This window comes from Virgibacillus dakarensis (genome assembly GCF_900155625.1).
Lineage (GTDB): Bacteria > Bacillota > Bacilli > Bacillales > Amphibacillaceae > Lentibacillus_C > Lentibacillus_C populi.
The window spans coordinates 1-57671 of record NZ_LT732553.1 but is presented as its reverse complement, the minus strand read 5'-3'; the positions used below and the strand labels follow the sequence as shown (position 1 = coordinate 57671).

General features: G+C 37.3%; 47 protein-coding genes and 5 pseudogenes. 17 read left to right on the top strand and 35 right to left on the bottom strand.

Features of this window, described 5'->3' with window-relative positions; genetic code table 11:
• Nucleotides 1-324 precede the first annotated feature (324 nt).
• From preA to CZ382_RS00435, 4 genes are all read right to left on the bottom strand, one after another.
• The gene (preA, locus tag CZ382_RS00450) at nt 325-1596 is read right to left on the bottom strand and encodes an NAD-dependent dihydropyrimidine dehydrogenase subunit PreA (protein ID WP_088049302.1); all 1272 of its coding nucleotides are present in this window, start codon (nt 1594-1596) and stop codon (nt 325-327) included.
• 26 nt (nt 1597-1622) lie between these two features.
• Nucleotides 1623-2954, bottom strand: a complete 1332-nt coding sequence (locus tag CZ382_RS00445; protein WP_188724985.1) for an NAD(P)-dependent oxidoreductase — start codon at nt 2952-2954, stop codon at nt 1623-1625.
• Nucleotides 2955-3263: 309 nt separating this feature from the next.
• Nucleotides 3264-3749 (bottom strand): hypothetical protein, encoded by a 486-nt coding sequence (locus CZ382_RS00440; RefSeq protein ID WP_088049301.1) that lies wholly within the window; start codon nt 3747-3749, stop codon nt 3264-3266.
• Between the two features lie 7 nt (nt 3750-3756).
• Nucleotides 3757-4872 (bottom strand): sodium:solute symporter family transporter, encoded by a 1116-nt coding sequence (locus CZ382_RS00435; RefSeq protein ID WP_235000360.1) that lies wholly within the window; start codon nt 4870-4872, stop codon nt 3757-3759.
• A 151-nt stretch (nt 4873-5023) separates the two neighbouring features.
• On the opposite strand from CZ382_RS00435, the gene CZ382_RS00430 reads away from it, so the two are divergent.
• On the top strand, nt 5024-6463 hold the full coding sequence (locus CZ382_RS00430; protein WP_088049299.1) for a DDE-type integrase/transposase/recombinase: 1440 nt from the start codon (nt 5024-5026) through the stop codon (nt 6461-6463).
• 245 nt (nt 6464-6708) lie between these two features.
• Here the strand turns inward: CZ382_RS00430 and CZ382_RS00425 are convergent, their stop codons facing one another.
• On the bottom strand, nt 6709-7161 hold the full coding sequence (locus CZ382_RS00425; protein ID WP_140392706.1) for a sodium:solute symporter family transporter: 453 nt from the start codon (nt 7159-7161) through the stop codon (nt 6709-6711).
• Nucleotides 7162-7163: 2 nt separating this feature from the next.
• Complete coding sequence (locus tag CZ382_RS23880) at nt 7164-7301, bottom strand: hypothetical protein (RefSeq protein WP_188724966.1); 138 nt, start codon at nt 7299-7301, stop codon at nt 7164-7166.
• Nucleotides 7302-7555: 254 nt separating this feature from the next.
• On the opposite strand from CZ382_RS23880, the gene CZ382_RS00420 reads away from it, so the two are divergent.
• The 4 genes from CZ382_RS00420 to CZ382_RS00405 all read left to right on the top strand — a co-directional run bounded on the left by CZ382_RS00420 (nt 7556) and on the right by CZ382_RS00405 (nt 10688).
• Nucleotides 7556-8161 carry a TetR/AcrR family transcriptional regulator gene (locus tag CZ382_RS00420; RefSeq protein ID WP_088049297.1) on the top strand — a complete coding sequence of 202 codons (606 nt, stop codon included), beginning with the start codon at nt 7556-7558 and terminating at the stop codon, nt 8159-8161.
• Between the two features lie 5 nt (nt 8162-8166).
• The gene (locus CZ382_RS00415) at nt 8167-9093 is read left to right on the top strand and encodes an ABC transporter ATP-binding protein (RefSeq protein WP_088049296.1); all 927 of its coding nucleotides are present in this window, start codon (nt 8167-8169) and stop codon (nt 9091-9093) included.
• Nucleotides 9090-9869 carry an ABC transporter permease gene (locus CZ382_RS00410; protein WP_088049295.1) on the top strand — a complete coding sequence of 260 codons (780 nt, stop codon included), beginning with the start codon at nt 9090-9092 and terminating at the stop codon, nt 9867-9869. The genes CZ382_RS00415 and CZ382_RS00410 overlap by 4 nt, the downstream gene beginning before the upstream one ends.
• Before the next feature lie 219 nt (nt 9870-10088).
• Nucleotides 10089-10688, top strand: coding sequence for a superoxide dismutase family protein (locus CZ382_RS00405; RefSeq protein ID WP_088049294.1), 600 nt, complete (start codon nt 10089-10091; stop codon nt 10686-10688).
• Between the two features lie 281 nt (nt 10689-10969).
• On the opposite strand, the gene hydA is transcribed toward CZ382_RS00405, so the two are convergent.
• From hydA to CZ382_RS00390, 3 genes are all read right to left on the bottom strand, one after another.
• Complete coding sequence (hydA, locus tag CZ382_RS00400) at nt 10970-12391, bottom strand: dihydropyrimidinase (RefSeq protein ID WP_088049293.1); 1422 nt, start codon at nt 12389-12391, stop codon at nt 10970-10972.
• Nucleotides 12392-12747: 356 nt separating this feature from the next.
• On the bottom strand, nt 12748-13854 hold the full coding sequence (locus CZ382_RS00395; RefSeq protein ID WP_088049292.1) for a DmpA family aminopeptidase: 1107 nt from the start codon (nt 13852-13854) through the stop codon (nt 12748-12750).
• A 46-nt stretch (nt 13855-13900) separates the two neighbouring features.
• Nucleotides 13901-15073, bottom strand: a complete 1173-nt coding sequence (locus CZ382_RS00390; RefSeq protein WP_235000359.1) for an APC family permease — start codon at nt 15071-15073, stop codon at nt 13901-13903.
• A gap of 552 nt (nt 15074-15625) precedes the next feature.
• Between CZ382_RS00390 and CZ382_RS00385 the strand changes: the two are divergent.
• A pseudogene (locus CZ382_RS00385) lies at nt 15626-16210 on the top strand (helix-turn-helix domain-containing protein); the annotation flags it as partial.
• 325 nt (nt 16211-16535) lie between these two features.
• Here the strand turns inward: CZ382_RS00385 and CZ382_RS00380 are convergent.
• Nucleotides 16536-18347 (bottom strand): YhgE/Pip domain-containing protein, encoded by a 1812-nt coding sequence (locus CZ382_RS00380; RefSeq protein ID WP_327365001.1) that lies wholly within the window; start codon nt 18345-18347, stop codon nt 16536-16538.
• Between the two features lie 2 nt (nt 18348-18349).
• The gene (locus tag CZ382_RS00375; RefSeq protein ID WP_230856229.1) at nt 18350-20293 is read right to left on the bottom strand and encodes an efflux RND transporter permease subunit; all 1944 of its coding nucleotides are present in this window, start codon (nt 20291-20293) and stop codon (nt 18350-18352) included.
• A 569-nt stretch (nt 20294-20862) separates the two neighbouring features.
• On the opposite strand from CZ382_RS00375, the gene CZ382_RS00370 reads away from it, so the two are divergent.
• The 3 genes and pseudogenes from CZ382_RS00370 (at nt 20863) to CZ382_RS00360 (ending at nt 22990) form a co-directional block, all read left to right on the top strand.
• On the top strand, nt 20863-21393 hold the full coding sequence (locus CZ382_RS00370; protein ID WP_088050923.1) for a TetR/AcrR family transcriptional regulator: 531 nt from the start codon (nt 20863-20865) through the stop codon (nt 21391-21393).
• A gap of 449 nt (nt 21394-21842) precedes the next feature.
• Nucleotides 21843-22391: a dihydrofolate reductase family protein gene (locus CZ382_RS00365; protein ID WP_088049288.1), complete on the top strand. Its 549-nt coding sequence runs from the start codon at nt 21843-21845 to the stop codon at nt 22389-22391.
• A 236-nt stretch (nt 22392-22627) separates the two neighbouring features.
• A pseudogene (locus CZ382_RS00360) lies at nt 22628-22990 on the top strand (hypothetical protein).
• Nucleotides 22991-23433: 443 nt separating this feature from the next.
• Here the strand turns inward: CZ382_RS00360 and CZ382_RS00355 are convergent.
• The 10 genes and pseudogenes from CZ382_RS00355 to CZ382_RS00310 all read right to left on the bottom strand — a co-directional run bounded on the left by CZ382_RS00355 (nt 23434) and on the right by CZ382_RS00310 (nt 30515).
• Nucleotides 23434-23904, bottom strand: a complete 471-nt coding sequence (locus CZ382_RS00355; RefSeq protein WP_088049287.1) for a GNAT family N-acetyltransferase — start codon at nt 23902-23904, stop codon at nt 23434-23436.
• A gap of 322 nt (nt 23905-24226) precedes the next feature.
• Entirely contained in the window at nt 24227-24793 is a 567-nt protein-coding gene (locus CZ382_RS00350) for an AAA family ATPase (protein ID WP_088049286.1), read from the bottom strand.
• A 385-nt stretch (nt 24794-25178) separates the two neighbouring features.
• A complete protein-coding gene (locus tag CZ382_RS00345) occupies nt 25179-25631 on the bottom strand; it encodes a DinB family protein (protein WP_088050922.1) in 453 nt (150 codons plus the stop codon).
• 90 nt (nt 25632-25721) lie between these two features.
• Nucleotides 25722-26138, bottom strand: a pseudogene (locus tag CZ382_RS00340) (DinB family protein); the annotation flags it as partial.
• A 70-nt stretch (nt 26139-26208) separates the two neighbouring features.
• Nucleotides 26209-26760 (bottom strand): GNAT family N-acetyltransferase, encoded by a 552-nt coding sequence (locus CZ382_RS00335; RefSeq protein WP_088049285.1) that lies wholly within the window; start codon nt 26758-26760, stop codon nt 26209-26211.
• 276 nt (nt 26761-27036) lie between these two features.
• A complete protein-coding gene (locus CZ382_RS00330; protein WP_088049284.1) occupies nt 27037-27432 on the bottom strand; it encodes a VOC family protein in 396 nt (131 codons plus the stop codon).
• Between the two features lie 150 nt (nt 27433-27582).
• Nucleotides 27583-28620 (bottom strand): serine hydrolase domain-containing protein, encoded by a 1038-nt coding sequence (locus CZ382_RS00325; protein ID WP_088049283.1) that lies wholly within the window; start codon nt 28618-28620, stop codon nt 27583-27585.
• A 302-nt stretch (nt 28621-28922) separates the two neighbouring features.
• On the bottom strand, nt 28923-29321 hold the full coding sequence (locus CZ382_RS00320) for a hypothetical protein (RefSeq protein WP_235000358.1): 399 nt from the start codon (nt 29319-29321) through the stop codon (nt 28923-28925).
• A gap of 95 nt (nt 29322-29416) precedes the next feature.
• Nucleotides 29417-29602: pseudogene (locus CZ382_RS24705) on the bottom strand (DinB family protein); the annotation flags it as partial.
• Nucleotides 29603-30113: 511 nt separating this feature from the next.
• Nucleotides 30114-30515, bottom strand: a complete 402-nt coding sequence (locus tag CZ382_RS00310; RefSeq protein ID WP_088050921.1) for a GNAT family N-acetyltransferase — start codon at nt 30513-30515, stop codon at nt 30114-30116.
• Between the two features lie 279 nt (nt 30516-30794).
• Here CZ382_RS00310 and CZ382_RS00305 point away from each other — a divergent pair, with 279 nt between their 5' ends.
• Complete coding sequence (locus CZ382_RS00305; protein ID WP_088049281.1) at nt 30795-31463, top strand: cyclase family protein; 669 nt, start codon at nt 30795-30797, stop codon at nt 31461-31463.
• Nucleotides 31464-31781: 318 nt separating this feature from the next.
• Here CZ382_RS00305 and CZ382_RS00295 read toward each other — a convergent pair whose 3' ends face one another.
• Together CZ382_RS00295 and CZ382_RS00290 are read right to left on the bottom strand one after the other, a co-directional pair.
• Nucleotides 31782-32186 carry an SRPBCC family protein gene (locus CZ382_RS00295; protein ID WP_230856232.1) on the bottom strand — a complete coding sequence of 135 codons (405 nt, stop codon included), beginning with the start codon at nt 32184-32186 and terminating at the stop codon, nt 31782-31784.
• 310 nt (nt 32187-32496) lie between these two features.
• Nucleotides 32497-33411 carry a VOC family protein gene (locus CZ382_RS00290; RefSeq protein ID WP_088049278.1) on the bottom strand — a complete coding sequence of 305 codons (915 nt, stop codon included), beginning with the start codon at nt 33409-33411 and terminating at the stop codon, nt 32497-32499.
• A gap of 513 nt (nt 33412-33924) precedes the next feature.
• Here CZ382_RS00290 and CZ382_RS00285 point away from each other — a divergent pair.
• Entirely contained in the window at nt 33925-35184 is a 1260-nt protein-coding gene (locus CZ382_RS00285) for an IS110 family RNA-guided transposase (RefSeq protein WP_235000355.1), read from the top strand.
• A 1111-nt stretch (nt 35185-36295) separates the two neighbouring features.
• Here the strand turns inward: CZ382_RS00285 and CZ382_RS00280 are convergent.
• From CZ382_RS00280 to CZ382_RS00265, 4 genes are all read right to left on the bottom strand, one after another.
• A complete protein-coding gene (locus tag CZ382_RS00280) occupies nt 36296-38155 on the bottom strand; it encodes an AAA family ATPase (protein ID WP_088049276.1) in 1860 nt (619 codons plus the stop codon).
• Nucleotides 38148-38660 carry an ABC-three component system middle component 2 gene (locus CZ382_RS00275; RefSeq protein WP_088049275.1) on the bottom strand — a complete coding sequence of 171 codons (513 nt, stop codon included), beginning with the start codon at nt 38658-38660 and terminating at the stop codon, nt 38148-38150. The genes CZ382_RS00280 and CZ382_RS00275 overlap by 8 nt, the downstream gene beginning before the upstream one ends.
• Nucleotides 38653-39807, bottom strand: coding sequence for an ABC-three component system protein (locus CZ382_RS00270; RefSeq protein ID WP_088049274.1), 1155 nt, complete (start codon nt 39805-39807; stop codon nt 38653-38655). The genes CZ382_RS00275 and CZ382_RS00270 overlap by 8 nt, the downstream gene beginning before the upstream one ends.
• Nucleotides 39808-39989: 182 nt before the next feature.
• Nucleotides 39990-40598 carry a hypothetical protein gene (locus tag CZ382_RS00265; protein WP_088049273.1) on the bottom strand — a complete coding sequence of 203 codons (609 nt, stop codon included), beginning with the start codon at nt 40596-40598 and terminating at the stop codon, nt 39990-39992.
• An 86-nt stretch (nt 40599-40684) separates the two neighbouring features.
• Here CZ382_RS00265 and CZ382_RS00260 point away from each other — a divergent pair, with 86 nt between their 5' ends.
• Nucleotides 40685-41413 (top strand): M48 family metallopeptidase, encoded by a 729-nt coding sequence (locus CZ382_RS00260; RefSeq protein WP_088049272.1) that lies wholly within the window; start codon nt 40685-40687, stop codon nt 41411-41413.
• On the opposite strand, the gene CZ382_RS00255 is transcribed toward CZ382_RS00260, so the two are convergent.
• From CZ382_RS00255 to tnpA, 5 genes and pseudogenes are all read right to left on the bottom strand, one after another.
• The gene (locus tag CZ382_RS00255; RefSeq protein ID WP_088049271.1) at nt 41396-41668 is read right to left on the bottom strand and encodes a DUF7669 domain-containing protein; all 273 of its coding nucleotides are present in this window, start codon (nt 41666-41668) and stop codon (nt 41396-41398) included. The two genes, CZ382_RS00260 and CZ382_RS00255, sit on opposite strands and share 18 nt — an antisense overlap.
• Nucleotides 41669-41739: 71 nt before the next feature.
• Nucleotides 41740-42015: a type I restriction enzyme endonuclease domain-containing protein gene (locus CZ382_RS00250; RefSeq protein ID WP_268811317.1), complete on the bottom strand. Its 276-nt coding sequence runs from the start codon at nt 42013-42015 to the stop codon at nt 41740-41742.
• Between the two features lie 26 nt (nt 42016-42041).
• A pseudogene (gene tnpC / locus CZ382_RS00245) lies at nt 42042-43617 on the bottom strand (IS66 family transposase).
• A gap of 68 nt (nt 43618-43685) precedes the next feature.
• Nucleotides 43686-44042, bottom strand: a complete 357-nt coding sequence (gene tnpB, locus CZ382_RS24700; RefSeq protein ID WP_088049270.1) for an IS66 family insertion sequence element accessory protein TnpB — start codon at nt 44040-44042, stop codon at nt 43686-43688.
• Nucleotides 44036-44362, bottom strand: coding sequence for an IS66 family insertion sequence element accessory protein TnpA (gene tnpA, locus CZ382_RS00235; RefSeq protein WP_088049269.1), 327 nt, complete (start codon nt 44360-44362; stop codon nt 44036-44038). The genes tnpB and tnpA overlap by 7 nt, the downstream gene beginning before the upstream one ends.
• Before the next feature lie 50 nt (nt 44363-44412).
• On the opposite strand from tnpA, the gene CZ382_RS00230 reads away from it, so the two are divergent.
• Nucleotides 44413-45324, top strand: a complete 912-nt coding sequence (locus CZ382_RS00230; RefSeq protein WP_088049268.1) for an IS1634 family transposase — start codon at nt 44413-44415, stop codon at nt 45322-45324.
• Between the two features lie 96 nt (nt 45325-45420).
• Here CZ382_RS00230 and CZ382_RS00225 read toward each other — a convergent pair whose 3' ends face one another.
• From CZ382_RS00225 to CZ382_RS00215, 3 genes are read right to left on the bottom strand one after another with little or no spacing between them, the layout of a single operon-like run.
• A complete protein-coding gene (locus tag CZ382_RS00225; RefSeq protein ID WP_088049267.1) occupies nt 45421-48372 on the bottom strand; it encodes a type I restriction endonuclease subunit R in 2952 nt (983 codons plus the stop codon).
• Nucleotides 48356-49669 carry a restriction endonuclease subunit S gene (locus tag CZ382_RS00220; RefSeq protein ID WP_088049266.1) on the bottom strand — a complete coding sequence of 438 codons (1314 nt, stop codon included), beginning with the start codon at nt 49667-49669 and terminating at the stop codon, nt 48356-48358. Before CZ382_RS00220 ends, CZ382_RS00225 begins: the two co-directional genes overlap by 17 nt.
• Entirely contained in the window at nt 49666-51678 is a 2013-nt protein-coding gene (locus tag CZ382_RS00215) for a type I restriction-modification system subunit M (protein WP_088049265.1), read from the bottom strand. The genes CZ382_RS00220 and CZ382_RS00215 overlap by 4 nt, the downstream gene beginning before the upstream one ends.
• 167 nt (nt 51679-51845) lie before the next feature.
• On the opposite strand from CZ382_RS00215, the gene CZ382_RS00210 reads away from it, so the two are divergent.
• The 4 genes from CZ382_RS00210 (at nt 51846) to istA (ending at nt 57593) form a co-directional block, all read left to right on the top strand.
• A complete protein-coding gene (locus CZ382_RS00210; protein WP_088049264.1) occupies nt 51846-52601 on the top strand; it encodes a helix-turn-helix domain-containing protein in 756 nt (251 codons plus the stop codon).
• 101 nt (nt 52602-52702) lie between these two features.
• Complete coding sequence (locus CZ382_RS00205; protein WP_088049263.1) at nt 52703-54604, top strand: ATP-dependent nuclease; 1902 nt, start codon at nt 52703-52705, stop codon at nt 54602-54604.
• Nucleotides 54604-56574 (top strand): UvrD-helicase domain-containing protein, encoded by a 1971-nt coding sequence (locus CZ382_RS00200; RefSeq protein WP_088049262.1) that lies wholly within the window; start codon nt 54604-54606, stop codon nt 56572-56574. The genes CZ382_RS00205 and CZ382_RS00200 overlap by 1 nt, the downstream gene beginning before the upstream one ends.
• 230 nt (nt 56575-56804) lie before the next feature.
• Nucleotides 56805-57593 carry an IS21 family transposase gene (gene istA / locus CZ382_RS00195; protein WP_140392705.1) on the top strand — a complete coding sequence of 263 codons (789 nt, stop codon included), beginning with the start codon at nt 56805-56807 and terminating at the stop codon, nt 57591-57593.
• Nucleotides 57594-57671 lie beyond the last annotated feature (78 nt).

The window sequence follows — 57671 nt, the reverse complement described above, 5'->3', positions numbered from 1 at the left end:
GATCGTCAAACAGCTTCCTCCTCAATTACTCAGTTTCATTCACGAAATCCTCCACCTTTTCCGTTTGCTTATTTTCAGAACTAACTTTTAGTAACAAAGGCGTAAGCGCCCGTTTAGAAACGTACAAACTGGAGCACTTCGCAATGAGATAAAGGAAACACGGTGAGCTGGAAGCGAACCGATGTTGACTTATCGTAGTGGAGAAGTGTGAAGTTTGCTAGTTGCTGGACGCTGGAGCCGGACGTGGCTGTCGCAGAAAGTGACATTAACGCAGCCTGAATGTTTATACTTTCCTATAACTTAAAAAATGCTAACAAATGAAAATCAGCTGTTACTATTCATCACTTGCAAAGCTGCCTGCCGGTCATTCCAGGACATTGGCGGTTCGGCTGGCTCAAGATCCACCATATCGATTGCCCCCTCAACTGGACAAACAATTGAACAAAGGTTGCAGCCGACACAGTCGTCTTCCCTGACCTTTAAATAATCATTGCCATTTTCATCGACCAGCATATCGATGCATTGATGGGAAGTATCTTCACAGGCGATATGACACTTATTGCAATTAATGCAAATATCATTATTAATGCGTGCAACTATTCGGTGATTTAAATCCAAATTGCTCCAGTCTGTATATTTTTCAACTGATTTCCCAACTAGTTGACTAACAGATGCAATCCCTTTGTCATCCAAATAATTGCTCAAGCCCTCGGTCAAATCATCGATAATACTAAATCCGTGATGCATGGCTGCTGTACATATTTGCACACCGCCGGCACCCATCAGCATAAACTCAACCGTGTCCTGCCAGGTAGAAATGCCGCCAATCCCCGAAATCGGGATATGGAAGTCCGGTTGCCGTGCGCATTCACCAATCATATTCAGCGCAATCGGTTTAACCGCCGGTCCGCAGTAACCACCATGCGCTCCCTTTCCATTCACATTCGGTATTGGACTCCACGTATCAATGTCTACGCCTATTAAACTATTAATTGTATTGATCATACTGACTGCATCAGCGCCACCACGTTGTGCAGCTTTTGCTGTCGCGGTAATATCGGTAATATTCGGTGTTAATTTCGTAATGACCGGTACTTCTGCGACTTCCTTGGCATATAGCGTTGACTTTTCTACTAGGTCCGGATGCTGGCCTACCGCTGAACCCATTCCTCGTTCAGACATCCCATGCGGACAACCGAGGTTTAACTCAAAACCATCTACCCCGACATCTTGTACCCGTTTCACAATTTCGTGCCATTTAACCCGCTCTGGTTCTACCATTAATGAGGCAATAATGACCCGATCCGGAAAGCGTTTCTTTGTTTCATAGATTTCTTTTAAATTTTCCTCAATCGGCCGGTCGGAAACCAATTCAATATTGTTAAAACCGGCTACCCGCTGACCGTTAAAGTGATACCCGCCAAAACGCGAGGTCACATTCAACACCGGTTCACAAAGTGTTTTCCATACGGCACCGCCCCATCCGGCTGCAAATGCACGCTGTACCTGATAACCTGTATTCGTTGGCGGTGCAGATGCAAGCCAGTAAGGATTTGGAGACTTAATTCCTGCAAAATTGATACTGATATCAGCCATATTCATCCTCCCATCACATTTTTTATTTAAACCTTTTCTTTAGACCCTTTTAACTGCTGATGTACCGCATACGCTGTCTCTTTTCCCTGCTGTGCTGCAGATACGGCCATCGCTTCACCGATACCCTTTGCAAAGACTACATCACCTGCCGCATAGACTTTCGGTTCGGTCGTTTTGAAGGTTACAGGATCTACTTTGACAACCCCACCCTGATGGTCCAGGTCAAATGCTTCAATTAACTGATGATGCCGTGTCTGACCAATTGCTTTAATGACGATATCAACATCCATTAGAAATTCAGATCCCTTTATTTCTATTGGCCGCTTGCGCCCGTCTGATTCCGCTTCCTTTAATTCCATACGAACGCATTCCATCTGTTTGACATGACCACTACCATCACCGATCAAACGCTTCGGGGCAACTAACCACCTGAATTCCACACCATCCTGTTTGGCAAAGTCGTATTCAAACTTATACGCAGACATTTCCACTTCCGTCCGCCGGTAGAGAATTTTAACGCTATCCGCACCGAGTCTCACCGCTGTCGTTGCACCATCGATCGCAGTATTCCCTGCACCGATAACAGCAACGCGCTTCCCAGCAAATTCAGTTGGATAATTTCCGTTCTTTACTTCTTCAACAAGATCAATAGCGTCGTAAATACCTGCTAAATCTTCTCCCTCGATTCCTAACATTGGCACCTTCCCCATTCCTGCAGCAAGGATAACCGCATCATAATTATCCACAAGATCCTCTGCAACAATATCTTTGCCTACTTCGGTATTTGTGCGGATGTCAACACCCAAGCTCTTAACCTGTTCCACTTCCCATAAGGAAATATCCTTTGGAAGCCGAAACGGAACAATACCATGCGTGTCTAATCCGCCAGCTTCGTCTTTAGCTTCAAAAATCGTCACCGTATAGCCGAGCCGACCCAGTTCACGGGCTGCCGATAAGCCTGCTGGACCACTGCCAACAATCGCAATCTGCTTGCCGTTTTTCTCTCCAGCTTTAAACAATACCTGTTCATTTTTAATCGACCAGTCGGTTGCAAAGCGCTGTAGGTCTCCAATCATAATCGGTTTCGTGGAATGATTAAGTACACAAGCCCCCTCACACAATTCCTCTGTCGGACAAACACGTGCACAGCTTGCTCCAATAGGATTCGCTTCCATAATTGTTTTTGCCGAACCCTTTAAATTTCCGGATGCAATCTTTTTAATAAAACCTGGGATATTAATTTCAGTCGGACAGGCCGTAATGCAAGGTGCATCATAACAGTACAGGCAGCGGTTCGCCTCATCTAATGCCTCCTGAGCATTAAAACTAGGCTTAGATTCATCAAAATTCTTTTTCATATCTTCCGCTGACAGTAAATTTTGCAGTAAATGTTCCAATGAAAAGCCTCCTTTTCAGGGTTCATCACTTAAAAATCAATCTAATTATGAACCCTTTTTTATTTTTGTCCGATTACAAATACGAATTGATCTGGAAATCACCCCTTGCATATACAATCTGCATGATGAGACCTTCAATTAACGAACAGTAAAAGTAAGCGTTTGTATCCTATGTTTGCTATTATATTTTTTAAAATTTATAATATATTTTACATTGTGTAACAATTTTGTGGTTATTATTAGCCGCTTTGTAATGATACAGCAGTTCAACTACAACGGGTGAAATTTTCCGCTTACTGCATCAACCGTGATAAAAAAATGATTAGGAAGGTTTAAAATCCCTTCTACTATCCAGTAAGGTCGGTAAAATATTTCCTGTTTGGTTAGGGTTAATTTTGGAATCGTGAGTATTTTCTTTTTGCTTGAAAGAGAATGATATAAAAAATCCTCTGCCCTCTCCTTAGCATCTGCTAGTGTTAAATCTGGTTGAATGAAATCCCGATCAGATACTTCCTGTTTCATAAGCTGCGGAAATGTATCAGCCAAAGCTCCAACTTTATTAACGCCATCAATAGTGCAACCTACATGACCTTTTAGCGGATGGAAAAAGTTCCTTCTATCGATTACATATTCAAAAATCATATAAGGATAAAACACAAGCCTTTGCACCTTATATGTTGTCTCTGGATCTAACTTTTCCAGCCGCTTTTTAACTTCCTCTTGACGAAAGCCCGGTTGTTCTGCGTTAATGATCATCAGCGATTCACCCTTTTACTGGTATATTATTTTGAATGAAGGTTGAAATAATTTTCGCCTCCGGACTAATATCGCGATTGATATGTTTATCAATATTTTTCGGTAGTGGTCGTGGTCCCTTTGCCTCTTCAAATACTTTTTTAATCGGTTCTGAAGGTGGTGTACCAAACGGGTTCCCAATCATCATTGCAATAATGGAGATAATTAAACCGGCAAGGAATGGATGTATACCAGTTACACTTTGCCAGTCAAACGACGTCCATAGTATATTTGTCACCCCACCACTAATCATTGAGCATAGAACCCCAACACTATTTGCCTTTTTCCAATAGACAGCGGCGATATAAGGAACCATAAAACTATTGCCCAGTGTACCAAACGCAAACACAACCAGATCAAAAACCTTTGGCGGCTGAACGATGGCAACTATAATACCGATTACCCCAGCTAAGAGCACACTAAGTCTGGACACGAGTATCATTTTGTTATGGCTTGCTTTTTTATCGATAAATCGTTGATACACATCACGTGACAAAATGGTCCCTGCCTGCATCAAAATAGAATCAGAAGTCGACATGATCGCTGCCATCACCGCCGAAAGTAATAAAGCTGCAAAAATCCCTGGGAAGAACGTATACGCAAGCGTTGGAATAACCATTTCGGGATCACTCAAATTTGGCAAAAGAATGATCCCTATAAAACCTAACAGATATGGCGAATAAGCAAATAATTGGTTATAGATAGCTGTCCAGAGTGTAGCATTCTTCACAGTTTTTGTACTTTTCATGGACATATGTCTGACCACAACATGCGGCAGTCCCATATAGCCAATCATGTAAATTAAACTGGAGCCTAAAATAACACCCCATTGTCCATAAAAGACATAATCCTTCCCCCAAATACTTAAGTATGACGGGTCAATTTCACTAAGAGACTGGTTTAAGCCGGAAAGCCCGCCTACATGGACGAGACCAACAATTAACAGGCATAAAACCCCTAAAAGCATAACCAGTGCCTGAAAGAAGTCTGTCCATACAACAGCCAGATAACCTCCAGCAACTGTATAGATGATAATGATACCAACACCGATAATCACGGCCCACTCATATTTCCACCCCGTCAAAGACTCCCGTATTGTCAAATGTTTCTTAGTAAAAACTATTGTCTTTCCCGATTTCATGCGTTTTTATACAAAAAAACTTGCCACCCCCTTAAATTTAGGGTATTAATGAGGTAACCACACACCCATAAACACCCAAAAAGGAAGTGACAAGTTGTTACCTCAATTTATAGCCTATTTGCTTCAATATATCAAGTACCAAGAAAAGATTATTTTTGGGCTCTTAGGAATTATTTTAGGTAAATCGGTCGCTAAAGCTCAATTTGATGAGCCTGTTAATAAGCCTTACAGAAAATTGGAAGTCGATGAAATGCCTGTCATCGAAACCCTGGAAAAACTCGATTTTCAAGAACTTATCCTGAAATACCAAGCTAAACATGGTAAAGTATTAAAACCTGTCGCTCGCCGTAAAAATAGTGTGGTTAAGGTGCCAGCGACGTTAACATGCCCAAAGTGTTCGGCCCCTGCTTCGTATTTATATGCCAACAACGGTGACAAAGGGCAATACCAATGTAAAGTGTGTGGTTGTCTGTTTAATAAACAGAATCGCTTTTTGAAAGAGGCTATTATCAAATGCCCTCACTGCTTGAAAACACTAGAAAGAATCAAAGAACGTAAGGATTTCTACGTTTTCAAGTGTAAAAACAATAATTGTTCCTTTTACCAAAAGAAGCTGAACCAGATGACCGAAGAAGAAAAAGAACGTTTTAAACAAGATCCACAGGCGTTTAAGGTTCGGTATATCTTTCGTGAATTTTACTTTGATTTCAAACCTTTATCCAAGGAATCACCAGTGAATCCTAAAGTGGATCTTTCACGGATCTATGCTTCACCACATACATTAGGACTTATTTTAACGTATCATGTGAACTATGGTCTCTCTGCCCGAAAAACAGCTGCACTGATGTACGATGTTCATCAAATTAAAATCTCGCACCAGACGATATTGAATTACATGAACAGTGTCGCACTCATCACAAAGCCATATGTTGATCACTATCCGTATGAACTATCTAACAGCTTCTGTGGTGATGAAACCTATATCCGCGTGAAAGGACGTTGGCATTATTTATTCTTTTTCTTTGATGCGGTGAAGAAAATTATCCTGTCTTATCCGGTTTCACCAAATCGTGATACACAATCCGCAATCAAGGCATTGGATGAAGTCCTGCAAAAGTTCAAGACAATTCCTGATGACTTAATGTTTGTCGTTGACGGCAACCCAATCTATATTCTAGCCCAGCATTACTTTGCACAACATGGCATTCACTTCGATATACATAAGGTAATTGGGCTTACCAACGACGACCCTGTTTCCAAGGAATACCGTCCCTTGAAACAAATCATTGAACGGTTGAATCGCTCGTTTAAAGGCAACTACAGGGCTACAACTGGGTTTGGTTCCCAGGAAGGATCTGTTTCCTACGTGACGTTGTTTGTGGCGTATTTTAACTTCTTACGCCCGCACGCATCACTTGAATACAGTGTTCCTGTCATCATCCCGGAACTTGAAAAAATGCCAAATATGCCGGAAAGATGGACAAAGCTAATCTCCATGGCTCAGGACTTCTTGATAGAGCAGCAATCGGCCTAGCTTTTGTTTAGCTGAGCCCGACGAACTAGCCATCGGCGTAGCGAACTCTTGACAAACCGAACTGGACAATGGTTTAAAATGGTAAAAGTCAAGGGCTTATTTGTCATGCCTTCTTTTGTTCCCTTCGCCCTTGACACCTCACATGTAAACCATTGTCGTGTTTGTCAAGAGCGATGGCGGTAGTTTTTCTCCTCTCAAAAATTTGGAAGTTTTATTTTGAGGTTGTTTTCATAGAACTTTTTACACTACCAAGACTCCAAAGCTTTGCCCGCAGCAAGAAATTGGGCAAATACGTAAGCAAATAAAAAAACGGTGGCAATGATCGATCCCACAACTCTGACAGCAGCACTTTCATAACGCTTTTCCAAGTATTCAATCGGCGACAATGCCCCCAGAATTTCCGACATCCTCCTCATGCGTTTCCCCAAAACGGATAGATTAATAATTCCACCGCCCGCATCACCAATTGCATACATAATGGCATACCAACCTTGTTGAAAGGCTAACGCCGGGCCGCCCAAAAACATAAACCCGCTCATGGAGGTACTTTGCATCGATAATGCGGTAACAGCAGGACCAACCTTCCTGTCACCCAGCAAGTAACTATCAGGTGATTTGGAGGCCTTTTTGGAAAAATATAAACCGATACACAAAAGGACTAATAGATAGATAACAAATATAATGACATCAGACCCCACGTTTATTCATCCCCCTTTTCTTGATTCTCCTCCAATTTGTCGTCCCTGTTTTTGATAAAATACATCATGATACCTAACGCCAGCCAAATAAACGGCCATGGAACGATATACCAGAAAGTATCGACCGGGAAGTTAAACATCGTCTCTCCTCCTCGCGAAAAAATTATGTTTAGTTCAAATTTATGTATGGAAACCAATACGAATTAGATATTCCTGTACACATGGGACAATCCTGCTCTTTAAAGAAAGACCGCATCGGATTATCGTGTAGAAATATAAATAACACTTTTTGTAATACTTTATCTGTTATTTGAAAATTTATAGAAAAGGTTTATAATGTTTATGAATACAAATATTTTTTATTCATACATTCATAAAAAGGGTGTGTTTTTTGATGTCGAGGGGATTTAATGAGTATGAAAAGCAATTCATCACTAATTCTCTTATAGAACAAGGAAAGATTCTTTTTAGCAAATTTGGGTTTCAAAAAACAAGTATCCTTGAAATCACTAAAAATGTTGGTATTGCTCCAGGGACGTTTTATAAATTCTTTAATTCAAAGGAAGACTTATATTTCGTGATACTTGAAATGGAAGAAGAAAAAATAAAAGAGCAATGTGCTAATGTAAATATTTTCAAGGAAAATCAACCAAAAAAAGCAATTAAAAGTATCCTTCAACAAATGATCAATACAATCGAAACGAATCCACTAATTCGTGAATTGTATTTTGGGAGCAATATGGAAGCTTTGCTAAAAAAACTATCTCCAGAATTACTAGAGAAACACTTCAAAAATGATTCTAACTCATTATTGTCTTTGATTGAAAAATGGAATATTGAAGGGATAACCCTAGAAGAAAATCCTGAGGTCATTGCAGGTGTACTGCGTTCTTTGTTTGTACTTACGCTTCACCAAAAAGAAATTGGTGCAGCAGTCTATCGGGAAACTATCGAACTGTTTATTGACCTTATTGTCGATGGAATCATTCAGGAGGAGTGATAAATATGCATCAAGCCATTCAAACCAATCGGTTATCCAAAAGCTATAAAGGCTTTCAAGCTGTTAAAGGTATTTCATTAAATATAAATAAAGGTGAAATTTATGGTTTTATCGGGTTAAATGGGGCTGGTAAAACTACAACAATCAGAATGTTGCTTGGACTGATCAGACCAACTCATGGCACATGCTATATAAACGAAAAGAAGGTAAGTCTTAAAAATCATAGCATCTGGAGAAAAGTTGGGTATATGGTTGAGACACCCTATTCTTATCCTGAACTCACTGTCAAGGAAAATCTTGAAATCTATCGCCGCCTTCGATTGATTTCAAACAAAAATAAGGTATCAGAGGTGATGAATCAACTTAATTTAACAAGATATGCCCGAAAAAAAGCGAAAGACCTCTCTTTAGGTAATGCCCAACGTCTAGGTATTGCCAAAGCAATTCTGCATACACCTGAAATTTTAATTTTGGATGAACCTGTTAACGGATTAGATCCAGCAGGGATAGTTGAGATAAGAGATTTACTTCAAGACTTGGCTTTTAACAAGGGGGTCACAATTTTAATCTCTAGTCACCTTCTCGATGAAGTAGCCAAAATTGCTACCAAAATTGGTATCATTCATGAAGGGGAGCTGATACAAGAAATCGAATCAACCAAACTAAACAAACTTCTTAATCAACGTCTTACCATTGATTCTCAAGATAACAAGTCAGCTGCATCTAAAATGTCAAAAGCCGGGTATTTCTCAGTTTTAAATAAAGATGGCTTGATTGAGACATACAATAAAAAAGCCATCCTACATCCAGACGAGATTTCCCGTTTTCTTGTTTATGAGGGACTTCCCCCAACTAGATTGACAGTGGAAGAAGAGAACTTGGAATCCTATTTTCTAAGAATTATCAAAGGGAAAGGAGAAATGTTGCAATGAGCTATTTCCTTACTGCATTACAGGCTGAGGGACTTAAAATTTGCAAGTCCAAAGTAATTTGGATTACCGCGGCAGCTTTTACGATTGCACCTTTAATGGCCGGATTTTTTATGGTTGTATTAAAAAGTCCGGAACTTTTAAAAAGCTCCGGCTTGCTCGAAGCCAAAGCCCAATTTGCAGGAGAAGCAAATTGGCCATCCTATATAAGTTTACACGCCCAAATAATTGCAGTAGGCGGGATTTTAATCTTTGGGTTTGTCACAAGCTGGATATTTGGGAGAGAATACGCTGACCACACAGTAAAGGACCTCTTAGCACTCCCTTATTCTAGGGCAGTTATTGTGATGGCCAAATTTATAGCAGCTTTCCTAACGAATACTATTTTAAGTACATATGTTGTGACGCTTGGTTTCTTCATTGGGTGGATTATCGGGCTCACACAATGGTCTTCAACAATCGTTACACATGGTCTTTATATACTGGTAGTAGTTACCATTTTAACGATAGCCCTATGTACACCAGTCGCTTTCTTTGCAAGTTACGGTGGAGGATATTTAGCTCCATTAGGATTTGTTATTTTTACGCTTGTTCTTTCTCAAATTGTTGCAATTGCTGGCTTTGGCGAATACTTTCCATGGGCTGTACCAGCTCTTTATAGCGGTGTAACAGCGGGAGAAAGTGCTCTAGGTTGGGGGAGTTTATTAATTATTTTCATTACGAGTTTATTAGGGGTTTTAAGTACACTATATTGGTGGCTTTTGGCAGACCAGCATTAAGAGAAACAATAATGTTACTAACATCATGTGAATTTGTTGATAACAAATATTAACGAGTTTTACACTTGTTATTTGTACTGTTTAACCCCCTTCCCACACTATTTTCCAATACCCACTTTGTAGTCCTTAAGAACGAATTGTTATGTGAAAGGTTTAGTGCTTCTATATTTAAGGGATAATCTTACTAATAAGGTTTAGAATTGGAAGGGGATATTAAACATGAAGCGCTGGGCTTTTCTTTTGTTGCTATTAACCATTATGCTTGTCATAACTGCATGTGGTGGAAATGCGGATGATGAATCAAACAGTCAGGATAATACGGGTGGAGCGGATGACAATACCCAAAATGAGAAGAAGGATGATGATAATCAAACAGTTCAAGTTGATTTAAAAAATGGAGATGGGGAATCAGTTGGTACTACAACATTGGAACAGGTGTCTAAGGGAGTTAAAATTACCCTTGAAGGACATGATATCCCAAGTGGCACACACGGATTTCATATCCATGAAACAGGACAGTGTGAAGAGCCGGACTTTAAATCAGCTGGAGGTCATTTCAACCCTGAGGATTCCAATCATGGCTTTGATGACCCGGACGGGCTGCATGCAGGAGATTTACCCAATATTGTAGTAGGTAAAGATGGTACAGTGAACGAATCATTTATCGCTGAAAAGGTAACACTGGAAGAAGGTAAAGACAACTCCCTATTTGGCGATGGCGGAACAGCTATTGTCATTCATGAAGGCGCTGATGATGGCAAATCACAGCCTTCAGGAGATGCCGGTGATCGATTCGCATGTGGTGCAATCAATAAATGACAGACGATTTGAGCCTGAGACATAACAAAACGCTGAACTCTAAAAACGAACAACACACTTATTATTTGGACTCAAATCCTTCAGACTAGGGGCTGAAAGTGATAAAAGTATGTTTATTCAATTAAAAAAATAATCAACATATTAGCCATGACTAGTATGTTGATTATCTTTTTATGTTAAGGTTTTTATAAAATTTGGTCTTGACAATTACTACAGTTAAGGGTAGATACTTTTGTCGACCACCCCTTTTACGGACTATTGCATACCACCAATGTTCAATGTCACACGTTCTTCAATTCTTTAGCAGCTTGTGCGTCATCAAAACAAAGCGCAAACGGTTTTCCAGGAATGAACTTGCCATCGCCTTTTTCACCAATAAATTCACCTTCATCAACTACAAGCTTCCCGCGCAGGAATACTTTATCCACTTTTCCTTCCTGTTTATACCCTTCAAACGTACTATAGTCAACACCATGCAAACTGTTTTCATTAGAAATAACGGACGATCCATTCGGGTCATACAAAACGATATCCGCATCCATACCAACGCCAATATGCCCCTTGCAATGGTCTAACCCCATGTTCTTGGCTGGCGTGGTTGCAAATAGGTCAACAAACCGCTGTCTGGAGATCTTTCCGGTGTTGACACCGTATGTCCAAAGAATGCCTAAGCGGTTTTCTACGCCAGGTGCACCATTTGGGATGTTGGTAAAATCATCGATTCCCATATGTTTTTGTGATTCCCAGTCAAACCCGCAATGATCGGTGCTAATGGCGTTTAGCCAGCCATTGTCAACCGCCTCCCATAAGGCCTCTTGGTCGGCTTTGGTACGTAAAGCCGGTGACATCACATATTTAGCCCCTTCGAAGTTTGGTTTAGCTAAGTCATCTTCCTCAAGCATCAGATATTGGACACAAGTTTCACCATAAACCGGCAGTCCCTCGTTTTTGGCAGACCGGATGGCTTCCATAACACTTTTAGCTGTGACATGAACAATGTAAACGGGGGCTTCTACCATAGCCGCCAGATTGATCACGCGCTGGGTTGCTTCGAGTTCCACCCTTGCTGGTCTTGAAACTGCATGGTAATATGGATCCGTCTTACCTTCAGCGACAAGTTTCTTTTGCAGCAGGTCGATCACATCAGCATTCTCACAATGGACCATAACGGTAACTCCAGCTTCCTTCGCCGCTTTTAATGCTTTGTAAAGGGCCTCATCATCACTATGAAACGGCATCCCTTTATAGGCCATAAACAATTTAACGGTGGAAATACCCCTGTTAGGCAAATCGGCAATTTCCTCGAATGTCTTATCTACTGGATCACATACAACAGCATGGTACGAATAATCTGCCATGGCCTGGGGAGCAACTTCATTTTTGTCCATTTCAAAAATCGTATCCGCCATTCCTTTGCCCTGTTCCTGATTGACAAATTCTACAACTGTTGTGGTTCCACCAGCAACAGCAGCATTCGAGGTTTCAAACCCTCTTACTCGCTCCCCTTTAAATTCAAAGGAATAATGGACATGTTGATCAACCCCACCTGGAAGGACGTATTTCCCCTTAGCATCGATAATCTCGTCAGCAGTTGCGTCTAACTGTGCCCCGACCGCAATTATTTTTTCTCCCTCAACTAATACATCTCCAACAAATTCATCGATAGCGGTTACAATCGTTCCGTTTTTAATTAATGTACGCATGATATCCTCCTCCGAAAATTTGTGAGTGCTTAACAAATGGTTGATTTTTCCCCTTTGTCTTTACAGCTAAATGTTTTACTTCATGAAGTAACGGTTTAACTTGTTATTCGTATTAATTAAGCAGGAAATACCGATTAGGATGATGGCAAAAACCACTAAGATTATATAACCAGTCACTTAGGTATTCAATATACTCACCCTCTATTATCTAATAATATGTATTAAAATTAAGTTAATGAACTTCAATTATTTAAAATAAGTTTTAATCTTAAACCCAAAACAAATTTAAATCGGTTCTTGAAGTATCAGTATGAATATGGTGGGGGTTACACTTTTTAACTTCTGGATTATTAGCTTCACACAATTTTATTATATTTTTTCATGACTTCAATCAAATGTTCATGATCAATCGCATGTACGTGCTTTCCATATGGTTTTAATGTAGACATAGTTTCTGCTGCAACCATTGCATTAACAACAGATTCTTCTACTGCTTGGCAAACCGCCTCATAAATAGGATCAAATGCTTCATCATTTATAAATTCCATATTCATTTTTTTCTTTGATACCTGTGGAATTTCTTTTTCATTCGCTACTGAGAAAGCCAGAAAAATATCCCCTGAATTATTCCCGCCCGGTGTACCGTTTCTTCCAATTCCTATTGCTGCACGTTTTGCTACCCTTTTTAATTGGTTAGGGAGCATAGGAATATCGGTACCTATTATTACTATTATCGAACCTTGTTCCTCAGTTAATAATTGATTCGCAATCAAGTGCTTACCAACCGGTACACCTAGAACAGTCAGCCAATCCCTAATGCCATGATTAGCCTGTACTAGAGCTCCAATATGGTATATTTCTCCATCGATGTCTACAACACGCGAAGAGGTGCCAGTACCTCCTTTAAATTCATAGCAAATCATACCCGTTCCTCCACCGACATTCCCTTCAGAAACCGGTCCGGACTTTGCTGATTGTATTGCACTTAATACATGCTTTACAGTAACATGCTGCCCATTAATATCATTAAGTACCCCGTCATATGTTTCAGCAACAACAGGCATTGCCCAAAGATGCTCTTCATGAAACTGCTTTTTATAATTTTGAATCATCCACTTGGTTATTGCATGATGGGAAATCCCAACAGAATGCGTGTTAGTCAGACAAATTGGGCTCATAAAATAACCAGCATCATTTATCCAATGCGTTCCAGTCATCTCTCCATTACCGTTTAGATTGTAATGTCCAGCCCAAATTGGCTGCATTCGATCTTTTATTCCTCGCGGTAAAATGGCTGTAACACCAGTTCGAACAGGGCCTTCTCCCACCTTTAAAACACCTTCGCCTTCCATTATTGTAGTAAACCCAACTTCTACCCCTGGTACATCAGTAATTGCGTTATATATTCCGGTTTCACCTGGAAAAGGCAGTCCTAAATCACGAGCTCTATAAATTTTTGTCATTTAATGACCTCCATTTAATATAATTATAAAATTCGCACTATTCATTTTAATCTTTAAACTTGTATTGTGGTGGCTTTTGAGTAAAACCTTTTGTTAGCATTAGAAGATATACTATGCCGATAGATGCCCAAATCCCCCCTGCGATAAGAGCTTCCTTGCTTAGGTTTACCCAAATCCAAAAGGTCAGACCTGCACCAATTTGTGGTATAATCAGGTAGGAAATCGTTCCCTTTAGATTCCGTTGTTTATTTTTGATATAAAAATGGAAAACCACGGATAAGTTGACGAATGTGAATGCAAAAAGCGCTCCAAAATTCACTAATGAAAATCCCAGGTCTGAATCTATAAAAAATGCACCAAGACAAATGATCGCTACGATTATAATATTAAAAACAGGAGTTTTATATTTGGAATGCAGGTGCCCAAAAACTTTGGCAGGAAGTACTGCATCCCTGCCCATAGCATATAATAAACGAGCGCCACTGGATTGGGCAGCCAATATCCCACCTACATTACCAGTTATAAGTGTTGCAATAAATAACGACGTTAAAAACGTACTGCCAAAAGCTGAAATTATCTCTGCACCAGCTGCATCTACATCATTATATGCGGTAAAATCAGGAAAAACTGAAGTCATCGTATATGTTATGAGAAGGAAGAAAATACCACCTAATACAGCAACAAGAAATATTGCTCTTGGAACTGTTTTTTTAGGATTTTTCGTTTCTTCAGTGAAAGTTGTCACTGCATCAAATCCTAAAAAACTTGTAGCAACAATGGAGGCCCCTTGAAAAACGGGAGAGAATGTAAGACTTGAATTATAAAATGGTTTAAGTGAAAAGCCAACGCCCATTTGATGTGTTAAAACTTGGTAAACTGATAAACATATAAACACAATAATGAATACTACTTGAAGCAGGATGAAAAGCGTATTAAAATTAGCACTAATCTTAATACCCCTTATACTGATAATTGTAACGGGGATAATAAATAATCCTATCCAAATACCAAATGGAACAGCTGGTATTACAGAATACATAAAAACACTTGTGACATAGACATTAAGCATTGGAAGAAATAAATAATCCATCATGACTGTCCAACCCACAAGAAATCCCAAATGAGAACTAATTGACTGCTGTGTATATGTATAAGCTGAACCCGAGGAAGGATAAACTTTCACCATTCTCCCGTAACTATAGGCTGTAAACGCTATCATAATTAATGCTACAACATATGCCGCTGGAACTCTCCCTTCCGTTATAACTGATACCACACCAAATGGTAAAAGCTGCTGTTGGGATCATATAAGCTAAACCCATAATTACTAATGGAAATAATGTTAATGAACGACTTAGGCTTGTCGAATTACTCTGATTTAAATTATCTCTTTGGACTAAACCCACTAAAAATTACCTCCCTTAGCAATATTATTTAATAATGAAAAGAGGCTTTTTCATTATGAGTACATGTTAATGTTTAAAAGCTCAGTCAACAATAAACAAAATGTAACATATGTACAGCGTGTCAATAGACATTATGAATAATTATTACAGGAGCAGCAAAACAAAAAATCGGCAGTGTATTATTCATCGCCATTTTTAAATTCAATTTATTGTTATTGCATGTCTTTCATCAAAACTAGCAGAAATATGGTGATGGCCTAATTCTACACAATTAGGACAGAAGGAATGTCTAGACCGCTAAGGGAAGGTTTAAGCGTTGACAATGAAAAGATACAGCAGCTAATCCGCGAGCATCTTGATTTTCTGAATTGCCAAAGAAAGGGGAAATAGGGGTGCTTTCAAAAACAAGTCAACTGCAGAACCTAAAAAATTCCGCAATTGTGGGCATCACCCTCGCCACCAGAGCATCCATTGACGGCGGACTTAATCATAATATTGCCTTCACCCTTAGTGATTTGTTCATTCAGAAACTGGAGGAATTGAATGAACATATAGCAGTCACTCAATTAATCGAGAAGGCACTTTTGGATTTCACCGAGCGCGTTCAAATAACAAAGAACATGAAGAATTCCAAACCGATTAACATGTGCCTGAATTATGTATATGCCCATCTGTACGAACATATTACGCTATCCGGCCTTGCTAAATTGGTCAATATGAATCCAAACTATCTATCTAATCTTTTTAAAAAAGAAGTGGGGATTACCTTAACAAGATTTATTCAACAAGCTAAAGTAGAGGAAGCAAAAAACTTAATCACGTTTACATCTCATTCCTTAACAGAAATATCCACCCTCTTGAACTTTCATGATCAGAGTTATTTTACAAAGATCTTTAAAAAGTTTACAGGTGTGACCCCAAAGCAATATAAAAACGGACCCATTAATTAATCTGTGGATTCGCAGGTTATTAAGCTTCGCCTAGGAATTTAAAGTACGCATAATGAGTAACTTATTCCCATTTTCAAAGGAACACCATTCAACTCCCCCTTATTTCTATTGGACTGGCGGTGGAAGAATACTTTTTACAGTTTTGTTGTCATTTATATTTGCGACAAGTTGTGGAAAACCTTCTTTAATACGGTGAACAGAATTCTTTGTATTCCATTAAATCTTGGGGGTGGAATCGCTAAAGAACTTTAGTGTAAAATTTCAATGAATTCTCCAATACAAAAAGGTGCCTCCCCTCATCAGGGTCAGCACCTTCATTCACTCTTTATGAAAATAAATCCTTAAAACGAGCCCAGATTCCTTTTTCTTCCTTTTTTGGTTCTTTCGTTGTCTCCGGTTCTTCGTATTTAATGCTCTCCGTTTTCAAGATAAATTGCACCGAATTAACATTTTTGTTTTTAGCTGAAACAAAGGATACGGCTTCGAAATCGGATTTATCATATTCGTCCATCATTTGATCGATTTCCTCTGTCATTTCTTCAGGTATATCTTTTGTGGATTGATGCAATTTCGTTGTGCCATCGTGAAGTTCACCAACACCATTTTCCAATTCTCCAGTGCCTTCAGACAGTTCTCCAATTCCATTGTGCAAGTCCTGATAAGAACTGGCTAATTGGCCCACTCCCTCCGTATAATCTACTAAACCAGCGTGAAATGTTTTATAATTAGCAGACAAACTGGCTATTCCTTCCTGCAATTGAGCAAAGCCTTCCATGCTATCCATGTTTTCCAGAGAAGATGAAAGCCCGTTCGCCATGGTATCTAAATTATTAGCCATTTCAGTGAGTCCATCAATTGTTTTCCCTAATGTTGTATCTACTGCAGCAAAACCTTGTTTCACCTTAGAGTAGGTTTCTTTGGCAGTTTGGGCAGCAGTGTAGGTTTCCAGGAGTTTCTTAACAACTTTTTGATTTGCATTGCTTTTTTTCAATGCTTCTATTTCTTTAGTCGTAACATCTGCAGGAATAGCTGTTATTGCTGCATCCAGTGCACCGTAAGCTTTCTTATAATTCTGTTGTAGGGTTGCTAAACCATCTGCAGTTATGTGTAAACCACCAGAAATTCCAGTAAGTCCTTTGCCTAACTCATCAATCCCGCTTAGATCCATCCCTTCCGCATTACCAAGGGATTTACTCAATGCAGCAAGAGCCTTTTCAATGTTTTTGGAACCATCCACCAGTTCAGAGGAAGCTCCGTCAAGTTCGGAAATCCCGTTTTTGTACTGCTCGGAACCGTCGTTTAAATCCGCGACACCATTATTTAATTCAGAAACTCCACTATTCAGTTCTCCCACACCATCGTTTATTTCAGCAATGGCTTCTTTCAGGGATTTCATGTCACCTGTCATATCATCGACATCTGGCGCATCCACAGACATCGTTGAGGGAGCACCTGAGATGTTGATGCCGTCTAACTCAAATTCATCTACATCCGCTTCCACAACCAGCTCTTCTTCCTTTTCAGGCATCACGGTAAACGTCACTTGTTTATTCTTTCCGGCATTGGCGACCATTCCATCTTCCGCCTTGATGTTGCTGGCGATTTCCGAGTTGAGCGTAAGGGAGATTTGCAATAAATAGTTTTCAAAAAACGTCGGATTAACCTTCTCATTGGCTGACGTCTTTATCCGAATTTCCACATGACCCTCTTTTCCAGCCAGATCTTCTGGAGGAATCTCCTTTCCGTCTAAAAAGTACGAAACCGCAATATCCCATGGTAAGGCGGTGTCATTCATATTCCCCTGATAATAAAACTTCCCTTCAGGTGCTGTAACCTGTACCGTATTGTCAGTTTGTTTCATTTCTGATAAGTCGGTTAAGTTCTTTATGCTCGAATAGGTGCCGTAATCAGCAACCTTTCCTGCTTTTGTAACGTCAAGCGTATTCACAACATAAATTTCTTGCCTGTCGCCAGTGGCACCAAGTGTTGCATATACCACTTCATCTTTTGACGAAACTTCTCCATCTTTCTTGGCTGTAGCTTCCTTCGTCTCGCTGTCATTTGCAGAAGCAGTTACAAGAAATGACGGCAAAATAAGGATAACAGTTGCTAAGACAAGTAATATTTTTTTCCTCATCATCATTTCTCCTTATAATAATTTGCTTTCCATGTTGTTTTTTCTATAAGCTTATCGAACACCAATAGCATAGCTGGCAGGAATAACACAACCATAATAAAGGCAAGTAATGCTCCACGTCCCAGCAATAATCCTATGGACGAAACGACCGGGTTGGACGAAGTCATCCACAGAATAAACCCGACACTGGATAAAATGGAAGCAGAAATGGCAATCGAGAAAATTTTCTCATCGATGGTGTTCTTAATTGCTTTAAGTGCTGGCATTTCTTTTCGTTTCTCTTTATAATCCTCCGTCAGCAAAATACCATAATCAACCGTCGCAGCAAGCTGTACCGTACTGACGATAAGGTATCCTACAAAGACCAGAGAAGAATTGGTAAAGTAAGGAACCGATAAATTAATCCAAACAGCCGACTGAATCGTCAGCAGAAGAATTACAGGAAAAGAAATAGATTTAAACGTAACCAATAAAACAATGGCAATCGTGATAACGGTTAGTAAATTAACAACCGTATTATCCTTTTGAACCACATTTTTCATGTCATACAGTGTCACACTTTCTCCCAGTGAATAGAAATCATCTCCATAATAACTTTCAGCTGAATGTTGGACATCTTCAATTAAGCCAAATGCCGTATCTCCCTCGGTATCCGTATTTGTTTGAAGGATGATTCGACTGTAATTTTCTGAATAAAACTGTTCCCTCGCAGATTCATCTAAATATTCAGGAGGAATTGCTGCACTGACTGTGTTGACATATGATAGAACACTTTTCACATGTTCCAAGTTCTCTAAGTCTTTCACTAATTCTTCTTCTTTCGCAATCTCCCCTTTTGGAACAAGCAAAACCATAGAGGTATTCTTCCCAAATTCATCTTCAATTTTTACTACATCACTGCCGGCACGAGTTGATTCTGGTTGTTCACCGATCCCATAAATGAAATTAGTTTGACCCTGCGCTAAAAATGCCGGTACAAGGAGAAGAAATACGAAGATCAAACTAGGTATTTTTAGTTTCATAACGCCATTTCCAATACTTTTAAAGCTTGGGAGTAATGGCTTGTGCTGGGTTTTATCAATCCATTTATAAAACATAAGTGTCAACGCTGGCAGGAAGACCATGACACTAATAAAGCTTAATAGAATTCCTTTTACAAGGTTGAGTCCTAAATCTGAACCAATCTCAAAATTCATAAATGTTAATGCGATAAAACCAAAGAAAGTAGTTGACGCACTTGCTGCAATCGCAGGAAATGATCGCTTCACTGCAAGCTGCATTGCCTCCTTAGGATCAGCTACCTTTTGTCGATAATCTGAAAAACTATGAAGCAGAAATATAGCATAATCGAGTGAAACCGCAAGCTGCAGAATCGGTGCCACCGATTGTGTGACAAAGGATATTTCACCAAGAAATATATTCGTTCCTAAATTTATCAATACTGAAACACCGATAGCCGTTAGGAAAAATACTGGTTCAATCCAGGAACTGGTGGATAGAACCAAAATGATTATAATAATCGGTATCAATAATGCCGCGGCATAGATGGTTTCGGTCAAAGCCATCTTTTGTTGAGTCGCTGTATTTAGCGCCTCTCCTGCCATGGCATTTTCTTCTCCAATAAGGTCATAAATGGCATCCGTAACCTTCACTTCATCTCCTTCACGGATACTGAAGGAAAATAACGCATTATTATCCTTATAATAAGATTCTACAGTATCCTGATCAGCCATTTCGATTGGGGTTTTTATATCAATCGTATCGTCTAACCAGGTAACATCCGATACTCCATCGATTGACGCAAGTTGATCTTTGTAATTAAGTGCTTCCTGTATGGTAACATCATGAATCATAACTCGCGTATTCGGAACAGAACCATCAAATTCCTGATCCATGACTTCCATTGCTTTCGTAGATTGTGCATCTTCTGGCAAGTAATCTACCATATTGTAGTTAACCGAGACGGAAAACTGAGCAATGGTACTGATTACGGCAATGATTAAAAAAGTAATGACAATGGGCTTTTTATGCTTAATAATTCGTGCTGCAATGCCTATAACAATTCACCCTTTCTTGCATATTTAAAAGCGGAGGCGCCCGTTTAGCGACTAGAGGACTCTCGCCCGTGCAACACGGGCGGATCGGTGTGACGCTTAGGAGCGGCGGTTTTAACCGAACATTCCTTCGCAGGAGATAAAGGAAACATGCTGCTTCATTGAGATATGCCGACGTTGGACGCAAAGTCCGCCCTTAGTCGGCCTTCCTTAACCCGAATCGATGTTGATTTATCATACGGAGGCGGGTGTTATCCACTAGTCGCTGGGCGCTGTAGCTAGACATATCAAAAGTTTCACTATATCATTGTATAAAACACAGTGTTGTTTTTGCAACAGACAGTTTTAGAAAATACGTCCATTTCTCAACACAATGTTTTATTGTGTTGGAAAACGTGAATAATTTAGGAGGGATTCCTATTACTTCTAATAAATTGGACAGACGAAAAAAATATACACGTATGGTTTTAAAGGACAGTATTATGAAATTATTGAAGGAAAAGCAAATTTCTGCAATTACTGTCAAAGAAATATGTGAACTTGCCGATATCAACCGCTCCACTTTCTATGCACATTTTTGCGACCAGTTTGACCTCCTTGAGCAAATAGAAGAAGAACTGATCGAGGATATGGGTATGTACCTGAGCACGTACAATGTTAAGAAGGAAGATGATGCCTTACAGATGACGGAAAAATTGATTGAATACTTTGCTTCCAAGCAGGATGAATGCCAAACGCTCCTCAATGAAAATAGTGATTCCTCCTTCCAAAAGAAAGTTATGGTTGTCACTCATCGTTTCATCATGAAAAACTGGATGGAGGTTGTTAACCATCCCAATAAGGATATTTCTGAGTATTTAAGTTCATTTATCGTAAGTGGTGGGATACAAATGTTGAAGGTATGGTTGAACAACGGGATGGATAAATCACCAAAGGAAATGGCTGAAATAATAATTAACTTAGTTAATACGGGAATTCGTGGATTGAGGTGATACGGTTTACAGTAATACGAAAATGTTGCCAGTCTCCTAGTTCTCTATCTCTTAAGTAGATTTGGAAAAGGACTGGCCCCTATTCTAATAGGATACCGTTGAAGCATGCTACACTTTCTCACTTTATTGATTTTTTATCTGGTACAGCGTTTATTATACTTTTCTGTGGCTTTGAAATAAAGTTTGATAATTTATAATAAAGATTGATCATTTGGAATAAAGTCCGATAATTTATAAAAAATTTGATACAATTACATTGATAAGACGGATTGTGACAATTCCACAATACGATCGGGCCATATTGTGGAACAAGTTTGTTTTCAAAATAGCAATCGAGGAGAAACACTTGGCTGGTTTAGATGTTAGTCTTAAGGCGAAGTACTTTTTGGGGATTGGGCATAAAAACCTAATTACCGAAGATCAATAATACCATATGGAAGGTGAGATGTATGGCTAAGCTGATCTACTCAATGCTCACGTCGCTGGACGGTTACACGGAGGACAAGCATGGCGACTTTGGCTGGGGTGTTCCCGAAGACGAGGAGGTGCACTCTTACGTTAACGAACTCGTATCGTCGGTCGGTATCTATCTCTACGGGCGAAGGATGTACGAGACGATGGCCTATTGGGAGACGGCACACACGATCCCTGACCAACCAGAGTTCGTACTAGACTGGGCGCGCCAGTGGCAGGCTGCCGAGAAAATTGTTTACTCAAGGACCCTCGCCGAGCCGCGTAGCGCACGGACGAGGATCAAGCGGGACTTCGATCCCGATGCGGTTCGGCGGCTCAAGTCCGACGTCGAGTACGACATCACTGTTGATGGTCCTGAACTCGCCGCTCAGGCGGTAAAGGCCGGTCTTGTTGACGAGTTCCAGATGATTATGTGCCCCGTGATGGTCGGGGGCGGTAAGCGGTTCTTCCCGGACGGTGTGAGGCAGGAACTGGATCTGGTTGAGGATCGCCGGTTTGGCAATGGCGTAGTCGTTCTACGGTAGGCTGCCCGTGGCTGATCCGCACGAGATGATTTGGAAGTATGAAATTGTACGTGTCCCACCGTATATATTTCCATGTACATGTTGAGTGACAATAAAGTTGTTTAATTTACAATAATGTTGTTTAATTTACAATAATGTTGTTTAAAAACTTCAATCCTTTTCATTAAATGTCCATATTTCCGGATAAGAAAATTATTAACTGTTGGATTATTAAAAAGAAAAAGTGAGGTTCGTATTTGAAGACTCCTAGCCAAGAAGCCCAGGATTTGTCCATTAAATCATTGGAATCGACTTTTAATAAACTTTCAAATGCCTATAAAAACATGACAGAAAAAGGTTCAAATACAACCCTTGTCAAAAAGAGACGAAACGCCGTAAAAATTGGTTTAGAAAGCCTTAAAGGTACTTGGGGTGGTGAAGATTTTCCCTATGACGAATAAATCATATTGACTTCTAAAGAAGTTTTACAAGGTGTCATTCCATCTATCGAAAAACAGATAGCAAAAGCAAAAGAAGGAAGTTCTCAAAAAACATTAAATGAGCGTCGCTTAACTGCACTTAAACTGGCAATTGAATCATTGGAGAACCGTCTTAAGTAATTCTGTTTCGTGATCTTTAGATATTCCGGAAAAGGGATTGTTGAAGATCATAGATAGAAAATGATCAAACTTTTTTATAAAAACTTCACACCCATTCACAAGAAAAGAATCCGTTTTGATCAATCTTTTTTTCAAAACGGGTTCTTTCTATTTGCCCAAAAATGTGACTTTGGGAGATGCTTTTGATCAAACTTTATTTCAAAGCTACATTTTCCCTCTTTCACAAAGACTAGGCTCATTTCTGCCTACCTTCACAACCTTTTTATTGCCACTATGGTTCAATTTGGATACTGGCAACGGCCCTTAATGGTGGCTGCAAATCGAGATAGGGGAGGTGACTAACCTCCGTCCCTCTTACACCACTGTACGTACGGTTCCCTATACGGTAATTCCAGATTATGTGCGATGCAAAATTTCATATCTTGCGGTTATGCTCTTCAGCCCTAGGTTTGCCCAAAAGGAAAATATTCCAAAGGTTCTGTGCAATGAACGTAATCATTTTTCTTATAATAATTAATTGCATCATCGCTTGGCCACACAATAATAAATTCATATTTATGTTCTTTAGCCCACACATTTATTGTTGTAAGCAGCTTACTCCCAATACCCTTATTTCTAAATTCTTTAATAGTATATACGTTCGTCATGTAAGCAAATGGATGTGTTATTCTACCAGGACGAGGTACTTTTTGTATTAATTCTATGTAGATATGGGATACAATTTTTTCATTTTCTTCCGCGACCCAAATAAACCATTGTCCACTATTAAGTGCATTCTCTAAAAAGGATTGGCATTCCTTTTCAAATTCATTGAATGATTCGCTTTTTTTACTTTCATCATATTCAATTGTAAAATCCCATCTCATTCTGATTAATTGCTTGATGTCTTTTGCTTCCGCAAGTCTTATATGCATCTATAATTTCCCCTCCTTAAATCACAATAGCTCCTTCGTCAGTGAGATAATTTTTAAGATTTGTTAATGACAGTTCCCCTGAATAAAAATTCTTTAAATCATCTTCAATTAAAGTCTTTCTGAAACTCACACTTTGTTGGTATGTACGGAAATTTGAATTCATCCTTGCTCAAACTTTGATTTAGAAATATATTTTGGATATACACAAAATAAATCAATGAATAAGTAGCTTCTGTTCTCATTAGCGATGTTTCCATTTCATAACTTACCTGTTTAAATTAATAAAATTCAATCATTTGAATGGTCATCAATGAACCAAGAATCAACATAAACACTGAGCAATCTGAACAATTCTCTGAATAACTGAATCAACTTCCCCACTGTCTTTAATCACAAATAAATGGTCTGCTTCACCCTCTACTGGATCTACCACATCTTCTTTTAGTGAATCTGCCTGTTGCCGTGTAAGCACTTCCTCAAAATTAGAGGCACTTCTAAATATATTCGTACTACGTTGACTTTGAGTGACTCGAGTTTGAAGAAAATGATCCGGAATATTAAATTGGACAAGAATACGAATAAACTCATTTTTATGAAACAACTGATCAAGCAGATACAGTCGACCTGTTCGAGTTCGATTTGAGTTACAAATAATAAGGTGAAAATTAGTCTGTTCAATAGCATAATCGACAATCAGCTTCGAGATGGCGTGCTTGAGCGTATTAGGTCCTTGCTTTGGCTGTAAGGTATTGTAATAAGTGTTTAAAAATTCAGCATGGTTATCCTGGTCCACCACAAGAGAGTTGTCCAGCTCTTTTTCCAAAGCCCTAGCAAAAGTAGTTTTACCGCTATGTGTTTTACCAACCGTAATAATCACTAGCCTTTTCACGACTGCAACTCCTTTCTATAGGAGGACTTATTTCTATATCAATCACATATTTCCTACCTCGCTTTAACGATAATATAATTAATAAAAGGCTCTTTTTTTCTTGGTGTACGTTGGTCTATCGAACTTATATTTATCAGCAAGTTCTTTCTTTAACGAAGCTTATAAACACTCGATAAATCTCATCTAATACGATACTTGCCCTTTATCACTATAATGATGAAACGCATAGTTATTAGATATAAAGTCAAATATTTCTTGTCTGTATGGCATTTCTTCAGCAAAAGAATTATTTATGGGTGTCCTTCCTCTTAGTGATAATACCAATGCTTTTCTTACAAAAGTCTTCTCCACCTCTTCTGCTCACGTTACTTAAAAAAGAAAAACATTAGGAATGAGGTAACATTTTTCTTAATATCCTAATTTGCCCGCGATGGTTTATCTCATCTTCAAATGTATGAAACCAAATAAAATAATTATTGGACAAATTGTTTCCCCATAACACTTCTTCATATAACCATTCATCACTTCTTTTTTTAAACTCCTCAAGTGTTCTACTCCGTACCTTTTCTAATTTTTCAATATAAAACTCAAGCGGGTTGCCTTTAATCTGATTTCTGCCTAAATCACCAAGTTGATAGGCAGCTCCCCATTCTTCGCTTTCATGCTTATTTGGCTTTCTTTTATCAAATAGTTCAACTTGAAAGCCAAATTCAACTGCAGCCATATGTAATAATAGTGCACCAATTGAATTACTGTCTCTATAAGGTAAATAATCCAATTGTTCAATTGTTAACCCTTTAATCGCATTTAATGTAGTTAATCTTGCATAATTCATCATAGAAACCAACTGTCCTATTTCCGGAGAATAGTCAGGAATTTCTTCGATTTTAAATTTCCTATATTTGATTTTTTCTCTAATCTGCTTTAAATGATGCGCATCGTGTTCCAAAAATATTTCTACGAATTTTTCTGGTGAAAAGTTATAAGGCTCATTTTCAATTTCAAATGTTAAACCCTTACTAATCTCTGTTAATTCTTTAACTAACATTTTGCGGGTCTTAACAAAATCATCAATTATTTCTTCCACATTTTCATACCTGCTTAAATAAGATACTGCCTGCTCATTGTGTAAATCATGATTTGGAAAAGCAGGCAACTTTACACCCTCAGCCAATAAAGGTACCATTGTTTCCAAATTGAATTTATCCCAATACAATAAATGACCAACTATCTCTCGGATGGACCACTTTCCTTCTGAAATCGGTTCTACAAGAACTGCTTCAGGGTATTTTTTCAACTCTAAAAATTCACCAATTGTATCGCCAAACTGTTTCAAAGCACTCATTTTTTAGGACCTCCAAAAATTAAAGTTGTGCCGCTTTTTTACCAACATGCTTCAGTTTGTAATATAAGATCTATAATCCTATTGAATTAATAATTCCATAATATACTAGATCTTCATATCGATTTTCTTTCCTTACGTGGTCAATTAATATCCCTTCTTGTTTCATGCCTAATTTTTGCAAAACCCTTCCCGAAGCTGGATTTGAATGAAAATAGCGAGCAAAGATTTTATGGTATTGCTTTACATCAAATGCAAATTTTAATATAGCCTGCGCTGCCTCTGTAGCATGCCCATTTCCCCAAAATTCTTCACCAACCCAATAGGCTATTTCTCCATGATTAAACTTCTGGTTGTTGGATAACGCTATAGCTCCATATAATTCTCCTGTTTCCTTATCTGTTATAGCAAATTCATATAATTTATTGGCATTAAAATTATCACGATGATGTTCCATCCACGACAAAGCATCCTCTATACAGTATGGATAAGGTAGGTGCAATGTACTTTTATAAATATTATAATTATTACAGAGCTTCGTAACAGTTACTGCATCCGATTTTTGAAACAGTCTCAGTACTAGCCTTTTAGTGGTAATTGTTTTACTTGGACTGTCATATACCATAAGAAATCCTCCCTGCATTGTACTAATATCGAGTTTTAATTGCCTTAATTAAACTAATTTGACTATCCCATTTCTATACTCCGGCAGAAAAAGGGGGTAACCTTTATAAGCTATCGTACCGGTTAGTTAAGAAAAAATTACTCTTCTTCTGCGTATAATCTTCTGGCTCTTCATGCTAAAGTTAATCACGTAATATTCAAATAATTAAATTTCATATTAACACATAAACAGGCAATGATTTCGCTTGTTAGACAATCGTATCTGTTACTTGAAAACTTATGGAGCCACAAGCTCTACTTTTATTCTGTCAGGGTCTTCAAAATAAACGGCATAATGGTCATCTCCACCGGCAAATGGATGAGCGTTTTGATAAAGAATATCGATTTCTTTATTCTTTAATTTTATTGTTAGTTCGTCCACATGTTGACGTGAACTTGCATGAAATGCTAGATGATTGAGTCCTACTCGGCATCTATGGTATGGAATGTCTAGAAACCTTTCCTCTACTTGTACAAAAACGAGGTAAGTACTCCCCAGTTTCCAACTCCGTCCACTTTCCCAGTTTTGAAAAGGGATATATCCTAATTCTTCAAGTAACCACCCCCAAAATTCTATTGATCTTGCTAAATCAGAGACGTATATTTCAATATGATGAAGTAATCCTTTTGACAAGAAGCAGCCCTCCTATTGAACTGATAACTGCGCTACCAGTTGAAACACGGAGTTAATTACTTCAGTAAAACAACGGGTAGCACAATAAGAATGTAAAATGCAACGGTGATATCCTAGTTGAAGTAACTTACCGGTTAGCTTAACATCAAATTACAAGGTAAAAGATTTATATACTTCACCAATAATTCCCTTCAACTGATGAACACCTAAATCTGTATTTGTCATGATGACTAATCCGGTCTCCAGATAAGGGAAGGCAACTATCATACACTGAAAGCCCTTTCCCCAGCCAAGTGAAGAAACTTCAAAATCCTTTCCTAAACTGTCTAAAAATAGGCCTAGCCCTGTCCATTCTTTACAGCCTTGTGAGCTTATCATTTCCATTACTGTACTTGCAGTAAGTCCGATCTTACTTTTACCTTTTAAAGAATTAAATAATTCCATAACCAAAATGGATAAATCAAATGTCGTTGTCCATAGTCCAGATGCCGCTGGATAAGGATATATAGTATATTTTCCATCAACTAATTCTCCTTTTTTATTATGGCCACAAGAGAAGTTTTCCCTTTTTTCATTTGAAACGTTTATTGGGAATGAACTGTTAACCATTTTCAATGGTTGAAAGATCAGTTCGTTTATAATCTCCCTAAAAGGTCGCTCAGTCACATCTTCTATTAGCTGCTGTATGATACAAAAGCCCGCATCTGAGTATTGAAAGTCGCTTCCTGGTTCATATCTCACTTCAATAGGCACTTTGCAATACGATGTCTTTCCTTCTAACAGCTCGACCGTTGAGGGGATACCGTCATTCGATCTAAGTTCTGTAAAACTGTCAACTGGGTCGATAATTCCTGATTGATGGCAAAGTAAATTACGTAATGTAACTTTATTGTTTCCAGTAAATTTATTATCAGGAACTTTCCATGACTTAAGCCTTTTGTTTATATCCTCGTTTAAGTCAAGAAGACCTTGCTCCGTTAATTTCATCACCAACATCCCTGTTACGAACTTACTAACGGAACAGGCATTAAAAATGGAGTCACTATTTACACTTTTAGTTGTTTCCGCTTCTAATAAACCATATTGATCTACCAAACTAATTTGGCCATTTTCAATTAATGTCATGCTTAATCCAGTTACATTATAATGTTCCATACGCTCTTTAATATTTATATTATTAAGTCCCATATTACACCCCCGTTTATTAACATGATTATACCATAAACAGAGAATGTATGTTCCTTGTTATTTCTTAAACCCATTATTCAATGGTTACGCTCTTTTTGTTTTTCTCCACGCTAATTTACTCAACATATAGTTATATTTGGTTACCTAAAGAAACGTTTCATCTTTCCAGTTAAGCCTTCCACTACCTTACTTGGAAGTGTAAATATCCTCCTAAACCTACTCATTTATTTGATAAATCAATGTATCAAATAATGTATCATCGATATAAAGCAGTATTGCCCACTCCCCAGATTCTGGTATCTTTACACTGGACGGTGTATGGGCATCGGCTCATTATTTGGTCCTGCAAGTCCCATCGTCCAACTATCTTTTAATATCTGATGGACTTTCTCTGTTTCTTTATAAAAACCAACAATTGTTAATTTTTTGTTTCCTGGGTTTTTAATTCCCCAAAGGTGCCACATCCATTTTTGAACGTTTAAACTTGGCATATCTGCACCAATGACACCTGATTTGTTCTCATTTCCAATAATGCCTCTTTCTCCAAACTCGACTGCTTTCTTTTCCCAATCAATTTGTTTAAAATCACTTTCTTGAACAAATTCAGGAATGTCATCAGGTAAAACGATTTCTTTTTCACCTGTTGCATCTGATGTACAAGCTACCATAACAAATAACGCGCACAATAAAACAAATATCATTGGAATTCGCTTCATAGAATACCCCCATTTTCGTCTGTTTGCGGTGTCCATTTCTCAATAAAGGGTTTTATATCGGTTTGAAGAGAATCTGACAGTTACCTTACCTTTTCAAGTGACTTATATTGTTCGAAATCGATTAACCTGATTTCTTTTCCCATCAGCATGCTCATCCACATCTGTTCCGTATTGACGATATGAAAGAGGGTACCTAAAATATCCCCATGGCCGCCAACGCGTTTACGTGTCAGTTCTTCCTCAGGTACGTCCTTGCACCGATTAAACCAATCATTTCTAACTTACCCAATTGTACTGAAACATTTTGCACATCTTTGTACTCTCCTTTTTTGGAAATTAATTACTAAAGTTTGCTAATTTCTCCCCGCCCTGATGCTAATTTAATTTGATTCATCTATTATTACTTTAGTTAAAAACCTAAGCCATGTAGACTTTATATTTATTTCGATCTGGAGCTGTTTAATTCCTTCTAAAGGTATATTTTAAGAGGATGTTCAAAAAGTCACCAAATGATAAGCTGCGAATCTCTTCGTTGGCTTGCTTTCCGCTCCTCATGTACCTTTTTGTGTACATTCCGGTGCTCAAAGCTACGCCGCCTCGACCTTCTTGCTTCTCATTCGGCGACTTTTTGAACACGCACTTTAAATTATTTTTTCACTGCATTTTGTTGCAATGGGTCATTTTTTATTGGTTTAATAGATTTAATTAAGTTCGTTATAAGTAGGGACTGGCTTTTACTTAAAAACAAAGAGATAGCTACATCATATTCATAATACCTTAAAGATGCATTTTTAACCCTTCGTGTGATGCTTTAAAACCTAAACGTTCATAAAAACGTAAAGCATCTTCTCGCTTTTTATCTGTGGTAAGTTGGATCAAGTGACAACCACGTTCTTTTGCCCGTTGAATTGCCCATCGTATAAGGGCGCATCCTATTCCTTTACCTCGCTCGGAAGATGACGTTCTTACTCCTTCAATAGTAGCTCTCCAGCCACCTTGATGTGTAATATATGGTGTAAATGTAATTTGTTGAACTCCTATAACTTTATTATCGTAACAGGCTACAACCAACTCATTGTTAGGATCAGAAGTTATAGCCTGAAATGCATTTACATAGCTTTCCGGAAGAGGTTTTTTGTAACACTCTCTTTTACTCCCTAAAACGTCATCTGTAAGCATTTCGACAATTCTCTCCAAATCCTGTTCCGTTGCGAATTTAATAATAATTTCTTTTTTCAATAAAACTCTCCTCCATTTCCCTATATTAATACTAACTAATAAATGGAATTATTTATAATACATAATTGCAATCATAAGAGATAAAAAATTCTTATACTTCAATCGGGTTTCTCTGATTATTTAAATATACACTGACAATCTTTAATATCTATATTATTTGAATATTGCATGATGGGGCAGGTAAAATATAACTAACAACTATATAAAAGAAACGGAGTGATGATTTTGGAAAATGAATTGATAGATTTAAGCCACGTGATTGAAGATGGCCTTATTACATATAAAGGTCTTCCTGGTCCTATTATCTGTAATTATTTAACGAGGGAAACGTCACGAAAAAATTATGAAGAAGGAACGGAATTTCAGATTGGAAAAATAGAAATGGTATCAAATACGGGAACTTATGTAGATGTGCCATTTCACCGCTATGCTGATGGCAAAGACTTATCTCAAACAGGAATTGATAGCTTGGGAGGAATAGAAGGACTATTCATTTCCATTGATCAATCTATTAAAGAAAAAGATAAAACATTCTTTTACGAAAAAAATATAAGAGGAAAAGCCGTATTGATTCATACAGGCTGGGACAGGCATTGGAACACAGATGATTATTTTGAAAATCATCCTTATTTAACCGCAGATGCGGCAAACTACCTGGCTGATAACGGTGTCGCCATTGTTGGCATAGATTCATATAACATCGATGACACTTCAGGGAGATCCAGACCTGTTCACACCATTTTATTGGGAAAAGAAATCCCTATTGTTGAACATTTATGTAATCTGGAACAATTGATGGGCAGAACCTTTGAATTTTATGCTGTCCCTCCTAAATTTAAAGGAGTTGGAACCTTTCCTGTTAGGGCCTTTGCCAAAACGATAAAATAACGTCAAAATACTTTTTCATATGTATGTTATGCATAAGCCATTGAATAATTAATTTCTATGGCTTGATTTGCTATTATTTCTGATGTTAATGTTTCTCACCCCCTTAATAGTCACTTTAGTTTGATACGAGTATCTTGGAAGCATTTATGAATCTATTCACAAATGCTTCCAAGATTATAGAGTATTGACTGAATATTCCGGACATCGGAATTGGCTGTTTTACTTTTCTTTTCATCAATTAGTTTGAATAACTTCTGAACCCCGCGTTTTTTCCCAGAAAACCTGTCTAATATCCAATGTATCAAAAGTTTCTGCTTGTCACGTGACTTCATTTAACAGCCATTCCAAATGATCAAGGTTTTGTTCATTCGCTTCTTTTACAAACGGTTTGGCTTCTTCGTATTCTTTCTCTGTATCAAATATCATGCGCCAAATGATCTCCGTTTTATTTTTGATTTTTTTAAAGGTGATTTCCAGTAAAAATTTATGATCTGGCTCAAGATGACGAAGGACTATTCGCTCATTATAGTTAATCTCTATAAATTCGCTTTTATTTTCATAGTCAACACCATTAGGCCCATGCATAACATAACGCCAAATACCGCCTAGGCGCATGTCAAATTCATGAATCGTATTTGAAAAACCTTTGGGGCCCCACCATTTCTTAAGTAAACCTGGGTCACTAAAAGCTTTAAAAACATTCTCAGCAGGAGCATTAAACATACGGGAGTTCACTACCTCACGTCCAGAATGGGAATCATATTTGTTTTGCTGAAACGAACCATTTAGAGACATTACAAAACTCTTTTCCCTGCTTTTTGTGTAATTTATTTTTGTTTCATGTTACACCATGTTTAACCAGCACCATCCCCGTACCGTGTTCACGGATTTCAAGGTTGTCATAACAATCAATCAATGCGCCCTGCCCTGCTACATATATCATTTTTTATTTTCATTTAGGAAAGACAGCAAAATTTTCGATAGTCGATCACAAATCAACATCGTGATCTTCTTTCGGCATGCTGTATTTTCATTACCCCTTGTATACTTTCTGTAACTCCGCAAGATCAAGTTTCTTCATTTTAAGAGTTGCCTTATTAACACGATCAATTTGTTGCGGTGTGCTACTCGTCATCATCTCGTCCATTTCTTTTGGCACAACCTGCCAAGACACGCCAAACTTATCTTTCAGCCAGCCGCATTGCTCAGATTCAGGAACAGCAGACAGCTTATCCCAGTAGTCATCGATCTCTGCTTGTGTGTCGCAATATATCATAAATGAAATTGCCTCATTAAAACTGAATTTATGATCTCTCGCACTGTCCATTACGGCAAACCACTGATTCTCAAGCATGTAATCGGAAAACATGATTGTTCCTTCCTTGTCAGGTTCCATTTCTTGAGGGTAGCGAGCAATAAGGCCCTGCTTTGAATTCTTAAATACGGATAAATAAAAATTAATCGCCTCTTCCGCTTTCCCACATGTATCACCAACAAACATGAGCGAAGGCACGATCGCAGGCCGCACTTCACCTTCTGGATCGGTAAGGATTAACTGCCACGACAAACCATACTTATCTTGAATCCAGCCATACTTCTCACTAAATGGATACTTATCAAGTGGCATTAACACGGTTCCACCTTCGGACAATTTGTTCCAAACCTCCTCTAGTTTTTCACTCGCGTCTTTTTCTCGTGATGGGTCAAAATTAACCATGAAAGACACCGATGGATTGAATGTGAAATAAGGACCTGCATTGATGGCCATGAACTTCTGTCCCCACAACTCAAAAGAGACTAAATCGGCGTCGCCTGATGGTGTGTCGTGGAGTGTCGTTTTATTCGTAATTCTTGAATCTGGAAAAATAGAAGCATAAAACTCTGCCGCTTCATTCGCTTCCTTGTCATACCATAAATGTGGAACGATGATTTGATTTGTATTTGTCATAGTTATTCCTCCTTGTATATTATGTTTGAACCTAATTTTAATAGATTTTTTAGGAACAAACTTGAACCTTGAAAATTAAATAATTGTTTATCGCTTATTGATTAAATGTTGGAGGGCGTAGCTTCGTAATGAGCGTGTGCTTGCGGAGCAAGCTTAACGCGAATTAGAAGGAAGCAAGCGCAAGTGCGGTAGCCCTCAAACAAAAGTGTTTACGATGCTGAGCTGTCTTTGGGAAAATAGCCATAGGTAGTGTCCTATCAAGGGAATGTTCCGATTCCCCCTGTTGCCCCAAAACTTGGGTGTCTTCCGAATTAAGAGTGTTCCCCTGGTCCTATGATATAGACCTACACGTTGACTGTTTCCCGGCTGGTTGACCCTCCTGCAAAGCAGAGGGAGGCACATGCACTGTCAACCCCCGGTGTATTCCAATAGCTCGCAAGGCTGTCGTTCATAGGTTTCCCAGGGACATCTCAGCATCGTAGGCGCTACAACCCTGAAACAAAGGAGGTGATCATGATGACTTCACCCTTGTTCGTCGGAATTGATATAAGCAGTAAGAACAACGTTGTCTGTTGCTTAACCCGGGACGAAACGAAACGATCGCTCAGCAGGTTTACCATTGCCAATAATCGTCCCGGTATCAGAGAGTTTCAAGACCGTATCACCAAGCTTGTAAAAAAGCATGGATTTGAAGAAATTCTGTTTGGTCTAGAGCACACCGGAAGCTATTCGACTCACGTTGCCATGTACCTGCACCGTCATCTGGATTTCGGCGTTCCAGAAAAAAATGTTTATGCGTTTAATCCCAGTCTGATCAAGGAATTCAAGAAATCCAACTATCTGGACGCTCCCAAAAATGATCGGGCAGATGCTTGGTTCATTGCCGCCAAGCTTCGTGCCGGAAACCTCCCGCATCCTTTCACATGGAGCGAGCCGCAAATGGCTTTACAACGGCTGACACGTACCCGTTACCATTTGATGCAAGATTTAACACGGGAAAGCAATTTCCTCATGACCAACTTGTATTTGAAGTTCAGTGATTATGCAATCACGGGACCCTTTAAGCGAAACAAGTTGGGAGCCACATCTCTGGCTGTTATGGAGGAATTCGAGTCTGTTGAAGACTTGGTTGGCATGCCATTGGACGAGCTGATTGAATTCCTTGTCCTGCACGGCAAAAATCGATTTGATGACCCGGAAGCAGTTGCCCGTTCGCTGAAAAAGGCAGCGCGCGCTTCCTACCGGTTGCCAGAATCCATGGCAGACTCTGTTAACTTGGCCATGGCTTCCAGCATTCGCGTCATCCGGGCGGTACAGGAACAACTGAAAGTACTGAAAAAGGCGATTGCAGATCATTTGGCAACCATTCCCCATACCCTGGACACCGTTCCCGGGATTGGACCTGTATTCGCATCCGGTATCTTGGCAGAAGTGAATATACCGGAGTTTCAAAACCAGCAACAGTTGGCTAAATTTGGCGGGTTGGCATGGAACCAGAGCCAATCCGGTGATTTTACTGCCAAACGAACGAGGCTGATTCGTTCCGGTAACCGCTATCTCAAATATTACCTCGTGGAGGCGGCAAACAGCGTCCGGGTGCATGACCCTGTTTATGCCCAGTATTATGCGAAAAAGCTAGCGGAGCCGAAAGAATTTGCCGAGAAACGTGCCCTTGCGCTTACAGCTCGTAAACTTGTGCGGTTGATCTTTTATCTGCTGAAGAACAACCAAATCTACCACCAGGAAGGAGGGATCCGACAAGAAAATAGTTGAATTTATTAAGTCGGACGAATCCACCTATTAATTGGTTTTAATGGATTTTTTTGTAATACAATTAGGGTGGGCCTAGTTTAGTATTGCCTTTTTTAGCTACACCACCTTCAAAGCAGCTAGGTTTTTAGAATTTTACTCTTGACATAATACCGCTGCTCTTGTGTTAAAATAAGTGTCTATTTTAAGCTTATCACATCATTTATTTTTGATTTCTTCTCGATTGCGGTTTTTTGGAAACTCACAACTTACAAACCGCCCATGCTATTCCATCTTTGGAAAGGGGAGTATCCTAACAAACATCCTCAATCTCTTACATAAAGAGTATTCTGTTTTGAAAGATTAAGCATACTCGGTGTCATTTGTTCTGATCCTTTCGTAGTAAACTCAATGATTTCGTTTACCAGCTTTCGATAAAGGAACCCGAATAACGTCCGAATTGCCCGTAACCTTGTATTAATAGTTCCGTTTCTTACTCTGCAAACTTTATCAACGTAACTGTCTATGTCCAGTCGCACGACCAGGTTATAAAATTCGTTTTATCTTGTGACACTAGCCAACGCCTAAACTTTCCGAGTTCTGCGCGGTAATACTTGATCGTATCCAGTCGCGATCCCCGCCGTTCTGCATCGGCAATGAAACGCTTTACGGCATCGTCATATGACAACGTTTCTAATTCGATTGGTTCCGTTGATATCTACTTCTTCATACGGTAATAAATCGTTACTTCTCCGGCTCCCAAAGCAAAAAACGAATAGTTTCAATGGAAATCGTCTAAGCTCCGTTTAGGCATACGACTTTTTTACACACGCAAAAAAGACGACGCTTCAACGGATTATATTCCGTCAAACGCCGTCATATTAATGATTCTTGATACCGGTGGTCGGGGTCGAACCGACACTCCCGAAGGAACACGATTTTGAGTCGTGCGCTTACTTCCATTCGCCAGAACCCTTGGCACCACTGAATTTAACGATTTTCGTGTCTCACTACTGCACACGATTTATAATAAATCGTTCTACTAATTTCTATTATATAAATATTAGTGAATTTTTCAACTAATATATTGTTTTTCTAAAATGTAATGGTATTTATAAATCTAACTAATAAGCCTTTAATTAGTGACTGGAAAAAATCCATATCTGCCTGATGTGACATCTTTGGTGAATTCCTCATAGTTTATTTTTTTCTTCACATCTTTATTTGGCTCCTTATTATCAAGAATTATTATTTGCATTTCATTACCTAGAGAAGACACATCCTTGAAAAAAGCTTGTTGAATATCCTCATTGATATCTTCGTCTGATTTTTTTCCTCTATATGTAGTCAATGGAGAATCTAAAACGACAAAACCTGGATGTGGTTTACCGTAAGCTTTACAATATTGCATTAAGGAAATGGCAAACCCACTGTAGATTATTGCTCTATAACCTTTACCATAATCCTCTGTTTTCTTAGAATTAATATAGAATTTACCATCATCATAGTCAACCTTAGGGTCTTTAGAAAATTTCCATTTTTCCAAAGTCTTGGCCATATATTTACAGAACTCATTAATAGAACTTATTACTCCTTCATTATCATTTTCTTCTGAAGGTTTAGTTGTTTGTATATTTTTTAATAGGTTAGTGATTATTTGTTCTTCGTCTCTTAATTCATCTAACTTCTCATTTATTGTATTGTATTCTTTGTATATATCTCTTTCTTTAAGGTAAGTATTAAGTGAATTTTTTAATTCAATTTGCTTGGGTTGCAAAATTGAATCTATTTTATCTTTTACTAAATTGTACTCTTCTTGATATCTTTCAATTTCACTTTTTAAATCTTTGTAATCACTTTCCGCTTGTTTAATAGTTGAATCCAAATCATTTAATTTCCCTTTTATTTTTTCTATTTCTACTTCTATGGATGTAGCTAGCTCGTTAGGAATTTGATTTTCCTCAGGACTATGTTCCATGCAATTTTCATTTAGAGGTTGATTACAATAAGGACATAATGCAATATTTAATTGAGAAAAGTAGTGATTACCTTCTAAAACAAAATTTAACCGCTCTAAATCAGTTACATAATTATCTCTCAGCAAATGAAATCTTTTTATTAATTCTGAATCAGCAATAATCCTAGATTTACTTTCCTCTAAGTTATTCCATAGCTCTCTTCTGTACTCCGTTTGAACAGCTAATTCATTACTGATACTATCTAGCTCCGATTGAATATCCATCATTTTTTCGGTTAAAGTGGATTGGGAAGGCAACCTTTCCCCATTAATTTCTTCTAGTTTTATCTCTTCTTTTGCAATAAATCTATTTAGAAGCTCTATCTGTCCTTCTAATTTTGTTTTTGATGGCTTATTTTCATGTTTGTCATGAACATTCTGCTTATAGTCTATCCCAGAAACTATAAAGTTAAATATTGATTTTTCTACTGTCATTTTCGTATATTGACCAGAAAATATTGGAGAATTTTCTTTAATAATCTTATCTTCGCTTATTGCAATATAAAGTGGAAAGTCTCTAAAACTTAATGTACGGAAATCCCCACTTTTATTGGTTTTCACATATATTGGATGATTATAACCAGATTTGTCTAAATAAAATGCAGATAAGTTGTCGGTTTTTTCCTTATCATGTTTCAGATTAAGTGTTGTACCTTGCTCTTCATTGCTACCAGTTAGATGAATATCTTGTTGATAGACTTCAACCTCTGTTTCTCCAATATTCCTTTCAATAGTGTAATCTTCACCACTATACAATCTTATTTCCATCAATATAGTTGAATATCCTTTTGCTTCATCAATTTTTTTAGGAACTTTGGAAGAACCTAACATGTAATTTAGACAATCAAATATGTATGATTTCCCTGTATCTGAGGGTCCAGTTATAATATTTAATCCTTGTTCAAACTCTATTTCAGCATTCTTAGTATTGTTTCCTAAGACACATAACTTTTTTATATAGAAACCATTATTAATCACTGAACCACCCCCTAACTAGAGATTCTCTTGTGAATTCACTTCCCCATTTAGATAAATTCTCATTAACGTAATCATTAAGCTCATCATCTGAATAACTACTAAATTTAGAAATTACCAAATTCGAGTACTTACTTATTTCCGAAGCATATTCGGACTCAATATATTCTAAAAACGCTGATGTCAATTCGTTAGCAACATAGTATATACCTTTAGCAGTATATTTAATATCTAGGAGTTCTCTAGAATACATTAAATTAATACCATCTTGAATGACTTTCCTTTTAATAATTATTTCCCCTGAGCGATGTGGAATAGGTGGATGTATACTCTCAATATTCTCATCAAAATCATTAGCATGTGTAACGAAATAATCATAAATTATCAACCTATTCATATCTATAGAATCATTTTTTAATTCATGAAGTATTATTAAAACTCTTAAACCTATTTCTAATGGTGTATTATAAATTTTTAGGTCTCTATTAGAAAAATAATTATTATTCATCATCTATCACCCATATCACTTGAGCTTCATCAGGTTCTTTACTTTTTTCATTAGCCAAATGATGGCAAATTCCCATCCTATCTTGAACATTTACGAAATCAATTAAAATATTATCTGAAGCAAGGATTAAAGTCTTGGCCTTTTCTGTTGTGGCTTTTACCCTTTCATATCCATCTTCATATTCCTCATAAATAGTATCAATTATTCCATGATAAACTTGTTCCTTAAGCTCTTCGAATGCATTTAAACCATTAGGCATTGTATCTCTTTCAAATACTCTTAATGACTCTGCTTGATAAAAGTATGTTCTTTGTCGCTGAAAATGTTGAAATAAAAGTTTATATTTTCTTAAACGAGATAAACTTGTTATTTTTTCTCTTTTTCGTTGAGAATAGGCGTCATATAATTTTCTTACATATAATTGCTCATCTTTTTTAATTTCAGAAGGCTTACCTATACGTTTAGGGTTTTCAATTAACCCTCCGCCAAACCGAAAAGGGAAGTATTTTGTTTGTTGATATTGATTTATTAACTCTCCTGGATTTATCGAGTCAAATATAGAAAAATTAAATTGCTCCACATAATTCTTAAAATCACCTGTAAGTTCTACTTTTTCCTTTGATATTTTATTAAGACAATGCCTATCCCAATTTTTTATTAAACCTTTCTTTAGTTCTTCTGGCTTCATTAATAGGTCAGCTAGACTAGTTCCTACCCCTTGAGGAGAGACAAAATAATAATTTTGCGGAACGCTATAATCACCTTTGTATGTATAATAACAAACCTTGCCAAACTCAACCCACACCTGAGATGGAGCCAAGGGACCATTGTAATGTTTGCATTGATAATTATCCCATAGTTCTTTTCCGTCCTTAGTATATTTCTCAAATGCAACAACATCTCTTCCTTTATCACCAGAACCAGCTAGTCGTATAACCTTGTCAATTTTTTTAACTTCTTCATATTCAGACATTAGGTATCCATATATCCACTCTTCAATTAATTCCTCAAATTCATCTTCAGATATTACTTTAAGTCTATCAATTGGTGTTACATAATTACCCATCAACAATTGCTTATTGGAGACTTCTTTAGTGTATCTAGGTTCTCTAATTTCCTTTAATTCACCATCGACAGATTTTTCCATTTTTAACACCCTCGGTACATTTTTCTTATAGTATATCAAACTATCTAGTAAATTTAACCAATAAATTAGTTATTTGGATGTTTATATTGCTGACTATTCATTCTCAACTATTGGTTCAATTAAGATTTATATATTGTACTAGTGACTCTAATTCTAAAATCAATCTATTCATGAAATATTTATTACTTTATTAAATAATAGATTATACTTTTCAATGTGTGTTTAATTTCAAGGTTTTCAATAATCAATCCGTTTTTTCCATTCTCACCTAATAGCACTCTACCTTTTACATAATCAAACCTTTGATATTCGATTAAATAGTTAGGTATGCCACAAGTTAAATAAGTATTTATTTTTATTGTATAGCCATTCTTTAACAAACCATGTTTGTAAAGAGGTGTCCCATTTCTATCATTCATAAAATCATATTCGTAAAACTTTATGTATCTCATAGGTTCATCAGATGTTAAATAAACAACTTCCGAATTATTTTCTCCTAAGGTGAATTCTTCTACAACTTCAACATCGTCCAGTTCATTGTCTCGGCAAACTTTTAAGCTCTCAAGTAGCGTGACTTCCATTTTCTTTATTAGGATTATTCGACCTAAGATATACATTACAAACAATAGTAATGTAATAAGTGACGAAGCAAACCCTATTAGTGAAACAAGACTTAAATGACTATATTCACTTATAATTCTGTGTAATAAATTTTCTAATCTTAAATAGCCAAGTATATAGCCTATAATAAAAATAACTATAGATATCAATGAAAATGTCACATATTTCAATACTACACCCCCAAAGATTTGTAATCAAAAAATTGTCGTAAAGTTAAAATCGATGTAGAATGATTAATAGAAAGAAGGAGCATAATATGCCTATTATTAATTACGGTACAACTACAATACATTACTGTCATTATAAACAAACTAGAAAAGACGTTAAAATATCAATCGACCTAGTTAATGGAGTCGAAGTATTCACACCAGATAATATTGATGAGGAAAAACTAGTTCAAATCATCAAACGTAAAGCACCATGGATTTCTCAAAAGCTCTTGGAACTTAACGAAGTCAACACAAAAGTTCAACCCAAGGAGTTCGTCAGTGGTGAAAAACTGCCTTATTTAGGCCGTTATTATCGACTCAAAGTATATAAAGAACCAGTACCAAACACTTCCTTTCAATTTAAACAAGGACGCTTTATTGCTACTGTTCCACGTGAATGGTCTCAAGAACGTATCCAACATCAACTCGAACAAAAATTGATTGGGTGGTACCGACAATATGGAGTTAAAAAAATTAATGAGCGAGCAAAAGAGTACCAATCCATGCTAGGTGTTAAACCTCGTTCATTGCAGTTAAAAACACAACATAAACGATGGGGAACGTGCACCCCAAATGGTGATATCTATCTAAATTGGCGCATTGTGATGGCACCCTTACGAGTAATTGATTATATTATCGTGCACGAATTAGCTCATCTAATTGTTCCTGAGCATAATGATAGATTTTGGCGGGTTGTCAGAACCAATCTTCCTCATTATAAAGAAGCTAAAGAATGGTTGCGTGTACATGGTACTGAATTACATAGCATCGGATAAATGCACCAAGGCATACAGACCATGCCCGATACGTACGTAATCACCATATACGGTTTGATGGTGTTGTTTAGTCCCAACACAACATCTACTTGTCAGATGGGTGCGGATAGTAGACTCCTTATAAGAGGTTCTAGCACTTCTCATTTCATCCAGGACCTCTTGTGTAGAAAATTCATTTTTTCCTTTTGTTTCCACAAGTTGCTTTACTACCTGTAACATTTCATCTCGACAGCTTGTCCTATTATTTTTATCCATTAACCTTATTCCCTCCTATAAATAGAGGCATAACACCTTTCCATGATGTTATGCCTCCTAGTTGTTATTAATCAAGACTTATAATGAACCTCTCCCAGTTCCATTAATTGCCTAGCCACTTGTTCAACTTGCTTATTAGGAACGGAGCTTGCTCTAAGTTGTTTCTTCAATTTCTTTCGCATTTCACGTTTCACATCTTCTTTTTCTATCCAATCTATCACTGCATTGGCTTGAATAATATCTGTGATAATCTCAGTCAAATCTCTTAAGCTTTCTTGTTCTATTTCAACTGGAATTTGCTGTTCTAATAATTGATAAAACGTAAGCGTAAAATAATCCCCACCTATTTTTAGATGGGGATTTCATGTATGCTTTATTTAGATTTATTTGGGACGTGACATTCTTTTGGGAGTGTCTGGGACCAAGGTAAAAGTTGATTTAATTTATTTTCATCTGTTGTATCCATATTGGGAAGCTCTTTAAATAAATAGCTAAAATAGTTAAATGGGTTCAATCCATTTTCTTTGGCTGTTTCCACGATACTATAAATGATCGCACTGGATTCTGCTCCCTTTGCGGTGTTGCTAAAGAGCCAATTCTTTCGGCCGATTACGAAAGGTTTAATCGAGCGCTCAGCACGGTTGTTATCTATCTCTAAACGGCCATCCTGTAAGAATCCACTCAATCGCTCCCACTGGTTACGACAGTATTTGATTGCTTCTCCAAGCGCGCTTTTGGGCAGCACACGTGGTGTTTGTTCACGAAGCCATGCTGAAAAAGCCTCCATTACTGGCTGGCTGCGTTCCAAACGTATGTTATAGCGTTCTTCAGGGCTAGCGTCCTTGAGTTCGTGTTCAATGGTATAAAGTTGGTTACAAAATGCCAGGCCTTCTTTTGCTTTAACGGTGAAAAGTGCTGCTGAATCCGGAAGTGCCTTTAACGCTTCCGTAAATTTGCGGCGGGCATGGGCCCAGCACCCAACTAATGTTACACCGGAAATCTTGTTATAACCGGCATACCCATCGACATGTACGTATCCATTGAAATTTGCTAAAAAGCGCGATGGATGTTTACCTGCACGGGTTTGCCTATAATCATACAGAACAATTGGCGTATCGTCTTTTCCTGTACGATAAAGCCACATATAGGATTTTGATGTGGCAGGCCGTTCCGGTTCAGAGAGAACTTGCAGGGTTGTCTCATCTGAATGTAATATATCCCTTTCTAGGAGATGCTCATGCATCTGATCATATATTGGACGAAGCCAGGTCTCTGTACCGTATAAAGTCCAATTGGCCAGCGTTTGACGTGGTATGGATATTCCAAAACGCTCCAAATGCTTCTCCTGACGATACAATGGCATACCTTCCACATATTTTTGCGTCATCGTATAAGCCATTGCGGATGGAGAGGCCAGGCTTCCCGGAAAAACAGGGGCGGGCATTGTTGCTGTTACGANTAGGTGTTTCTATTTCATGACGTTCACAATGACGGCAACTGTACACGTAGCGAACATGCTCCTTCACTTTGACTTGCGCTGGTATAACTTCTATTTCTTTACGCACCTCTGTGCTCATTTCATGAAGGGCGCCACCGCAACACGAACAGACCTGTTCCTCTTCGGATAAACGATATTCGATCGTCTCCGTAGGCAGGTTTTCAAGCATCAGTTTACGCTGACCACGTTGTTTTTTACGTTTATATGTAATCGTATCAACAGTTGGTTCTTCGATTGTTGAGTCAGCTGTGTCCTCAGCTTCATTAAAAAGGGAAAGTTGGTCTGGATTGGTTTTCTCGCTGGAAGAACCGAATCGTTGTCGCTGGCTTAGGCGAAATTGCTCCTCATACCATTTTAATTTTGCCTCTAAAGCTTCCTTTTCCAATTGTAGCTTTTCAGTACGTTCTTTATAGTATTCCATTGCCTTTGGTGATTGCGCCGTATTTTCCATACCTTAAGTATAAGGGAAGGAACCCGGCTTGCCTAGTCGAATTCCCATTTTCCCATATTTCACTTTATTTATAGGATGGTACGCGCTTTTACTTCATGATGTGCCTGCTTTTGTTCGAGTGGTAACCCGTCCAACAACCAGCGTAACTGCCGTGGGTTAATACGCACGGCGCCGGAATCCTTTTCAGATGGCCACCGGAATGTTCCGCGTTCCAACCGACGGTAATGCAACCAAAACCCGTTATGTTCCCATTGAAGAATTTTGAGCTTATCGCGTTTTCGATTACAGAATACGAAGACGCTGGGAGAAAAAGGGTCGAGATCAAAGCATTCCTTTACGATAACGGCCAAACCATCTATAGACTTTCGGAGATCCGTACTTCCGCGAGCTAAGTAGACCCGTTCAATTGGTGCATTCGTTAACATTGATTTTGTAGCACATGGACAACATCGGATAATACGGCCATATTAGCTCCTGGACGTACCTCAACGGAAATAGCCCCGAAATGAATGAATACAGGCTCCTGTCCAGTAGTGACATTGATCGGTTCATCAACTTTGACCGTCAGCCATTGCGTTTCCGATGTTTCCTTTTTTGGAGTATCGTACTCAAATTTCTGTATCCAATAATACATTTGATGATCTTTTACACCTTGTTTACGACACCACTCGGCCACACTTAACCCACTTGCTTTCCAGGCATCAAACCGCGCTTTCCATTCTATTCTTTTGTCTGCTTGGGTCATTGCAAAACCTCCCGAATTAATTTCTAAGGAGATTATCGCATGATAAGCTCATGAATCATAGGTGGGTAGTACTTGACGCTTACGGAAGCAATACAAAGAAGAACTTTACCGAATTGGACACCTCCGAAGTTCCTTATGTGGCATCGTTATCTCCTGCCTATCATGAGGATTTGGTCAACATTCCTTTTTCGGAGTATACCCCCGTTGAGGTGGGAGAGAAGGAAGTATCCTGTTATCGTATAGAAAAAGAGGTATGGGGCAAGAATCGGACGTTGGTCCTTTATGTGAGTGAACGATTGCGCGAGGGACAAACCCGTGGCTTGCATCAAGCCCTGGACAAAAAACAGCAGCAATTACAGGAGCTCAAGGACAAGTTGAACAACCCGCGGGCTCATAAACGAAAAAAGGAAGCACTCGAACGGGAAATTAACGGCATTTTAAAAGGGGAGCAGTGTGACCGCATTCTGAAGGTGACCCTGCATGAAAAGGGAAATGGTCGGTTTGATCTGGATTGGACTTGTGATTTATTAGCATATCAGTGGCTAACACAGGTTTACTTTGGCAAACGGATCATCACGACGAGCAGAAACGAATGGACCGATGCGGAGATCATCGCAGCTTATCAAGGCCAACATCATGTAGAACAAGTATTCAAGCATTTGAAGAACCCCTTTCATCATGCGGTCACTCCGCAGTTCCACTGGACTGACCAAAAAATCAAGGTACATACCTTTATCTGTCTTATCGGTCTCCTACTTTCCCAGTTATTGTGGAAGCAGGCAAAAGAAGCCGGATACCGAATGAATGTGGAGACGCTACTGGATCGATTGAGTGAAGTTCGCTTAGCTGAGATTTGGACAGTTCGTGATCTAAAAGGAAAGCCACAAAAAGAAGAGCAGTTGGAAGACATGGATGTAGAATTGGATAATTTATACCACACCCTGGCGAAAAAGGACATTTAGTATATACACGCCAGGGTGCTTGGTATCCCTTATATGCCAAGGGTTTAAGCAGGTTTTTCTGTTCTTGAGTAGGAAACTCACGCTAGGGCAGTTTTTTTATGATGGACTATTCCCATCAAACCGATAATCCATTTCAAACATCTTATCTGTATACCATTCTCGGAATTCTTCATTCTCAGTAAACTTCTGATACATATCAAACTGATCAAACATATAATCTTGGAATACTTCCTGCATAATTCGTTTGAAAGCAATCTTGGCATTTTGACGATCCGAGTGGTTTTTCGTGTTCTGGTACTCTTCTTTTTCCACTACTTTTTGTGGAAGCTCTTCCATCATAAATTTTCGAATAGAATCATTTTCGGTCAAGTCTTTACCAAACTTATCATTAAAATCCCGAACAATTTCACTTAAATACTCTAACTGTGGGTCTTTTATGACACTTGCCCCACCTGTTGAAGCGGGGTCCAATTCGGTATTTCCTTCTAAAGTAATGCTTTGCATCTCTTTTTGGTCTACACGGTAACTATCTATATCTATTGCTTCCAAAATCCCTTCTGATAAATCATCATCAGAGAGTTTTGGTAGTTTTGGTAGTAAATATTTGACTGTGGTTGCTAAAGCAGTCCAGTCCTGTTGGTTATAAGGCAAGATTTGTGATAAGAAAGAATACGCACGTTGAAATGCTCTTGCTTTAGATTTAAATTTCACTTGATCATCATATGGAAGTTGTTTGAAGCGTTCAACCATTGCCTCTAATAATGGATCGATAATTTCTCTACTTTCCCCGTCCAGATATTTATCAATTACCTGCAAAATTTCTTCCTCAGAAAAAACCTGCATTTCTACTATATCATCATATATATCATTTAATCTATTAGGATCTGTCCCTTCGCTCAACACGGTGGTTTTATAAAACGGATCAAAGGCTTCTTTAATCTCCTGTGCAGTATTTGCAAAGTCCAGCACAAAGGTCTCAGTCTTATATGGTTTATATGCCCTGTTCAGTCTAGAAAGCGTCTGTACGGCTCTAACATTATTAAGTATCTTATCTACATACATGGTGTGTAGAAGCGGCTGGTCGAACCCTGTTTGGAACTTTTCTGCAACAATTAAGAACCGATATTTATCTTTTTTAAATTCTTTCCGTATATTATCACCCGGAAAACCATTCATTGATGATTCATCATAAGATTTTCCATCAATGGTTCTGCTTCCCTCAAAGGCCACAAGTGCTTTAATATCTATCTTTCTCTCTTTTAATATTCGATCAAAAGCTTGTTTATAACGTATGGCACTAATAACTGAACGTGTAACAATCATCGCTTTTGCTTTTCCATTTATCTTTCTCTTTCGATATACCTTATCTAAAAAATGATCTATCATGATATCTGCCTTTTTAGCAATGGTTAATTCATTTGTTTCCACAAACGTTCTCATTTTTCCTCTTGCACGGCTACTATCGAATTTAGGATCATCTTCTATTTTTTTGTAGAGTTTATAAAAACTTTCATAAGTGGTATAATTCTTAAGAACATCTAGAATAAATTCCTCTTCGATAGCTTGTTTCATACTGTAATTATGAAATGCAGCATAAGTGTCATCTGGTTGTACGTCACCGAAAATTTCCAACGTTTTATTTTTTGGTGTTGCCGTAAATGCAAAATAACTTACATTTTGAGGCATACGTTGGCTTGCTACAAATTCATTTATTTTATCTTCAAGGGTTATTTCCTCATCTAATAAAACATCTTCCTTTGATAAAGCCGCATTCATTTTACCAGCTGTATTACCACCTTGTGAGGAATGTGCTTCATCAATGATTATTGCAAAGTTATAACTTTTTAATTCTCCGATATCCTGAACAACATAGGGGAATTTTTGAATGGTAGTGACTATGATTTTTTTGCCTGATTCGAGAAATGATTTTAACTCACTACTTCTTGTTGCTGCTGCCATTACACCATCCACATGTGAAAACTGTTTGATGTTGTCACGTATCTGTTTATCTAGTATTTTCCTATCTGTTACAACAATCACACTATCAAATATATTCTTCTCTCCATTGAGATCTTTATATTCAGTTAATTGATGCGCTAGCCATGTTATAGAATTACTTTTACCTGAACCTGCACTATGTTGTATTAGATATCTATGTCCGGGCCCATCTTCCTTAACTTTGTTTAATAACTTTCTAACGACCTCTAATTGATGATAACGCGGGAAAATCTGCTTTCTAGTTACCTTCTTGGTATCTTCATCTTCCTCTTCTACCAATTGTGAAAACCGTTCAATGATATTCGCCATACTATTCTTTTCAAGGATATTTTTCCAAAGATAATCTGTCTTTAAACCGTTGGGATTAGGAGGATTGCCCTTTCCAAAGTTGTGTCCTTTATTAAAAGGCAAGAATGTTGTATTATCTCCCTTTAATTCCGTCGTCATATAAACCTCTTGGTCATCAACAGCAAAGTGAACGAGACATCGACCTAATTTAAATAATTCTTCTTTTGGATCTCTATCAGTTCTATACTGTCTAATTGCATCCACAAACGATTGCCTAGTTAATGTGTTTTTTAATTCCATTGTTACGATTGGTAATCCATTTATAAATAGAACCATATCAAGGGATTTATTTGGTGTTAGTTCAGAATAGTGTACTTGACGCATTACAGAAAAAATATTGTACTGAAAGTTTTGGACTGATTTCTCGTTCAATATATCTGAAGAAGGTTTTTTATAGTACATCCTTATTTTAAGATCACCATCTCGGAAACCATCACGTAGTACTTTGACAATACCTTTTTTCTTTATTTGATCACTAATCCTTTTAAAAAACCGTTGTTCAAAATAAGCACCATGACGATTCCTAAGGATCTCAAGTACATCGCTTTGGGTAGTTTTAAGGAACTGGATTAACAGTTCCTTATCTATACAATAGTGTGCATCATAGTCCATATAGTTACGAGTAACATATCCATTTTCATTTAGATAATGCTCTATACCCTCTTCAATTCCTTGTTCAGACATATTACTGTAAGAAGCCATGTATATCACTTCCTTTTGAATTAAGCTCAGAAACATTTAAATTTCCTGTTACCACTTTTGAAATTAATGTGTTTTTATATTCTTTAATGCTCTCAATTTCTACTTGATAACTTTCTATTAAATTATTTATGCTTGCGGAAACCCCCTCAATTTTATTTACAATCTCTTTCTGTTCTTTTATCTCAGGCAATAACAATGGTAAATTTTTAAAATCGTGAAATCTCATATCCCACTGGCCTGTCCTTACACCATATGATAACCTCTTATAAGCCCTTATATAAGCTTTTGAACGTAATAAGTAATGTAAATATTTGTTATAAACCTTATCAGAACTAACATTACAAATTATATAGGCTGGACTAATTATTCCCTCATATTCTGATATTGCTAAAGACCCTTGCCATGCCTTCATTTTATTAATAACTAAATTACCTTTCTCTACATACTTATATGAACTCAAATCATCTGATTCAACGTTATGGTTATCATTTCTAGAATCTTTTGGAATCACCCCATATTCTCTATAAATTGATAGTAAATTCTTATCAGGGCAGTTTTTGACATGTTTTACCTTTAAAATAGCTTTTAATTTACTTACTTCCCAATCTTTGGGTATTTTCCCAAGCCAATCCATACCAGAATCAATAAACTCTCTATTTTTATATACTCCTTTTAATACTAAAGAATTTATATTGGTTTTCTTTAACTCCTCTAATAATTTAATTTGCTTTTCCTTAATATTAATATATGATTCAATTTTAGATACTTTTTCGTCCAAGAAACTTACTATTATATTTTGTTCTTCTATTGGTGGACAAAGTAATCTTAGGTTTGCAAATTCATTAAATCGAAAGTCGGTTGATCTCTTTCTTATTCCTCTTGCAATGGAAATAAGATAGCCTGATCTTGCTACTTCTCTAAGTAGATAACTAAAATAATAAGGATTAACGTTGTATTTAGGTCTACAAATCGAGTATACAGGAGTACATTTACCATCTGAATCCGAAACTCCAATTGCACCAGCAAAAGCATCCATCGCATGGATTACCAGTTCACCTTTTCTAACGCCTTGATAGCCAGACTCTTTTATAGAATTAGTAAATCCATCAGTTCTACGATTTTTTCTTAATGTCACTTGGCCATCCCTAAATGCAGTCACTATATCATCCTGTTCTCTAACGGAATGATTCATTAATTTAAACAAATACTTACCCTTTACCACTTTCCAGTGAGATGGTATATATTTAACCCATTTGCTACCCGATTCCTTCATTTTTCTTTCTTTTGTATAATTCAATCTGGTTGCACCTCTCTTTTAATAAGATGTAATAACCCTTTTGAATTCTCCTCAATTTCATGAAGGTCCCTAATTATCTCGTCTAATTCTCTTAATTTATCGTAATTATAGAAGTGCTTCGTAAATATAATTTCATAACCCTTAACCGTTTTACTGTAATCTATCCAAGCATCATGTTTAAAAGGTAATACCTCCCTTTCAAAGTAAGTATCTATATCTTCGCTTAAGGGAACATATTCGAAATCACGCAATTCTGTATCTGGCTCATACTCAACACTATTCTTACTTTTCTTTTTAATCACCTTCTCTGCATTCTCATCACGGTCACTAAAGAATTCAAGTACTTGCTTTACTTCATTTTTTGTAAACTTATATTCTCTTTTTTTTGCTTGTTCAATAAAGGTTTTTGAAACATAATTGTAATCCATGCTTATATTTCCATTTAAAATATCGTTTAGAATATCAAGAATTTCTTCTTCTTTGTTAACTATTTTTCTAAACTTCTTACTATTATCTGTCACTGCTTTTTTAAACTCATTTATTCGAATTGGTGTAACTTCAATAGATAAACGTAAGGGTTGCTCTACAACTATTTTGTTTAGACCGAAATCTTCATTATTAAATAATTTAGATTTTCCTTCATTCTCAAAACTAGTATAGATTTCAGTTATTCGCTTAATGTGTTCATCTGTTAGTTCATAACTCTTTTTACCTAAACTCTTTTTCATTTTAAGATAAAGTGATGTTGCATCTATAAGTTGTATTTTTCCTTTCCTATGAGCAGGTTTCCTATTTGTTAATATCCAGATATAAGTTGATATGTCAGTGTTGTAGAACATATTTTCAGGTAGTGCGATTATAGCTTCTAAATAATCATTCTCAATAATCCATTTACGGATTTCACTCTCTCCTTGACCGGCATCCCCGGTAAATAGTGCAGAACCGTTATGAATTGTAGCTATTCTACTACCCATTTCAGTACTTTCTTTCATTTTTGAAAGCATATTTACCATAAATAACAATTGTCCATCATTTGCTCTTGGAACCCCCATCTCAAAACGTGGATCCTCTATATTTTTAGATATAGGATCAGTCAAAGCATCCTTATCAACCTTCCAGCTCTTGCCATACGGTGGATTCATTATCATAAAGTCAAATTTCATATCAGGAAAATGATCGTTGGACAATGTCGACCCATATTTAATATTTTCTGGACTATTTCCTTTGATCATCATATCGGACTTACATATTGCGTAGGTTTCTGGCTGAACCTCTTGGCCGTACAAACCAAGATTTATCTTTTTACCTTTATTAGCGGCTAGTTCCTTTAAAAAGTTCTGTGACTCTGTTAGCATTCCACCTGTCCCACATGCTCCGTCATAGATAAGATAATCTGAACTCTCAATTTTATCTGCAATAGGTTCGAACATTAAATGTGTCATCAATGCTACTACATCACGAGGGGTAAAGTGTTCCCCAGCTTCTTCATTGTTTTCTTCATTGAATTTCCTAATTAGTTCCTCAAAAACGTAACCCATATCAAGATTGGTTAGATTCTCTAGCTTTAAATCTGGATCAGTATATCTTTCAATTAGTTTAAACAATACATTTGCTTCTTCAAGTGTTTCTAGTTGATTATGAAATTTAAACTTTTGAACAATCTCACGTACATTAGGACTAAATCCAGCAATATATGTTTCAAAGTTTTCACGAATTTGACTAGGTTCATCTAGTAATCTACGTAACGTGAATTTAGATGTATTATAGAATACATAACCAGATGCTTTTTGTAGTGCAGCATCTTGGTTTACCATTCCTTTTTCATTTAAGAATTGATGTACCTTTTCTACTTCCCCTTTTGTTGGTTCAAGAAGGGCATCTATCCTTCTTATAACTGTCATTGGGAGTATTACATCTCTATATTTCCCTCGAACTAAGACATCCCTTAAATAATCATCAGCGATGCCCCAGATATAACTAATAATTTGATTAATATTGATATTATTCATTAGACTTTCCTCCTAATTTCATTCCAATTCAATTGTACTATAATTCTAGCAAATTCTCTAACCCATTTAATATAGAACATCAATACTATGGTTATTAATGTAATAGATGTGTCTATATGATATTCTGTCTTTAAAATAAGTAATACTTTCTGGAAGGAGGATTTAAGTTGGATAAGTATCCAAGTAACTCTTTTGAAGGACTTATTGAGAGTATTGTTACTGAGGAAATATCCCAAATACTTACAAACTATAAGGAGCCTAAAGGTAGTACAGAGAGGAAGGAATATTTAACTATCAAAGAAATTTCATCATTGACTGGAATCGGAATCTATACACTTAGACAACTAACATATCGTAGAGCAATGCCACATCTAAGGGTGAAATCAAAACTATTATTTGTTGAGAAAGAAATCACTCAGACTATAAGAGATTATAAAGAGTATGGTTGGAGTGACCCAGATAGTAACTGGGACGTTGAAAAAGTTCAATCTGAGATCGAGAAACTTCAGGCAAAAAAGGAGGACCCTGTTATGATAGATGAAGCAGTAAGAAAGATTATTAGAGAAGAACTTGAAGATTTTTCTAAAGAGATATTAAGCCAAACAAAAAAAGATAAAGAAAAATATTACGGAAGAACTGTGTTAACTATCAAAGAGGCTGCAAATTATTTCAGAACTAGTCCAGCTACAATCTATTCATTGATAAAAGAAGATGGCATGCCCCACCTAAAGATACATAGTCGTTTTCTTGTTGTATTAGAAGAGGCAGAGGCTTTTCTCTGGAGAGAAACTGCCAATTCTTATGCCGAAGAAGGAAATATCTATTGGCAAAGAATTTTACAAAGATTGGATTGGGAAGAGAATGAAAGAAATTTAGCATATGAGAAGGCTCTTAAGCGATTAGAGGAAAGTACATACAATTAGATAGGATCATAGTATTCATTTTTTGTTTTGCTTAACAATTCAACACTGTTATTTTTATACGCCTTCTGTAAATTATATTTTGTATTTAGGAGCGTGATTAAATGTACTTGTCGGAACTTTCTATAAAAAACTTCCGTAAATACGGAAATCCAGGGCTTAATCTAAAATTAAATAAACATCTAAACGTACTTGTTGGAGAAAATGATTCTGGAAAAAGCACTATAGTTGAAGCCATAAAATTTGTACTTAATACACACAGTAATGATTATATCAGATTAAATACAGAGGATTTCCATTTAGCAAAAGGGGTTAATGAAGAGGAACGGGCTAATGAGATTGAGATTGTATGTGTATTTAGAGGATTTACTATTGAAGAAGCAAAACACTTTTTAGAGTGGCTACACATTGAAAAAGATGAAGAGACACCAACATACAGCCTAAAAGTTGTTTTTTCCGCCAAGAGAAAGGATAAGAAAGTATACCATGATATAACAGCTGGAGGAATTGATACAGGAAAGTATTTGAACGGTGAGGCTAGAAACCTATTAAAAACCACCTTTCTCAAGCCACTTAGAGATGCAGAGATAGAAATGACCTCAAGAAGAAACTCGAGGCTTTCTCAGGTGCTTATCAATCATTCAGCATTCGAAAATGAAGAGGAACATGAATTAGTGAATGCAATTAAGGATGCTAACGCTAGGATAATGAACTATTTTATTGAGGAAGAAGCAGGAGATGAGCCTGTTCAAGATCATAATACCGAAGAAGAAACCGGTGCACAGATACTAAAAGATATAAATGAATATCTCGAAAATTTCTCAAGTAATAGAAATACATTAAAGTCCCGATTCAACATTTCTGATATAAAGTTAAAAAGCATTTTAGAGCGGCTGCAATTAAATCTCGAAGACGCAAAACCCGGTTTAGGCTCGCACAATATATTATTTATTGCAACGGAATTACTCTTTCTTCAACAAAAAGAATACGAAGGGCTTAAACTGGCTCTTATTGAGGAGATTGAAGCACATTTACATACACAAGCACAAATGAGGCTAATTGATTACCTGCAAAAACGGTCAGACGAGAGTGATATACAAATTATACTTACCACCCATAGCACATCACTAGCTTCAAAAATACCACTAGAAACTATGTTTATATGCCAAAACGACAAAGTGTTCTCTCTAAACCCAATTGAAACCGGGCTTTTAAAAGGGGATTATTTGTTTTTAGAAAGATTCTTGGATTCTACAAAAGCAGATTTATTTTTTGCACAAGGGGTTATTATGGTTGAAGGGGATGCAGAGAATATATTAATTCCGACGATTGCTAAAATAATAGGAATCCCATTATCTAAGAACGGTATTACTGTTCTTAATGTGGGTAGTACAGCGTTTCTACGATACTCAAGAATATTTATAAGATCGAATCCTGAAAATGGAACTATAAATATACCCGTTTCATGTATAACAGATTTGGATTTAAAACCAGAAATAGACAACCAAGACAAATTAATCAACCCTCCCCAAGAGGCTGCTGATGAAAAAAGAAAAAGGATAACAGTTAGACTAAATAATCAAAACGTAAAAGCATTCATTTCGCCAATATGGACTTTAGAACATGACTTTGCAAGGAGTTCTTTTCAAGAGGACGTACTCAGAGCGGTATTATGGGCTAAGAAAATACAAAACAGTGATACTGTAGGGCTTACTGATAACAAGAAAGAAAATGTGGAAGAAGCCATAAAGAAATATATGAAAGACAACGAGGAAAAAAATTACTCATCTGAACGTATTGCTTATGAAATTTATGAGAATATCGTTACAAAAGAAAGCGATAAAGTATCTAAAGCAATTATTGCACAATGCCTTTCTGATATTCTACTAACGAAGTTTAAAAAGAACCCTAATTCAATAAGAGCAAAATTACTTTCAGAACCTTTATTAGAATATCTTGTTAATGCAATTAAATATGCTGCAGGTGTTAGTGAGGTGAAAGAGTAATGTATCAAATTACTGATGAGGATATTAATTGGGCTGAAGAAATATTACTTCCAAATGGTTCAAGTTTCGATGACCAAAGAAGGAATGTTATTAAATGCTTAACATCCAAAGATGTCATTGCGTGTCCGGGTAGCGGTAAAACAACTGCTCTTTTAGCAAAGTTATTAATTTTTGAAAGAAAGTTACCACTGGATAATAATCAAGGCATATGTGTTCTCACACATACAAACGTTGCTATCGATGAAATCAAAGATAAAATAGGTAATCGTAATTCTAGACTATTCAATTATCCAAATAATTTCTCGACAATTCAATCTTTTGTAAATAGGTATTTAGCGATCCCTGCATACCAATACTTTTTCAAAAAGGATATCCAAATCATTGATGATGAATTTTACAAAAATGAATTTTCCAAGGAATTCGCAAAAATTCTTAGAAGGTATAGAGTACCGATTCTTAAGAGAGCGGTCCACTCTCCAGTTCACTCTTTATTACGTCTAGAAAATCATGAAAGACAATTAACTCTGATGTGGGGTAATAGACCACTAAAACAGGTTTATAGTGAGAAAACTGAAACATACAAGATATTATCAACTCTTAAAAAGGAAATACTTAAACGAGGGATTCTAACTTTTCAAGAAGCATTCGTTCTTGCACAGGAATATATTAAAAAATTTCCGGAAGTTAAAACATTATTCTCGGCAAGATTTAAGTATTTATTTATAGATGAAATGCAGGACACATCAAATGACCAACAACTAGTTATCCAGAGTCTATTTGATTCTGATAAGGTTGTTACCCAATTCTATGGTGATCGTAATCAAGCAATATATGAGGATAATGGTTCAAATGATGTCGACAACTTTATTCAAGGAGAACCCCTTTCATTGGAAAATAGTCTAAGGTTCTCGCAATCTATCGCAAATTCAATCAAAACAATCTGTGTTAGCCCACAAAATTTACAAGGAAATGACAGCATTCGTGGTATTAAACCAACTATAATAAAGTTTAATAAAGATAATATACAAAGAGTTCTTCCTACCTTTGGAAAATTAATCGATAGGAATGGTTTAGCACAAGAAGGTAATCGGACATTTAAAGCTGTAGGCAGAGTAACTCATAATAGTGATAGCGAAAAAATAGTAATTCCTAGTTACTATCCGTATTTTAAAAAAAGAGAAAAGTCTCCTTTTGAGAAAACAAAAACTTTTAAAGACTATATAAGTCTTTTAATCGAACTAAACTCTTCGTCAGCAAAAAATTATAGAGATATATTCATTAAATGCTTTATCAACTTTTTACGGCACCTAAATATAAAAAATGAATCTCGCTATTTTACTGAAAAGAGCCTAATTGATTATCTCAATAATAATTCACAAAAAGGCTTTAATCATATTGAAAAATTAATGACAGAATGGACATTAAAAATAAGTTCCGGCCTTAACATTGAAACTGACCTTAAAAATTTCTTATGTAATGAACTTTTACCCCATTTCGAGGAAACAGTAGCAAAAGAAACTCTATCTAATTTCTTTACCATTAATTTAGAGATTTCAACCGAAGAACAGGAAATGGTAGCGGACTTCAAGAAACAAAAAGATTACCTTTATGTTTTAGAAAACGGGGATAACGTTCCTATTAATATCGACACTATACATGGTGTCAAAGGAGAAACGCATACTGCTACATTATATTTAGAAACCTTTTCTTACGCTTATGAATTTGATGAAGGTAAGATTATAGACTATCTAAAGGGAAATCATACAAAACCAAAGAAAAGACAAGGACAAATGTTAAAACTCGCATATGTAGGTATGTCACGCCCGTCGCATTTGTTATGCGTAGCAATACGTGAAGAAGCATTAGAAGGTCATGAAGTGGATCTTGTGGATCTGGGTTGGAATATTGTAGATGCTCAACCCTTCGAAAATAAAGCAGAAGAAAAACAAGTAATTGTATCACAAACATAAATCTTTATTTATGTAAGTTTTAATAAGCATTGGGCAATGTATACCCAATGCTTATTAATTAAACCTTCATGTAGAAGATATTTGCATAAAGACATCAGATAATACCACCTTTGCCATATTTCAGAGCCACCTGTGACATGATTTTGAGCCACTTGTGCCATGAACTGAGCTACCTCCTATATAATGAACTTGCACTTCGATGTGCAAATCATTTTATAGGAGGTTTTTTTGTGATTAAATATCGTGAAATCCTTCGGCTTCATGCCCAAGGGTTAAGTCAAAGGGGGATTGCTTCCAGCTGTTCCAGCTCAAGAAATACCATAAGCGATGTTTTAAAAAGAGCGCGGGCTCATGGGATTTCTTGGCCTTTTGAGAAGAATTTGTCGGATGCCGAACTTCAGGAGCTTTTATACCCAGAGAAAGACAGCGGTTCCAGTTTCAGAAGAAAATCAGATTGCGAATATATCCATAAGGAATTAGCTAAAAGTGGAGTTACGCTTTCCCTTTTATGGGATGAGTACTGCTTAAGCTGCAGGGCAAACCATGAAATTCCCTACAGCTACCGGCAATTTTGTCGATTTTATCATTCGTATGCAGCTAAAACGAAAGCAACAATGCGAATCAAGCGCAAACCGGGGGAACTGTTAGAAGTGGATTGGGCAGGACAAACCATGTCCATAAAAGACAATATTACTGGTGAGAACATTCCTGCTTATGTATTTGTTTCAGCCCTTCCATGTAGCCAGTATGCATATGTAGAGGCCTTTCTTTCCATGGAAACTGAAAATTGGATTACAGCACATATACATGCTTTTCAATTTTATGGCGGGGTTACAAGAATTGTTGTACCGGATAATTTGAAAACAGGTGTTGTGAAAGCCTCGCGGAGTGAGCCTACGATAAATCGTATTTATCAAGAAATGGCGGAACATTATAATACGACCATTATCCCGGCAAGAGTTCGTCACCCAAAGGATTATCCCGAAGTTTTTATTATCCCGAATTACGGCTGCTATTGATGATAATAACAGCCATGTATCCTAATAATTTTCGGGATAACCATCGGTATATGATTGTGCTATTTCAAACCACAAAGT

What these genes read in the sequence shown, in the direction of transcription:
- CZ382_RS00200 (WP_088049262.1), top strand. Translation starts at nt 54,604, where the DNA reads ATGTATCAAATTACTGATGAGGATATTAATTGGGCTGAAGAAATATTA.
- CZ382_RS00305 (WP_088049281.1), top strand. Translation starts at nt 30,795, where the DNA reads ATGATTTTGGAAAATGAATTGATAGATTTAAGCCACGTGATTGAAGAT.
- hydA (WP_088049293.1), bottom strand. Translation starts at nt 12,391, where the DNA reads ATGCGTACATTAATTAAAAACGGAACGATTGTAACCGCTATCGATGAA.
- CZ382_RS00410 (WP_088049295.1), top strand. Translation starts at nt 9,090, where the DNA reads ATGAGCTATTTCCTTACTGCATTACAGGCTGAGGGACTTAAAATTTGC.
- CZ382_RS00260 (WP_088049272.1), top strand. Translation starts at nt 40,685, where the DNA reads ATGCCTATTATTAATTACGGTACAACTACAATACATTACTGTCATTAT.
- CZ382_RS00225 (WP_088049267.1), bottom strand. Translation starts at nt 48,372, where the DNA reads ATGGCTTCTTACAGTAATATGTCTGAACAAGGAATTGAAGAGGGTATA.
- CZ382_RS00335 (WP_088049285.1), bottom strand. Translation starts at nt 26,760, where the DNA reads ATGGTATATGACAGTCCAAGTAAAACAATTACCACTAAAAGGCTAGTA.
- CZ382_RS00440 (WP_088049301.1), bottom strand. Translation starts at nt 3,749, where the DNA reads ATGATCATTAACGCAGAACAACCGGGCTTTCGTCAAGAGGAAGTTAAA.
- CZ382_RS00290 (WP_088049278.1), bottom strand. Translation starts at nt 33,411, where the DNA reads ATGACAAATACAAATCAAATCATCGTTCCACATTTATGGTATGACAAG.
- CZ382_RS00310 (WP_088050921.1), bottom strand. Translation starts at nt 30,515, where the DNA reads ATGCTTACAGATGACGTTTTAGGGAGTAAAAGAGAGTGTTACAAAAAA.
- tnpB (WP_088049270.1), bottom strand. Translation starts at nt 44,042, where the DNA reads ATGTTAACGAATGCACCAATTGAACGGGTCTACTTAGCTCGCGGAAGT.
- CZ382_RS00445 (WP_188724985.1), bottom strand. Translation starts at nt 2,954, where the DNA reads ATGAAAAAGAATTTTGATGAATCTAAGCCTAGTTTTAATGCTCAGGAG.
- CZ382_RS00365 (WP_088049288.1), top strand. Translation starts at nt 21,843, where the DNA reads ATGGCTAAGCTGATCTACTCAATGCTCACGTCGCTGGACGGTTACACG.
- CZ382_RS00215 (WP_088049265.1), bottom strand. Translation starts at nt 51,678, where the DNA reads ATGAATAATATCAATATTAATCAAATTATTAGTTATATCTGGGGCATC.
- CZ382_RS00320 (WP_235000358.1), bottom strand. Translation starts at nt 29,321, where the DNA reads ATGATATTTGTTTTATTGTGCGCGTTATTTGTTATGGTAGCTTGTACA.
- CZ382_RS00275 (WP_088049275.1), bottom strand. Translation starts at nt 38,660, where the DNA reads ATGAATAATAATTATTTTTCTAATAGAGACCTAAAAATTTATAATACA.
- CZ382_RS00325 (WP_088049283.1), bottom strand. Translation starts at nt 28,620, where the DNA reads ATGGGACTTAATAATATAAATATTAAAGAGCGTATGGAACATTATAAT.
- CZ382_RS00205 (WP_088049263.1), top strand. Translation starts at nt 52,703, where the DNA reads ATGTACTTGTCGGAACTTTCTATAAAAAACTTCCGTAAATACGGAAAT.
- tnpA (WP_088049269.1), bottom strand. Translation starts at nt 44,362, where the DNA reads ATGACCCAAGCAGACAAAAGAATAGAATGGAAAGCGCGGTTTGATGCC.
- CZ382_RS00355 (WP_088049287.1), bottom strand. Translation starts at nt 23,904, where the DNA reads ATGCATATAAGACTTGCGGAAGCAAAAGACATCAAGCAATTAATCAGA.
- CZ382_RS23880 (WP_188724966.1), bottom strand. Translation starts at nt 7,301, where the DNA reads ATGTTTAACTTCCCGGTCGATACTTTCTGGTATATCGTTCCATGGCCG.
- CZ382_RS00420 (WP_088049297.1), top strand. Translation starts at nt 7,556, where the DNA reads ATGTCGAGGGGATTTAATGAGTATGAAAAGCAATTCATCACTAATTCT.
- CZ382_RS00270 (WP_088049274.1), bottom strand. Translation starts at nt 39,807, where the DNA reads ATGGAAAAATCTGTCGATGGTGAATTAAAGGAAATTAGAGAACCTAGA.
- CZ382_RS00345 (WP_088050922.1), bottom strand. Translation starts at nt 25,631, where the DNA reads ATGATGAATTATGCAAGATTAACTACATTAAATGCGATTAAAGGGTTA.
- preA (WP_088049302.1), bottom strand. Translation starts at nt 1,596, where the DNA reads ATGGCTGATATCAGTATCAATTTTGCAGGAATTAAGTCTCCAAATCCT.
- CZ382_RS00405 (WP_088049294.1), top strand. Translation starts at nt 10,089, where the DNA reads ATGAAGCGCTGGGCTTTTCTTTTGTTGCTATTAACCATTATGCTTGTC.
- CZ382_RS00395 (WP_088049292.1), bottom strand. Translation starts at nt 13,854, where the DNA reads ATGACAAAAATTTATAGAGCTCGTGATTTAGGACTGCCTTTTCCAGGT.
- CZ382_RS00370 (WP_088050923.1), top strand. Translation starts at nt 20,863, where the DNA reads ATGGTTTTAAAGGACAGTATTATGAAATTATTGAAGGAAAAGCAAATT.
- CZ382_RS00285 (WP_235000355.1), top strand. Translation starts at nt 33,925, where the DNA reads ATGATGACTTCACCCTTGTTCGTCGGAATTGATATAAGCAGTAAGAAC.
- CZ382_RS00380 (WP_327365001.1), bottom strand. Translation starts at nt 18,347, where the DNA reads ATGAGGAAAAAAATATTACTTGTCTTAGCAACTGTTATCCTTATTTTG.
- CZ382_RS00295 (WP_230856232.1), bottom strand. Translation starts at nt 32,186, where the DNA reads ATGTTTAATGCTCCTGCTGAGAATGTTTTTAAAGCTTTTAGTGACCCA.
- CZ382_RS00390 (WP_235000359.1), bottom strand. Translation starts at nt 15,073, where the DNA reads ATGATAGCGTTTACAGCCTATAGTTACGGGAGAATGGTGAAAGTTTAT.
- CZ382_RS00230 (WP_088049268.1), top strand. Translation starts at nt 44,413, where the DNA reads ATGAATCATAGGTGGGTAGTACTTGACGCTTACGGAAGCAATACAAAG.
- CZ382_RS00255 (WP_088049271.1), bottom strand. Translation starts at nt 41,668, where the DNA reads ATGGATAAAAATAATAGGACAAGCTGTCGAGATGAAATGTTACAGGTA.
- CZ382_RS00415 (WP_088049296.1), top strand. Translation starts at nt 8,167, where the DNA reads ATGCATCAAGCCATTCAAACCAATCGGTTATCCAAAAGCTATAAAGGC.
- CZ382_RS00375 (WP_230856229.1), bottom strand. Translation starts at nt 20,293, where the DNA reads ATGGTAGATTACTTGCCAGAAGATGCACAATCTACGAAAGCAATGGAA.